This window comes from Vibrio sp. 10N.239.312.D08, from assembly GCF_041466145.1.
GTDB lineage: Bacteria > Pseudomonadota > Gammaproteobacteria > Enterobacterales > Vibrionaceae > Vibrio > Vibrio crassostreae_C.
Genome location: NZ_JBFSSD010000024.1, coordinates 1 through 57,671 on the forward strand (window position 1 = coordinate 1; position 57,671 = coordinate 57,671).

General features: G+C 45.4%; 48 protein-coding genes and 3 pseudogenes (1 of these 51 running past the window's edge). 30 read left to right on the forward strand and 21 right to left on the reverse strand.

The window, feature by feature from the left end; genetic code table 11:
* Positions 1–411: 411 nt before the first annotated feature.
* A pseudogene (locus AB6D58_RS13830) lies at positions 412–1,308 on the reverse strand (LysR family transcriptional regulator).
* Between the two features lie 99 nt (positions 1,309–1,407).
* On the opposite strand from AB6D58_RS13830, the gene AB6D58_RS13835 reads away from it, so the two are divergent.
* Positions 1,408–2,292: an SMP-30/gluconolactonase/LRE family protein gene (locus AB6D58_RS13835; RefSeq protein WP_372103818.1), complete on the forward strand. Its 885-nt coding sequence runs from the start codon at positions 1,408–1,410 to the stop codon at positions 2,290–2,292.
* Between the two features lie 113 nt (positions 2,293–2,405).
* Here the strand turns inward: AB6D58_RS13835 and AB6D58_RS13840 are convergent, their stop codons facing one another.
* The 4 genes from AB6D58_RS13840 to AB6D58_RS13855 form a co-directional block, all read right to left on the reverse strand.
* Complete coding sequence (locus tag AB6D58_RS13840) at positions 2,406–3,299, reverse strand: DMT family transporter (RefSeq protein WP_017080421.1); 894 nt, start codon at positions 3,297–3,299, stop codon at positions 2,406–2,408.
* A 244-nt stretch (positions 3,300–3,543) separates the two neighbouring features.
* Positions 3,544–3,990, reverse strand: coding sequence for a pentapeptide repeat-containing protein (locus AB6D58_RS13845; protein ID WP_372157553.1), 447 nt, complete (start codon positions 3,988–3,990; stop codon positions 3,544–3,546).
* A 72-nt stretch (positions 3,991–4,062) separates the two neighbouring features.
* Positions 4,063–4,455, reverse strand: a complete 393-nt coding sequence (locus tag AB6D58_RS13850) for a metalloregulator ArsR/SmtB family transcription factor (RefSeq protein ID WP_017086141.1) — start codon at positions 4,453–4,455, stop codon at positions 4,063–4,065.
* Between the two features lie 76 nt (positions 4,456–4,531).
* Positions 4,532–5,461, reverse strand: coding sequence for a permease (locus AB6D58_RS13855; RefSeq protein ID WP_372157555.1), 930 nt, complete (start codon positions 5,459–5,461; stop codon positions 4,532–4,534).
* Between the two features lie 377 nt (positions 5,462–5,838).
* Here AB6D58_RS13855 and AB6D58_RS13860 point away from each other — a divergent pair.
* Positions 5,839–7,191: pseudogene (locus AB6D58_RS13860) on the forward strand (CAP domain-containing protein).
* Positions 7,192–7,496: 305 nt separating this feature from the next.
* On the forward strand, positions 7,497–7,985 hold the full coding sequence (locus AB6D58_RS13865; RefSeq protein ID WP_050644589.1) for a hypothetical protein: 489 nt from the start codon (positions 7,497–7,499) through the stop codon (positions 7,983–7,985).
* Positions 7,986–8,104: 119 nt separating this feature from the next.
* On the opposite strand, the gene AB6D58_RS13870 is transcribed toward AB6D58_RS13865, so the two are convergent.
* Positions 8,105–9,853 carry an amidohydrolase gene (locus tag AB6D58_RS13870; protein ID WP_372157557.1) on the reverse strand — a complete coding sequence of 583 codons (1,749 nt, stop codon included), beginning with the start codon at positions 9,851–9,853 and terminating at the stop codon, positions 8,105–8,107.
* A gap of 320 nt (positions 9,854–10,173) precedes the next feature.
* On the opposite strand from AB6D58_RS13870, the gene AB6D58_RS13875 reads away from it, so the two are divergent.
* A complete protein-coding gene (locus AB6D58_RS13875) occupies positions 10,174–10,692 on the forward strand; it encodes a lipocalin family protein (protein ID WP_017060193.1) in 519 nt (172 codons plus the stop codon).
* Positions 10,693–10,786: 94 nt separating this feature from the next.
* Here AB6D58_RS13875 and AB6D58_RS13880 read toward each other — a convergent pair whose 3' ends face one another.
* On the reverse strand, positions 10,787–11,401 hold the full coding sequence (locus AB6D58_RS13880) for a TetR/AcrR family transcriptional regulator (RefSeq protein ID WP_017078915.1): 615 nt from the start codon (positions 11,399–11,401) through the stop codon (positions 10,787–10,789).
* 235 nt (positions 11,402–11,636) lie between these two features.
* Between AB6D58_RS13880 and AB6D58_RS13885 the strand changes: the two genes are divergently transcribed.
* The 7 genes from AB6D58_RS13885 (at position 11,637) to cyoE (ending at position 21,345) form a co-directional block, all read left to right on the forward strand.
* Entirely contained in the window at positions 11,637–12,761 is a 1,125-nt protein-coding gene (locus tag AB6D58_RS13885; protein ID WP_372157559.1) for an efflux RND transporter periplasmic adaptor subunit, read from the forward strand.
* Between the two features lie 8 nt (positions 12,762–12,769).
* Positions 12,770–15,868, forward strand: a complete 3,099-nt coding sequence (locus AB6D58_RS13890; RefSeq protein WP_372157561.1) for an efflux RND transporter permease subunit — start codon at positions 12,770–12,772, stop codon at positions 15,866–15,868.
* 691 nt (positions 15,869–16,559) lie between these two features.
* Positions 16,560–17,456 carry a ubiquinol oxidase subunit II gene (gene cyoA / locus AB6D58_RS13895; RefSeq protein ID WP_372157563.1) on the forward strand — a complete coding sequence of 299 codons (897 nt, stop codon included), beginning with the start codon at positions 16,560–16,562 and terminating at the stop codon, positions 17,454–17,456.
* 5 nt (positions 17,457–17,461) lie between these two features.
* Positions 17,462–19,540: a cytochrome o ubiquinol oxidase subunit I gene (cyoB, locus tag AB6D58_RS13900; RefSeq protein WP_372157565.1), complete on the forward strand. Its 2,079-nt coding sequence runs from the start codon at positions 17,462–17,464 to the stop codon at positions 19,538–19,540.
* Positions 19,530–20,147, forward strand: a complete 618-nt coding sequence (gene cyoC, locus AB6D58_RS13905; protein ID WP_010439790.1) for a cytochrome o ubiquinol oxidase subunit III — start codon at positions 19,530–19,532, stop codon at positions 20,145–20,147. Before cyoB ends, cyoC begins: the two co-directional genes overlap by 11 nt.
* Entirely contained in the window at positions 20,147–20,458 is a 312-nt protein-coding gene (gene cyoD / locus AB6D58_RS13910) for a cytochrome o ubiquinol oxidase subunit IV (RefSeq protein ID WP_372157567.1), read from the forward strand. The genes cyoC and cyoD overlap by 1 nt, the downstream gene beginning before the upstream one ends.
* Positions 20,419–21,345 (forward strand): heme o synthase, encoded by a 927-nt coding sequence (cyoE, locus tag AB6D58_RS13915; protein WP_372157569.1) that lies wholly within the window; start codon positions 20,419–20,421, stop codon positions 21,343–21,345. Before cyoD ends, cyoE begins: the two co-directional genes overlap by 40 nt.
* A 77-nt stretch (positions 21,346–21,422) precedes the next feature.
* On the opposite strand, the gene AB6D58_RS13920 is transcribed toward cyoE, so the two are convergent.
* From AB6D58_RS13920 to AB6D58_RS13935, 4 genes are all read right to left on the reverse strand, one after another.
* The gene (locus tag AB6D58_RS13920) at positions 21,423–21,911 is read right to left on the reverse strand and encodes a hypothetical protein (RefSeq protein WP_017060200.1); all 489 of its coding nucleotides are present in this window, start codon (positions 21,909–21,911) and stop codon (positions 21,423–21,425) included.
* A 155-nt stretch (positions 21,912–22,066) separates the two neighbouring features.
* Complete coding sequence (locus AB6D58_RS13925) at positions 22,067–24,043, reverse strand: alkyl sulfatase dimerization domain-containing protein (RefSeq protein ID WP_372157571.1); 1,977 nt, start codon at positions 24,041–24,043, stop codon at positions 22,067–22,069.
* Between the two features lie 329 nt (positions 24,044–24,372).
* Positions 24,373–25,362, reverse strand: coding sequence for an efflux RND transporter periplasmic adaptor subunit (locus AB6D58_RS13930; protein ID WP_372157573.1), 990 nt, complete (start codon positions 25,360–25,362; stop codon positions 24,373–24,375).
* The gene (locus AB6D58_RS13935) at positions 25,362–25,988 is read right to left on the reverse strand and encodes a magnesium transporter (protein WP_372130616.1); all 627 of its coding nucleotides are present in this window, start codon (positions 25,986–25,988) and stop codon (positions 25,362–25,364) included. The genes AB6D58_RS13930 and AB6D58_RS13935 overlap by 1 nt, the downstream gene beginning before the upstream one ends.
* Before the next feature lie 773 nt (positions 25,989–26,761).
* On the opposite strand from AB6D58_RS13935, the gene AB6D58_RS13940 reads away from it, so the two are divergent.
* The 5 genes and pseudogenes from AB6D58_RS13940 to AB6D58_RS13960 all read left to right on the forward strand — a co-directional run.
* Entirely contained in the window at positions 26,762–27,697 is a 936-nt protein-coding gene (locus AB6D58_RS13940; protein WP_229648068.1) for a LysR family transcriptional regulator, read from the forward strand.
* 203 nt (positions 27,698–27,900) lie between these two features.
* Positions 27,901–28,278, forward strand: a complete 378-nt coding sequence (gene gloA / locus AB6D58_RS13945) for a lactoylglutathione lyase (protein ID WP_017066787.1) — start codon at positions 27,901–27,903, stop codon at positions 28,276–28,278.
* A gap of 14 nt (positions 28,279–28,292) precedes the next feature.
* Positions 28,293–29,390, forward strand: coding sequence for an alkene reductase (locus AB6D58_RS13950; RefSeq protein ID WP_017065285.1), 1,098 nt, complete (start codon positions 28,293–28,295; stop codon positions 29,388–29,390).
* Positions 29,391–29,500: 110 nt separating this feature from the next.
* The gene (locus AB6D58_RS13955; protein WP_372098168.1) at positions 29,501–30,367 is read left to right on the forward strand and encodes a DMT family transporter; all 867 of its coding nucleotides are present in this window, start codon (positions 29,501–29,503) and stop codon (positions 30,365–30,367) included.
* A 42-nt stretch (positions 30,368–30,409) separates the two neighbouring features.
* A pseudogene (locus tag AB6D58_RS13960) lies at positions 30,410–30,526 on the forward strand (cytochrome c); the annotation flags it as partial.
* A gap of 130 nt (positions 30,527–30,656) precedes the next feature.
* On the opposite strand, the gene AB6D58_RS13965 reads toward AB6D58_RS13960, so the two are convergent.
* On the reverse strand, positions 30,657–31,151 hold the full coding sequence (locus tag AB6D58_RS13965) for a peptidylprolyl isomerase (RefSeq protein ID WP_017060208.1): 495 nt from the start codon (positions 31,149–31,151) through the stop codon (positions 30,657–30,659).
* A gap of 123 nt (positions 31,152–31,274) precedes the next feature.
* On the reverse strand, positions 31,275–31,883 hold the full coding sequence (locus AB6D58_RS13970; protein ID WP_017060209.1) for a TetR/AcrR family transcriptional regulator: 609 nt from the start codon (positions 31,881–31,883) through the stop codon (positions 31,275–31,277).
* 167 nt (positions 31,884–32,050) lie between these two features.
* On the opposite strand from AB6D58_RS13970, the gene AB6D58_RS13975 reads away from it, so the two are divergent.
* Complete coding sequence (locus AB6D58_RS13975; RefSeq protein WP_081324522.1) at positions 32,051–33,037, forward strand: glycosyl transferase family protein; 987 nt, start codon at positions 32,051–32,053, stop codon at positions 33,035–33,037.
* Between the two features lie 97 nt (positions 33,038–33,134).
* On the opposite strand, the gene AB6D58_RS13980 is transcribed toward AB6D58_RS13975, so the two are convergent.
* Positions 33,135–33,431, reverse strand: a complete 297-nt coding sequence (locus AB6D58_RS13980) for a hypothetical protein (RefSeq protein WP_029235295.1) — start codon at positions 33,429–33,431, stop codon at positions 33,135–33,137.
* Between the two features lie 167 nt (positions 33,432–33,598).
* Entirely contained in the window at positions 33,599–33,832 is a 234-nt protein-coding gene (locus tag AB6D58_RS13985) for a hypothetical protein (RefSeq protein WP_017060212.1), read from the reverse strand.
* Positions 33,833–34,133: 301 nt separating this feature from the next.
* On the opposite strand from AB6D58_RS13985, the gene AB6D58_RS13990 reads away from it, so the two are divergent.
* The 4 genes from AB6D58_RS13990 to udp all read left to right on the forward strand — a co-directional run bounded on the left by AB6D58_RS13990 (position 34,134) and on the right by udp (position 39,761).
* Positions 34,134–34,550, forward strand: coding sequence for a CBS domain-containing protein (locus AB6D58_RS13990; protein WP_017060213.1), 417 nt, complete (start codon positions 34,134–34,136; stop codon positions 34,548–34,550).
* 195 nt (positions 34,551–34,745) lie between these two features.
* Positions 34,746–36,209 (forward strand): MATE family efflux transporter, encoded by a 1,464-nt coding sequence (locus AB6D58_RS13995; RefSeq protein ID WP_017065289.1) that lies wholly within the window; start codon positions 34,746–34,748, stop codon positions 36,207–36,209.
* 153 nt (positions 36,210–36,362) lie between these two features.
* Positions 36,363–38,720 (forward strand): zinc/cadmium/mercury/lead-transporting ATPase, encoded by a 2,358-nt coding sequence (locus AB6D58_RS14000; protein WP_102429146.1) that lies wholly within the window; start codon positions 36,363–36,365, stop codon positions 38,718–38,720.
* Positions 38,721–39,002: 282 nt separating this feature from the next.
* Entirely contained in the window at positions 39,003–39,761 is a 759-nt protein-coding gene (gene udp / locus AB6D58_RS14005; protein ID WP_017065292.1) for a uridine phosphorylase, read from the forward strand.
* A 213-nt stretch (positions 39,762–39,974) separates the two neighbouring features.
* Here udp and AB6D58_RS14010 read toward each other — a convergent pair whose 3' ends face one another.
* Complete coding sequence (locus tag AB6D58_RS14010) at positions 39,975–41,141, reverse strand: DUF1887 family protein (protein ID WP_017060218.1); 1,167 nt, start codon at positions 41,139–41,141, stop codon at positions 39,975–39,977.
* 197 nt (positions 41,142–41,338) lie between these two features.
* The gene (locus tag AB6D58_RS14015) at positions 41,339–43,330 is read right to left on the reverse strand and encodes a methyl-accepting chemotaxis protein (protein WP_017068093.1); all 1,992 of its coding nucleotides are present in this window, start codon (positions 43,328–43,330) and stop codon (positions 41,339–41,341) included.
* 277 nt (positions 43,331–43,607) lie between these two features.
* Between AB6D58_RS14015 and hinT the strand changes: the two genes are divergently transcribed.
* The 7 genes from hinT (at position 43,608) to AB6D58_RS14050 (ending at position 50,217) form a co-directional block, all read left to right on the forward strand.
* Positions 43,608–43,958: a purine nucleoside phosphoramidase gene (hinT, locus tag AB6D58_RS14020; RefSeq protein WP_017060220.1), complete on the forward strand. Its 351-nt coding sequence runs from the start codon at positions 43,608–43,610 to the stop codon at positions 43,956–43,958.
* 296 nt (positions 43,959–44,254) lie between these two features.
* The gene (locus AB6D58_RS14025; protein ID WP_017065296.1) at positions 44,255–45,646 is read left to right on the forward strand and encodes a COG3014 family protein; all 1,392 of its coding nucleotides are present in this window, start codon (positions 44,255–44,257) and stop codon (positions 45,644–45,646) included.
* Entirely contained in the window at positions 45,646–46,029 is a 384-nt protein-coding gene (locus tag AB6D58_RS14030; protein WP_017060222.1) for a YcfL family protein, read from the forward strand. The genes AB6D58_RS14025 and AB6D58_RS14030 overlap by 1 nt, the downstream gene beginning before the upstream one ends.
* Before the next feature lie 86 nt (positions 46,030–46,115).
* The gene (gene lpoB / locus AB6D58_RS14035) at positions 46,116–46,706 is read left to right on the forward strand and encodes a penicillin-binding protein activator LpoB (RefSeq protein ID WP_017060223.1); all 591 of its coding nucleotides are present in this window, start codon (positions 46,116–46,118) and stop codon (positions 46,704–46,706) included.
* Between the two features lie 205 nt (positions 46,707–46,911).
* The gene (locus tag AB6D58_RS14040; protein ID WP_372083358.1) at positions 46,912–47,766 is read left to right on the forward strand and encodes a phosphotransferase; all 855 of its coding nucleotides are present in this window, start codon (positions 46,912–46,914) and stop codon (positions 47,764–47,766) included.
* A gap of 108 nt (positions 47,767–47,874) precedes the next feature.
* Complete coding sequence (gene ycfP / locus AB6D58_RS14045; protein WP_372157575.1) at positions 47,875–48,414, forward strand: alpha/beta hydrolase YcfP; 540 nt, start codon at positions 47,875–47,877, stop codon at positions 48,412–48,414.
* Positions 48,415–48,927: 513 nt separating this feature from the next.
* Complete coding sequence (locus AB6D58_RS14050; RefSeq protein ID WP_009847154.1) at positions 48,928–50,217, forward strand: NAD(P)/FAD-dependent oxidoreductase; 1,290 nt, start codon at positions 48,928–48,930, stop codon at positions 50,215–50,217.
* 111 nt (positions 50,218–50,328) lie between these two features.
* Here AB6D58_RS14050 and AB6D58_RS14055 read toward each other — a convergent pair whose 3' ends face one another.
* The 4 genes from AB6D58_RS14055 to AB6D58_RS14070 form a co-directional block, all read right to left on the reverse strand.
* Positions 50,329–50,874, reverse strand: coding sequence for a GNAT family N-acetyltransferase (locus tag AB6D58_RS14055; protein WP_017060225.1), 546 nt, complete (start codon positions 50,872–50,874; stop codon positions 50,329–50,331).
* A 137-nt stretch (positions 50,875–51,011) separates the two neighbouring features.
* Positions 51,012–51,779 carry a peptidoglycan binding protein CsiV gene (locus AB6D58_RS14060; protein ID WP_372157577.1) on the reverse strand — a complete coding sequence of 256 codons (768 nt, stop codon included), beginning with the start codon at positions 51,777–51,779 and terminating at the stop codon, positions 51,012–51,014.
* A gap of 63 nt (positions 51,780–51,842) precedes the next feature.
* On the reverse strand, positions 51,843–55,304 hold the full coding sequence (mfd, locus tag AB6D58_RS14065; RefSeq protein ID WP_372117457.1) for a transcription-repair coupling factor: 3,462 nt from the start codon (positions 55,302–55,304) through the stop codon (positions 51,843–51,845).
* A 6-nt stretch (positions 55,305–55,310) separates the two neighbouring features.
* Positions 55,311–55,880 (reverse strand): hypothetical protein, encoded by a 570-nt coding sequence (locus tag AB6D58_RS14070; RefSeq protein ID WP_017065300.1) that lies wholly within the window; start codon positions 55,878–55,880, stop codon positions 55,311–55,313.
* A gap of 227 nt (positions 55,881–56,107) precedes the next feature.
* Between AB6D58_RS14070 and lolC the strand changes: the two genes are divergently transcribed.
* A complete protein-coding gene (lolC, locus tag AB6D58_RS14075; protein ID WP_372157579.1) occupies positions 56,108–57,316 on the forward strand; it encodes a lipoprotein-releasing ABC transporter permease subunit LolC in 1,209 nt (402 codons plus the stop codon).
* A protein-coding gene (lolD, locus tag AB6D58_RS14080) for a lipoprotein-releasing ABC transporter ATP-binding protein LolD (RefSeq protein ID WP_017060230.1) crosses the window boundary here: on the forward strand, positions 57,309–57,671 show its 5' portion. Its footprint extends 330 nt past the window's final position; only the first 363 of its 693 coding nucleotides appear in the window; it begins with the start codon at positions 57,309–57,311; the stop codon falls past the right edge of the window. Before lolC ends, lolD begins: the two co-directional genes overlap by 8 nt.

The following is a 57,671-nucleotide window of genomic DNA, read 5'->3' on the forward strand; positions in this document are numbered from 1 at the left end:
CGCATCTTAACTTTTATTGCCAAAATCACTTTGTAAATACGTGGATTCCATATACACAATGGGGCAAATCCGTGTTAGCCCAACCTCCCTCGGTAATCACACCAACCTCAAATTCCCTCCTAATCTCCCCTTAATCCGTATTTTCGACCCATTATGATTTCGTGGAAAGGGGAGGAACTGAATGCCGATGGCGACATGCGCATTTTCACATTCAGCGCCAAAGAAGATTCTCCCCCTCGGTCGTCAATCTAGAGAGGGGGATGAACTCAACTTGAGGGGGAGTTAGAGGGGGAGGGTGTTTCAAAATCGACGAATACACGGCAGCCTATCAGCTATTGAAAGCACTGCGATTGAGCCTGATATGAATGGAACGCACATACGTTCCAATTGAAAGGTTTAGCGTTCTAAAACTCACAACGTATAAGCGTTATTCGATTCCAGCCACTCTTTTACCGCTCGGTTAAAAGTGACTAACTTCTGCGGTGTTACTCTTCTTTGAGCATAGATAAGGCTTAGCTTTTGGGCTTTAATCGACCATTCTGGGAACACGTGAATAAGCTCACTTTTTTTGAGCTGCTCTTCAACTTGATAGAACGGCAAGCTGGCGACACCTATCCCTTGCATCGCTAACTCTAAAATTGAACTGTAGGTATTAGAGCTAACACTTCCGGTTACTTCAACATGGTAGGTTTGTTCGCCATTGCTCAACTCCAGCTGATTCCAGCGTTCATTTTGACTGTTAAGAATGAAGCTGCATTTATGGATGTCTTTAGTGGTGGCAAGTGGGTTAGTCGATGCGTAACCCGCACTGCAAACCAGAACATTGCGGATATGTCCGAGATGGTTGGCAATCACATCATTAGGCAGTTCATCGTAGGCTCTAAAAGCAATGTCAAAGTCGCCAGACTCTATCTTCTTTTTCATCGGCCCAAAGTCGAGAATCAAATCCACTTTTGGGTACTCTTGCTTGAAAGTAGGGATGATATGGCGACAAAGCGCACGCCCAAACTCTATCGGGGCGGTAATTTTTAAATCGCCTGCCACTTCCTGCGTCATGTCTAAGACACGCATTTCCGCTTCGGTTGCTAATAGTTGAATTTGCTTCGCTTTCGAATACAACTCTTCACCCACTTCTGTGAGGCTGATAGAACGAGTCGTTCTGTGAAACAGCTTAGAATTCAATGTTTCTTCGAGTCATTGTACATGCCGAGACACCAAACCTTTCGACACATCCAATACTTCAGCGGCCTTGGTGAAGCTTAGCTCTTCGGCGACAGTCAAGAAGGTCTGCATATAAATCAAATTCATCATTAACACCATTTAGTAAACAGTTAAGTCATTTTGTACTGTTTTTCTCACTCATTCAAGAAACTAAGATTCAAAACGTAAACAGAAAGGAGAAGAACAATGAACAAATTACTACTTATTACCGCTGCAATGGCTGCTTCTATGAATGTTTCAGCTGCCTCTGTTGTAGAAAGCAACCCAACATTGGTTGGAGACTCATTTGGCTTTGTTGAAGGCCCTACATGGGATGTGGAACATCAACGTTTCTTGTTTAGCGATATTCCAAATAACACAACCTATTCTTACGATCTTAACGGTAAGTTGAGCGTTTTTGATGATAACTCTGGCTATGCCAATGGTCTCGATATTGATGCGAAAGGCAACCTTTGGGCAGCCCGCCATGATAGAAAGCTGTCGTACCGTGAGGGCAACGGAGAGAAAGTGATTGTCGCTGCAACGTATAACGGCAAACTGCTTAATAGTCCGAACGATTTAACCGTTAACAGTGATGGCAGCGTGTGGTTTACCGATCCTCCGTTTGGTATCCAAGGTTACGGCCCAGCAAAGGCAGAACCAGAGCAAGCGGTTAATGGCGTTTATCGTTACCTAAATGGTGATCTAAAGTTGATCACTGGAGAGTTCAAGTTACCAAACGGCATCGCTTTTTCTTCTGATGAATCTTCGTTATACGTTGCCGACACATCTGATGGCTGGGTATACCGATTTGATGTTGATGGACAGTCACTCAGCAATAAGACGCAATTTGCTCAAGTGAAAGCGGAGTCTGGCTCTGAACCTATGGTTGATGGCGTTGCTGTTGATGCCGATGACAACCTCTTTGTTGCAGCGCATGGTGGCGTGGGTGTGTTCGATAAAGACGGTAAGCAAATAGACTTCATTGCTATCGATGCGGGCCATATCAGCAATCTAGAAATTGGCGGGAAACAGCAAGACTTACTGATGGTAACGGCATACAACAAAGTGTTGGTGTTCAAGCTTAAGTAACACCTTATACAAACGAAAATAAAAAAGGGACGGGTAGAAATACCGGTCCCTTTTCTCATTTGAATAGGTCGAAAGTGGGTTAGCTCGATGCGCTGCAAGGATGCTGCTGGCAATTAAGACTTAGTCTGATTGGCTTCTATATCAAGCGCCGTTTGATTTGGCTTACTGAAGTACTTCTTCCACTTTATTGGCATCATCGGAATGACGATCAGGCTGATGCCGACAAGGGTCAACATGTCTGGAATCTCATCAAACCACATCACGCCAAATAAGGTCACGAACACCAACCCCGAGTATTCCGCGAGAGCAATTTGGTTTGCTGGTGCTTTTTTATAAGCCACCACCACAAGGGCATGGTATCCAAGAACGAACAGGTTGATTGCCATAATCCACCCAACATGACGCCATTCAATCGCCGCCCATGCAGGTAGAGCAAGAGCCAACGCCAGCGGTAGAGTCATCACACTGGTCCAAAATAGTGTCGAGATAATGTGTTGTTCTGCGTGAAGACGTTTAATCAAAATATTGCCTACACCCATCGCGAGCGCACTGCCTAACCCTGCAATAGCGGCCCAGTGAAATTGCTCTGGACGCAACACGATTAACACACCCACGAAACCAATCAATGTCGCCACCACTTTTGATGATGTCGGCTTCTCTTTCAGTAAAACAATAGAAAGCGGGAGCATAAGAATGGGCCCAACATAGAACATCGCATTTGCGGTCGCCAACGTTAGGTGTGTGATGGCAATCATTGCGCAGCCGCTTCCCATTAGGATGAATTGAGCCCGCAAAAAATTGATGCGACAACCACCTTGCATGCGCGTCTCTTTGGGTAGCTTTAGCCAAAAAGGGAGCAGCAACATCACGCTCAATAGCTGGCGGATAAACACATATTGGAACGTGGGCACTTCACCGTTCAGCACTTTGAGTGAGACGTCTGAAAAGGATGCGAGCAGGTTGGCGAATACTAAGAGCAAAATCGCGTGGTTGGTGGCTTTGGTCATACAGAAACAGTGCTACATATTTGTCATACAATTATGGGCGCACATAATACATGAGAATCGAAAATATGTAAGAACAAAAAACCAAGTAAGAACAATGTCGTTCGATGCTTAGTGATACGGGATGCGAGATCTGCTGTTACGACCTGAGTTCAGTAGGTGAGTGCCCAGTCCAATTCGGTATTTATCGAATAATCGAATGAATATGCAACAATATCAGCGCATTGGAGATCATCGCTGTTTGAGCCTACTTGGCAGAGAGACACTGTCGGGTAGGATCTCGCAGCTCAATAATGGTATTGCCTGTGTCTTTTCGTTTGAAAGCAGAGTCATTAACTTGAGCATTGCTGAAGTCAGTGCGAAACAAGTCGGCACGCAGTAAATCGACGTTGAGCATTTGGGCGTAACTCATGTTGGCGTTACGTAGGTCAGCATCGCGGAAGCTGGTATTGTTGAGGTTCGCGTGGCTGAAATTGGCATAGGTGATGTCAGCCTCATTCATGTTCGCACCCGATAAATCGGCGCCACTAAAATCAGTACGTATCAGGTTGGCGCAACGAAGATCAACATCTTGAAGCGCTAGATTACTTAGATCGGTATTACCTAATTGTGCTCGTTCGCCGCCTTGGTTTTCCAACCACAATTTATGCTGATCTAAAATAGAATCGAGTTGTTGTTGAGTGTATTTATTCATACTTCACACCACCAATTGAGTCAGAGATACTGGTATTGGGCATCTCTTTCTCGCGTCTCTTGTTATCGCGATTTAGCTAATCTTGCTTTGCCATATTTCGCTGTCTGGGCCGATAACACAGTCACCATCAACTCTCATTGATAAGCGAATCTGACAACGTTTAACCACTTCTTGGAAATCATCTTCTGGCAAGTAACGAACAGAGTCGACCAAAGCTTTGCAGTGAGGCGCGGTTTGTTCTTTCAAGGTGTAAAACACCCATTTGCCTTTCTTATCGTGGTTAAGTAGCCCAGCTTTGTAGAGCATTTTTAAGTTTCGAGATACGTTGTATTGGGTTTCACCTATGATGTCGATTGCTTCAGCGACAGCCATGCATTCGTCAACATGCAGGAACAACCAGAACAATCTCAGTCGATTAGGTTCTGATAAGGCTTTTAGCGAATCAATGTATTTTTCATCCATCATGGTTTTACCCTTCCAACTTAGTCGCGCCACTCTCTATGAGCGGCGCGAAGCTTTATATTTTTCATTGTGTCCGATTTTACACAACGTATTGGAAGATAGCGCCACCAATGATGGCGGTCGTTAAGACTATTCCCACAAACGCGATTACGGCTTTTCTTTTAAGAACTGCAGATACTAGCGCGATTTCAGGCAAACTGGCACCTGTACCGCCAATAATTAATGCCAATGCAGCACCTAAGCCCATTCCCTTAGCAATTAATACGTTAAGTAGTGGAATTGCCATCTCGATACGTAAGTAAAGCGGGATACCAATCAATGAAGCGACCACGATAGATTGGAAGCTGTCGCCACCCACGTATTTCTCTACTAAGTCTGCAGGTAGGTAAGCCGCCGAGAAGCCACTGATCGCCGCACCTAAAAGTACATACGGGATGATTCGTTTGAACAAAGACCAAGCTCCACCCATTGCATTACGTATTCTTGATGCGGAAGAAGGGGTGGCGCTGCACGAGTTACTCGCATTGATTGAGCTATCTGAACAGCTTTTTCTTTTGGTGTCTTCAAGTTCAGCGCCGCGTTTGATCTCGTTTCTCCAAGGTGATTTGGAAATCAAGTAACCACCAAGAACCGCTGCGGTAAAGGTGACCAAGAAGTACACCACGGTGATCTTCAATCCGAGCGAGGCGTACACCATCGCCAATACGATGAAGTTACACAGCGGTGCCGAGATGATGAAGCTCATCACAGTGCCTAATGATGCGCCCATCGACGCCATTGCCATGGTCACCGGAACCACGGCTGCGCTACAAAATGGGGTCAACATCCCGAACAATGCGCCTAGTAAGGTTCCCCATTTGTCGTGTTTGGTCAGCGTCGCTTGGAGTTTATCTTGAGGGATATACTCTCGCATGATGCCTGTAAGCACCGACACAATCGCGATGATAACAACCAGCCCTTTGGCCACATAAAAGAACTCATTTAACGCAATAACTAATTTAGCATCCACAATTGGAATCTCTAGCAAGTAAAAAGAGATCTGAATAATATACACATGCACGATTGTGCAAGTGTGTATATTTAATTGTCATGTAATGCAAGTTAAGAAGGGTGTTAAGTGACGAGGGAAATTAAAGATATTGCTAGTGACTGCGTTGTCATTAAGTCTCTATTTTTCAATTGATTGAGTTGTTTTCGTCGATGACCAATAGATCGGCATACGCGCTTTCAACCACTTGACCAAGTTTGCCTTCTTGGTATGGCTAGATCTTATAAAATGTTAAATCGGTGTCAGTATTTGGGGCTCTGACATTGGTCTGAAATTTAAGTTCGTTCTATGAGGCAACATCCTTACATTAAGAAAAATATATGGTTAAGGATTAACTCATGAAAAAACAAAATATCTCGGCAGTCGCCCTTCTAGCCCTCATTATTACTGGTTGTGGCGGAGAAAGTTCATCAGGGGATGACAACACAACTTCTAATAACGCTAATGTTCCAAGTAATCCAAGTAATCCAAGTAATCCAAGTAATCCCGGCTCATCATCTACCTCTCAGCAACCTGACATTAAAGCTCTTAGCAACAATATGATTTTTGCGATCGAAGGTTTTATCGAAGAAATGGATCCAATCAGAAATTTCTCATCTATTACCGTCAAAAATGAGCTGCCTGCGTTCAAGAGTGGAGATACTCAGGAGGTTGATGTGACTATCGCTGTACCAACAATCGTTATCGATAATGGCAGCAACTTTGTTAACGATTAGCACTGTTACGAAACCACAGGATTAAGCGCGCAAAGGAAGGATCATCAGTTACTTGTGGACGGTACAATTTCTGAATATCGATACGATATGCAAAGTAACTCTTGTTCTAGTGAGCTCTTGGGATCGTATGTGTTTAACGATGCGGTGTTCGACAGTTCGTTGGAATTTAAAACCTTTGGCAGCGTAGTTTCCAAAGATGGGAGCGGGATAGAGTCTAATTTACCTACTTACGATTTTATCGCTCAAGCTTATGGAGAGCAGTCAAAAGAGCGGTTTGGTGATTCTTGGGAATTATTACAGCGCGACAAAATTAACGCAGCAGCTAAGGAGGTTGGGGCCTCGATCTTTGAGTTGAACACTTCATCTGGAAAGATCGATTTGGATCTAGGTCAGCTTAATAGCGACACTCTCATCGATTTCGCTTCACTAGATACAAATCAATTATTGAACGGTGCGATTTGGGGGATGCCCGGTCAAGGCGTTGCCGATGATAAATGGTGCCGAATTGTGAATATTCCAGAAGATCTAAGTCAGAACAGTATCAAGTACCAATCTGTTATCTCGACAAATTGTGCGAGGTCGACACAACGTTATTGTGATGCCTTTGGTTCATCGTTTTCGAGTGGTAACTACCCACCAGCAGCTCCTATCGCTTGGGACAATAACACGGCGAGTAATGCTCAGTTGAACTCAGATGAGCAGTACCGAAGAGATGCTCAAGGTCACTTTGTTGTGAACAGTTCTGGTCAGAATGCGTTTGTCCTCTCATCCAATTCTGTTGTGATTCCTATTTTTGGTTACACCAGCCCGCGAAGTGATGGGCAAGTTAACAATGCTGGTCTTAATAGTTGGGCTGGTCACGAAGGTCACTGCCAAAACGTGATGAATAGCCGACACACAAAGATGGGGATTGGATACAAAGCCAGTAAGTCAGATGCATCGAAGATGTCTTATTGGACGCAAGATTTCAATTAACACACTCATTGCCTAAATAAGGGTCATCCATTTAGCGTTTCTATTCTTTCCTTAGTTGGTAGTGGCAGGTTACTTGGTAGTAGCAGATCACTCGATAGTGGCACTTTACTCGATAGTGCCATTGTACTTTACAGTGATACGTGGGCGATCAGGATTATTAAAGGTGGAGGCGCGAGGACACCATGGCGATTCATTAATATCGTGAATGATTTTGAGTGGTGTCATGAAATGGTAAGTTTTGCTCCGATTCGAACGCTAAGATGTATTTCAAATCAAGGCGACTTATCAAATTAGAGAGAGACAGAATGACTAAATCAGACAAAGTTTACGGGTTCAACACACCACAACGTCTATTCGTAGGTTACACGTTAGCCGTGCTGGTGGACTTGGTCGTACTTAACTTCTTCGATGAGTACTGGGACTTCGTCAACATTGAATCTTTCACTATTTCTTTGATAGCGGCGTTGTTGCTGCAGTTATTGTTGAAGCTCTCTATTGGCTTAGAACACAAGGTAGCGGATTACTTCAAACAGAAATCTGGAACGGCACCTAAGGTGTATCGAGCGCTGTCGACATACATTATTCTTGTTGGCTCAAAATTCGTCATGCTAGAAGCGATAAACCTTATGTTCGGTGACAAGGTGAGCTTCACAGGCCCTTGGGGCGGTGTAGTAGCGTTCTTCGCTGTGGTATTTACGATTCTGGTTGCTGAAGTGATTGTATCGAAGATCTACTTTGCTCTGGATGAAAAGCAAGATTCAAATGTGAACGCGCTTAAAGACACCAACGCGTAACACAACATAAAATACAGATGTGAATAACAGACGAGCCAGCTGATTAAGCTGGCTCGTTTTCGTTTTTCGTTTTCGTTTTCGTTTGAGTTGCGATAACCAATTCGATGCGCTTGTTGGTTCTATTTTTCGTAAACCACATCCCCGCGCAACACCGTTATCAACACCTGAGTCTTGGCTATTTGTCTTGCCGATATGGTCGTGATGTCTCGGTCGAGAATGGCGAAGTCCGCTGATTTTCCTACCTCAATAGATCCAGTGATGTCGTCGATGCCCAAGCTAGAAGCGGCATTAATCGTGTAAGCGTCGATAGCCGTGTAGATATCAGTTAGGCCTGTTTTACCCATGATTAAGCTGTTCGCGATGCCAACCAATGGGTTGATGTCGTGTACGTTCCAGTCACTGCTTAAGGTGATATTGGCATCAGTCTTAAGTATCGCGTCTAAGTTCATCATGGCTTTGGCACGGCGAGCACCAAGGAAAGCTTCGGCCCATTGGTGTTGATGCCTTGCAACGTAATCAGAGCCGACTTGGAAATCTGCGGTTACGTCTAATTGGCGAAAGCGTGGCACATCTTCATCATTGATTAATTCGACATGGGTTAGGGTGTAGGGTTTGGTTGAGCCTTGTTTGCGAATACTTTCTATTGCATCAAGAGATTCACGAACCGCTCCATCACCAATGGCATGAATGTGGGCGCTAAAACCTATTTTTTCGAGCGCAGTTAGCCACTCTTTCATTTGTTCCGGCGGAATATAGTTCAAGCCATTAGGAGACTGGGGAAGATAAGTATCTAAGTAGGGTGCGAGCGTTTTGGCGGTGCCGTTGATAAAGATGCCGTCGCTGTACATTTTCACCTGTTCGACAAGTAACAGACGGCTTTTATCGTCGGAATACATCTTCTCAAAGACTTCTAATTGAGAAGGCATTGCCATCGATGGGTACACCCAAGGGCGTAGCGAAACACGCGCCGTTAAGTCTTGATTTTGCTCGGCCTCTAGCCAAACGTCATACCAACCTCGTTTCCAATACATGCGACCGTCGCCAATGGTAGTGATGCCGTGGGCTGCCGCTTCCTCAAGCCCGAACATTAACCCTTGGTAGCTTTGCTCAAACAGTTCGCTTTGGCTGTTCCAAGCCATCTCCATCACTTGATCGCCAGCATTGTCTAATAAGATGCCATTGAGTTTGCCGCTGTCTTGGTCTTTTAAATAAGCGCCACCTTGTGGATCTGGCGATTGCTGGCTGATTCGGGCGATTTTCAGAGCCTTTGAGTTGACCCACATTGAGTGTGAAGTCTGCTCCATGATCACCACAGGGCGATCTGGAAAAATACTGTCGATGATCTCTAGTGGGGTGTAGTCAGAGTCACTATCGAGCGTCGCTTCCAAAGAAAAACCATAACCCATTAGCCAACCTCTGCCATCGGTATCAGCATTGATCTTACACGCTTCTAGGTAGGGGGTTTGCTCTTCTAATGTTGCTTCAGAGTCGAGTTCACAATTTCCACCCAGCTCTGAGGCGGCTTCAAACACATGGTTATGGTTGTCAATGAACCCCGGAAGGACAAAGGCATTTTCTAAGTCGATAACATCAGTACTTTGCCCTTGAAAAGTTTGCGCCTGTGATTGGTTACCGATGAAGATGATCTTGCCTTTGTGGGTAACGATCGAGTCCGACTCACGATGCCCGTATATATCTGCATTGGTAAATATCTGGTCTGCACTTTGGCTTTGAACTGCTGTTTGTGTTTGAACTGCTGTTTGCGCTTGGACAACGGTGTTGGCTTGTGCAAGAACCGGCGCTGCGGCAGTTAAGCTTGCGAGTAATGCTATCCATGCAGTGCGTGGCAGAGTGAGCTTTTTGTTCATTATTATGTCTTCCATGTTCCACTGTTTAATAAGTATAGAAAGCGAGTGGCGAGAATCATATCGTGAATTTTTAATAATAAAGTGTCCTTGGTTGCTCTCTTGTTTGAATGTAATTCCAGTGCCTTTTGAGGTGGTTGTGGGAATACAGCTCGTCAATAAAGGATTGCGAATCCATTCGCAGACTAAACAATTCACATAAGGTTCTGAATAAATTACAGTTAAGTGAGCTATAAAAATGGATTTAACGTATTACCAAGGATGTAAGTTTATGTTTTCAAGAGACTTACTCGCATTACTAATAAAAACAAGTCGAGGTTAGGATGAAAAAAATATTATTGCTGCTTAGCGTGATCTTATTGGGTGGTTGTGTTGGCATGCCCGAAACGGTAAAGCCTGTTCAACAGTTTGAGTTGGAACGATACCTAGGGAAATGGTACGAAGTGGCTCGTTTGGATCACTCGTTTGAGCGTGGCTTAGACAACATCAGCGCTGAATACAGCCTTCGTGATGATGGCGGCGTGAAGGTGATTAACCGTGGTTATTCGGCGGAAGAAGGTGAGTGGAACGAAGCGGAAGGAAAAGCGTACTTCGTTGAGGGCTCTGAACAAGGCTATTTGAAAGTGTCTTTCTTTGGCCCTTTCTACGGCGCTTATGTCGTGTTTGAATTAGACAAAGAGGGCTACCAATACGCGTTTGTTTCTGGGCCCGACACTGATTACTTATGGCTACTCGCAAGAACGCCTGAAGTCGCACCAGAAGTGATGGAGAAGTTTAAAGCCATGTCGAAAGAGCGTGGCTTCAATACCGATGAGCTGATCGTTGTGGAACATACCCAATAAACCGATCGCTGTTATTGCTGAGAGTGACTGATGATTGATAAGGCACAGAGGATGAATTTCTCTGTGCCTTTTTTATTCAAAGATAGAGCTACAATTAACGAGGCTGGTTGCCGTTCAAGAATAGCGCGACACATTCGCGAGTGTAGTGAAGTCTTTCTTCTTCAGATTCTCCGCTGTCGTGTCCGAAGAATCCCCAATACGCCGATTTGCCGTGAAACATCAGCAACAGTTGGCGTGCTGCAATGACTGGCGAGCTTGATGTCGACAGTGTGAGATCACCAGAGTCTATTTTCGACTGCAAATAATCAGCAAGTAACTTGGTGGTTTTCTGAGGCCCAGTTTCTAAATAGATAGAGGCGATCTCTGGATGCGTATTCGCTTGGCTAATGGCATTTTGAAAGGTTTGTCTAGATTGTTCATCAAGTAATAAATCCTGAAACTTCACACCAAATTTCACCAACTCATCACCCACCGCAGCATCCATATCAAAGGCTGCAGGGCTGAGTTCGCGTTCCGCACACTTGGTTTGCATGCAGGTTTCGAAAAGTTCGTCTTTGTTTTTAAAGTGAGAGTAGACCGTTTGCTTTGAAACGTTCGCTGCTTTTGCTATCTGATCCATATTGATCTTGAAGCCATACTCAGAGAAAAGTTGGCTGGCTGCGGTTAAGATCTGCGATCTCTTCTGTTCACTCTTGATGATTTTTGTCACGTGCTTGCTTCTCGTTACTTAGTGTTGTCTCGTTACCTAGTTTGTCTCTTTGCTTGGTGCCTGTTGGTGCTCAGTTCTATGTGTCTCGTTTTACGCTAAGCATTATGCTTTTTGTGATGGTTTTATCGATCATTAACGATGAAACTTATTTTTAACATAATCAAACTAGACAGTCTAGTTTGGTTTGGTTAGTCTAAAAAAAGAACATGATGAGTACCGCATAGGAACAGGAAGTATGTATAAATTGATGAAGGGAAGCGCAGTAGCAGTGGCGTTGTCGACTCTTCTTGTCGGGTGTGGTGAAAATACACAAGCCGAGACAGCATCCGATGCAGATAATGCTGCAGTGGAATCGAATAGTGCAGCGTCGACAGTCTTAACAGTAGAAACTGTCGCTTTGGAACGCTCTCCATCGTATGCGGTACAGCGCGAATATGTCGGTGTGGTAAAGGCCGGGCAGCAGGCGAATTTGGGTTTTGAATTGGCGGGTAAGGTCAATGAGATTCTGGTGGATGTCGGTGACACAGTCACAACGGGTCAGCCGTTGATCAGACTGGATACCCAACTTTTGGAAACCGAGTCTAGCCAACTGAAAGCGCAGGCTGAAGAAGTCAAAGCTCAATTGAGTTTGGTGGCAGCGAACCTTAAACGTCAACGTTCATTGAAAGCGAAAGGCTTCAGTGCCGAAGCGGAGATTGATTCTCTCACCAGTGAGCAACGCGTATTGCAGGCGAACTTGTTGCGCATCGATGCATCGGTAAAAGGCAATGAACTGAAATTGGTGAAGTCGACAGTGCTTGCGCCTTATTCTGGAACCATCGCGACGCGCTTTGTTTCGCTCGGAGATGTGGTGAATGTGGGTAATCCAACTCTTACACTGCTCGCTTCTGAGGGCAAAGAGGCCTTCATCGGTATTCCTGCTCACCAAATGCAAAAAGTCACCTCACTTTCTTCGCCTAACATCCGAGTTGGGAGAACAGATTATGCCGTGGAGCTATTGAATCCCGGCGCAATGGTCGACACCCAATCTCGCAGTGTTGGTTTGCGTTACCTATTCCCTGAACAATCATCGGTATTGGAAGGGCAACTTGCCTACCTTAAATTTGATGAACAGATTGATGACCAAGGCTACTGGGTGCCATTAACGGGTTTGATTGACGGCCTACGCGGTGTGTGGAACATCTTTGTGATTGGTGAAGACAACAAAGTTGAGCGCCGAAGTGTTCAAGTGTTGTTTGCCAACAATCAACAAGCGTACGTGAGTGGGGCGATTGAAGACGGTGAACAAGTGATTGCCAGTGGCTTACATCGTTTAGTGCCAGGACAAACCGTAAAGCCAGCTAGCGTTACTGCTGAATAGGAAATAGCATGAAAATCATAGAGACTATTTCCAACACTCGACTGCTTATCTTAATGACCGCACTGCTGATGGTGAGTGGTATTTCTGCGTTCATGACGTTGCCACGTGCAGAAGATCCAGTAATCATCAACCGTTACGCGAACATTACTACCAGTTTCCCCGGCGCCAGTGCCGAGCGTGTTGAAACCTTAGTTACTGAGGTTATCGAGAACAAGCTGCGTGAGCTGAGTGAAGTTAAACTCGTGAGCTCAACCTCAAGGCCGGGCGTGTCTATTGTCACCTTAGAATTGAATGACACCATCACCGAGCCTGAGCCGGTTTGGTCTCAAGCTCGCGACAAGTTATCTGATATCGAATCCATTTTGCCTGCGGGTGCTCAATCGCCTGATCTCGATAGCGACCATACCTATGCTTTCACGACCATCGCATCGCTAACTTGGTCTGGTGCAGGCGAGCCTGATAGGTTAACGCTGGGCCGTTATGCCAAAGAGCTCGCCAAGCGACTAAGAACTTTGTCGGGTACTGAATTCGTTGATGAATACGGGATGCCGCAAGAAGAGATTCAAATCAGTTTACGTACGGCCGATGCCGCTGCTCTAGGGCGTTCAAGCGCCAATATCGCTGAATCGCTCGAAGGGGCAGACGCCAAGAACTCGGCCGGCGAGTTAGTGAGTACTTATTCTCGCTTTGGCTTAGAGATTAAGTCTGAGCTTGATTCCATTGAACGCATTAAGCAAGTGCCAATAGCCACTGATAGCAAAGGTCACATCATCCGTATGGAAGACATTGCTTCTGTGAAACGTGGTGAGAAAACCCCACAAGACCAGATTGCTATTATTGATGGTGAGCCGGGTGTGATTGTCGCGGCAAGAATGCACCCTGATCTGCGAGTTGATAACTGGACGTCGCGAGCTAATGCTCTGATTGGTAAATTTGAGCAAGAGTTACCAAGTAACGTTAAGGTGACCGTGCTCTTTAATCAGCAAGGTTATACCGAGACTCGCTTAGACGATTTAGGCAAAAGCTTGATGATCGGTTTCGGTCTGATTTTGATTGTGCTGTTTGTCACTTTAGGCGTGCGTGCCGCGATCTTAGTCGCCATTTCTCTGCCGTTAACCTCATTATTGACCCTGTCGATCATGAAAATGACCGGTGTGCCGATTAACCAAATGTCGGTGACGGGCCTAATTGTGGCGCTCGGGATCATGGTCGATAACGCGGTAGTGATGGTTGATACCATTCAAGCTTATCGTTTGAAAGGGCAACAACGAGCTGAAGCGACCATGAATGCATTGAAGCATTTATGGGTGCCGTTATTAGGTTCAACCTTAACCACCGTGTTGGCGTTTGCCCCAATTATCTTGATGCCGGGTGCATCGGGTGAATTTGTCGGTGGTATTGCGATTACCGTTTCTTTCTCATTGATCGGCTCTTACATAATCTCGCACACCTTAATTGCGGGCTTAGCGACTAAACTACTACCCAAACAACTCAGTGATGTCGACAAGAAAGGCCAGCACCATTGGTACATGACTGGATTAAGAATTCCGGCTTTGACGCGCTGGTTCTCATCTTCTGTCCGCTTTGGCGTAACGCATCCAATCATCACGATTGCTTTGGTGTTGTTGGTTCCGTTTACTGGTTACTGGAGCATGTCTCAGCTGACTGAGCAATTCTTCCCGCCATCAGACCGAGACATGTTTGAGATTCAGGTTTACATGCCGCCTCAAGCGAGCATTTACGCAACCAAAAACACCTCTGAGAAAATCGATGACATCATTCATCGTTACCCCGAAGTGGAACGCATTGATTGGCTAGTGGGCGCTAACTTCCCATCTTTCTATTACAACCTGCAAGCAAGGCAAAACAACGCGCCGTACTTCTCACAAGCGATGGTGAAAACAGAGAACTTTGACCAAGCCAATTCGCTAATTCCAAAGTTGCAAAAGGTGTTGGATAACGAGGTGCCGGAAGCACAAATCTTGGTACGTAAGCTCAACCAAGGGCCTCCATTTACCGCGCCCGTTGAACTGCGAGTTTACGGTGAAAACCTCGATACCCTAAAAGCGATTGGTGAAGATGTTCGTCTAATTTTGGCAGGTGTTCCTCATGTCACGCACACAAGGGAAACGCTGCAACCGGGTACGCCTAAGGTGTGGTTGAAAGTCGATGAAGACACCGCAAAGCTGAATGGTATTTCATTGAACCAGTTTGCTGGCATGTTGCAAACCACGCTGACAGGTCGTGAAAGTGGCTCTGTGATTGAGGGGAGTGAGTCGGTGCCAATCCGTGTTCGTGTTGCGGATGATGCGCGTGAAAACTTGGCTCACCTGAGTAATATTCGTTTGCCGATAAGCTCTGATGTCTATTCTACGGGTATCAATGTGTCTACCTTAGCTGAGCTTGAACTGACCACAAGTCGTGGTGCGATTACGCGTAGAAATGGGCAACGTGTGAATACCATTGAGGGTTATATTGAAGCGGGAGTCTTGCCTCAAACCGTGCTCAATGAATTCCAAAAACGCCTAGAAAGCTATCAGATGCCATCGGGCTATACGATTGGTTTTGGTGGTGAATCTGCTGAACGAGATAATTCAGTCAACAGCCTGATCTCGAACGTCGCAGTCGTGGTGGTATTGATGGTGTTGGTGGTGGTGATGTCGTTTAACTCGTTCCGAATGAGCAGCATCATCTTCATGGTAGCAGGATTGGCGGGTGGGCTAGGGTTGTTGTCGGTGTGGATTTTCGGTTATCCGTTTGGCTTTACGGTGATTATCGCGATGCTCGGGATTGCAGGCTTAGCGATTAACGCGGCCATTGTGATTCTGACCGAATTGAAACTCGATAAAGAGGCTTCCTCCGGGAATGTCGATGCAGTCGTTGAGGCCGTTATGTCATGTACTCGACATATCAGTTCAACCACGATCACAACCGTGGGCGGTTTTATGCCATTGATCATTGCTGGCGGTGGTTTCTGGCCTCCGTTTGCGGTCGCGATTGTGGGCGGTACCGTGTTAACCACGCTTATCTCGTTCTACTTTGTGCCGGTGGTTTATCACTTGATGACTCGAAATCAGCGAAAAACCATCGCGACTCAAGCTGCGTAACTGTCTTTCAATTTAACTGCTCTTCAATTGCCCATAATCGAGCCGTATCTGGCTCGATTATGGTGTTGTTATTCTCGATAAATTCATCCCAATTCCTACCATTCTGTTGTTCTTTTCACCGCTATTACGCCCTCAATTCGTCACATTAGTGCATCGATGAATGATTGGTTATCTTGTTGGTGAATGAGTGGGCATTTTGAATAATCTAACCAGTGAATACCTTGTAAATGGTATGTGAATTCACAATCTTGACGGGCGTCACACTTCTATTTATTCGCTCTTTCTAATGTACCTTGAACTTGCCCTGAGCTGTGGTGACGCGCGAGTGTTTATCTGCTTTTTCTAAATCCCTTGTCAGCACTGGCTCCACCCATGTAGCACGCTACTGCTGTGTGTCTTAATCCTCTTCTACTTCTTAGTTTTCGCATCCATAAATGGAAGGTTAGTTTCCAAGTTTGTTTGGTGAGCTTTCAATTTCAACTCTTCATAATGCGCCAAATGTAACAATGTATTTCAAAGTGTAACAATTAAGTCATGTTTTCTGTGTGGTTTTAACCCAGCAGTAACGGGCTCTATTGCATTGCTTTTTGAGATGCGGCGTTTCACATGCTCAACACATAAATATTCTAATGATCATGACAACCAGTACTTAGGCATTCGTTCTGAGGCTGGATAACCATCGAGAAAGTTAATGGAAGCTTCAAGATATAAACGCATTTTATCGAGGACAAGTTTGTCGAAGATTGGTTTGCTGGGAACCATTCTGATGCTCGAAGGGTGTAACTCCGCATTGCTCGACCCAAAAGGTAGCGTTGGCGTTCAGGAAAAAGAGCTGATTATTACGGCTCTGTTGCTGATGTTGATTGTCGTCATCCCAGTGATTCTGATGACCATCTACTTTGCTTACCGATACCGCGAGAGCAATACCACGGAAGAGTATGCACCTGACTGGGCACACTCAACCAAGATTGAAGTGGTGGTATGGACGATTCCAATCATCATCATCGCGATTCTAGCCACCATCACTTGGCGAACAACACACGAATTAGAGCCATCAAAGCCTCTGGTGAGTGACGTTAAGCCTATGGTGATCGAAGTGGTCTCTCTGGACTGGAAATGGCTGTTCATCTATCCGGAGCAAAACATTGCGACGGTTAACTATGTTGCGTTCCCGAAAGATGTACCGGTGACGTTTAAGCTGACTTCAGACAACATCATGAACGCGTTCTTTATCCCGCGTCTTGGTTCGCAGATCTACGCGATGCCGGGAATGGTGACCAAGCTGAACTTGATTGCTAACCATGAGGGTGACTTCAAAGGTTTTGCATCGAACTACAGTGGCAAAGGTTTCTCACAGATGAAATTCACTGCATCAGCGATGCCTGATCAAGTGGCATTTCTAAACTGGGTGGAAAAAGTGAAAGCAAGCCCTGATCGCATTGAAGATTGGGAGCAGTTCCGTTCATTGGCAGCGCCAAGTGTGGCTGAACCTGTGACTCTGTTCTCCAGTATCCCACCATTTTTATTCACTGATGTTGTGACCCAGCACCCTGGTTCAATGAACTGTTTGCCGGAAACCCAAGGATAATCGTCATGTTTGGAAGATTAACTCTAGACTCAATTCCCTACCACGAACCCATTATTTTGGTCACGTTAACCATGATCGCTCTAGTGGGCAGTTTAGTGGTGTACGCGGTAACCAAAGCCGGTAAGTGGCAATACCTTTGGAATGAATGGTTTACGTCGGTAGACCACAAAAAATTGGGCTTCATGTACATTGCTGTTGCGATGGTGATGTTAGTTCGTGGCTTTGCTGATGCGGTCATGATGCGTAGCCAGCAATTGCTTTCTGCAGCCGGTGAAACGGGCTATTTACCGCCACATCACTACGACCAAATCTTCACGGCTCACGGCGTGATCATGATTTTCTTCGTAGCGATGCCATTGGTTATCGGTTTGATGAACATCATCGTGCCGCTGCAAATTGGTGCTCGTGATGTTGCATTCCCTTACCTGAATAACTTGAGCTTCTGGCTGTTTGTGGTGGGTATTATCCTAACCAACATGTCGCTTGGCTTAGGTGAGTTTGGCCGAACGGGTTGGTTGGCGTATCCGCCGCTGTCTGGTATTGAGGCGAGCCCGGGAGTCGGGGTCGATTATTGGATATGGGCACTGCAAATATCCGGTGTGGGTACCACGTTAACGGGTGTGAACTTCTTCGCAACTATTCTGCGCATGCGTACTCCGTCTATGCCAATGATGAAGATGCCTGTATTCACTTGGGCATCGCTGTGTGCCAACATCCTGATCATCATCTCTTTCCCAATCCTAACGGTCACCATCGCGTTACTGACGTTGGATAGATACATCGGCACGCACTTCTTCACCAATGACCTTGGTGGCAACGTGATGATGTATGTGAACTTGATTTGGGCATGGGGACACCCTGAGGTGTACATCCTAATCTTGCCTATCTTCGGTGTGTTCTCTGAAGTGACTGCAACCTTCTCTCGCAAAAAACTGTTTGGTTATACCTCACTGGTATGGGCGACGGTGGCTATCACTATTTTAGCGTTTGTGGTTTGGCTACATCACTTCTTCACCATGGGTTCTGGCGCCAATGTGAATGCCTTCTTCGGCATCGCGACCATGATTATCTCCATCCCGACTGGGGTTAAGATCTTCAACTGGCTATTCACCATGTACAAAGGTCGTATCCGCTTTACCACGCCAATGATGTGGACGGTCGGTTTCCTAATCACCTTTACCGTTGGTGGTATGACGGGCGTATTGATGGCGGTACCGGGGGCAGATTTCATTCTGCATAACTCGGTATTCCTGATTGCTCACTTCCACAACGTAATCATTGGTGGCGTAGTGTTCGGTTGTTTCGCTGCGATTGGTTACTGGTTCCCGAAAGCGACCGGCTTCACTCTGAACGAGCTTTGGGGCAAACGCGCATTCTACTGCTGGATCATTGGTTTCTTGATGGCGTTCTTGCCGCTTTATGCTCTGGGCTTTATGGGCATGACGCGTCGTTTGAGCCAAGACATCAACCCTGAATTCTTCCCTCTACTGGCGGTTGCGGCTGCAGGTACGGGTGTGATTGCGATGGGTGTTGTTTGTCAGTTCGTGCAGATTTACGTGAGTGTTCGTGACCGCGACCAAAACCGAGATCTAACGGGTGACCCGTGGGGCGGACGCACATTCGAATGGGCAACGTCTTCACCACCGCCGTTCTACAACTTCGCAAAACTGCCTAAGGGCGATGAGATCGATTCGTTCTGGTATCAAAAGCAAAGTGGTGAGTTTGATCCAACTCAGGAAGAAGAATACGAACGTATTCACATGCCGAAGAATACACCGACAGGCATTTATGTGTCTGCATGGGCGTTGGCATTTGGCTTCGCAATGATTTGGTACATCTGGTGGCTAGCGGCGGCAAGCCTAGTGGGCATCGTGGTGACGTGTATTCAACACAGCTACAACGACGATGTGGACTATTACGTGGAAGTTGAAGAGATCAAAGCGATTGAAGCGGCTCGACGTGCACAGCTTGAAGAAGCTAAGAGACAGTCAGTGAAGGGCGACAACTCTGGTCGTGGTAACAGCGCTGACGGTGAGAGTGATAACAACAATAAAGATGATTTGGAGACGACGTATGCAAGCTAATACTCCGTCACACACTTATGATCTTGCACACTCGCATGATCATCACCACGAAGCTGCGGGGAATAAGTTGTTTGGCTTCTGGGTTTACTTGATGAGTGACTGTGTCCTGTTTGCCACGCTTTTCGCGACGTATGCCGTGCTTGAGAGTGGATCAATTGCAGGGCCGACAGGTAAAGACATCTTTGAACTGCCGTTCGTGTTTGTCGAAACCATGATGCTGCTGTTCAGTAGCATCACCTTTGGTTTTGGCATGATTGCAATGAAGCGCAAAGACGTGACCGGACTGAAGCGATGGATCAAAGTGACTTTCGTATTGGGCTTAGCCTTTATCTGTATGGAAGTGTATGAGTTCCACCACTTGATTGCAGAAGGTTATGGTCCTCAAGAGAGTGCGTTCCTTTCAGCGTTCTTTACCTTGGTTGGTACACACGGTTTGCACGTAACGTTCGGTCTTATCTGGATGGCGGTGGCGTATCACCAACTTTCAACCAAAGGCTTGAACGACAACATGTCGATGCGTTTCCAGTGCTTAAGTTTGTTCTGGCATTTCCTTGATATCGTTTGGATTTGTGTATTTACCATCGTGTACTTAATGGGGGTGATGTAATGGAACAGCATCTAGACAGCGGTGTAACGGATTACGTGAAAGGCTTTATTGCTTCACTAATTCTCACCATTATTCCGTTCTACATTGTGTGGGCACATGCGCTACCAAACACGGAAACTTACGTGATCTTGTTCGGTTGTGCGCTGGTGCAAATCTTTGTGCACTTTAAGTACTTCTTACATATGGAAGCGAAATCTTCCGATGGGCGTTGGAACTTGGTGTCACTGATGTTTACCTCCATTGTTGTATTGATTCTTATCGCTGGCTCGGTATGGATCATCTACAACATGAACGTCAACATGAAGTTGTAGGCCAAGGTATGCTGAAAAAATATTTGTCTATTACCAAACCGGGCATCATTTTCGGCAACCTGATTTCTGTTGCGGCGGGGTTCTTCCTCGCCGCAAAAACAGAACCAGCCAGTGCGATGTTGTTACTGACGACTTTAGCGGGTGTAGGGCTTGTGATTGCATCAGGTTGTGTTGTGAACAACATCTTTGATCGAGACATCGACCAAAAGATGAAGCGCACACAAAATCGAGAATTGGTTCAAGGAAATATCAATACAGATGTAGCGTTCGTCTATGCCTTGGTTTTACTGCTAGCAGGCACAGCGCTGCTGTTTCAGTTCGCTAATCCGATCTCTGCGGTCATGGTGTTGCTTGGCTATGTGTTTTACGTCTTTTTCTACACCATGTGGTACAAGCGTACATCGGTTTACGGCACTTTAGTCGGCAGTATTTCGGGAGCCGTTCCGCCGTTAGTGGGTTACTTGGCGGTGACGAATTACATCAGCCTTGAAGCGGTTTTGTTGTTCGCGATGTTCTGTTTATGGCAAATGCCGCACTCGCACTCGCACGCGATCGCGATGTTCCGCCTTCAAGATTATCGAGATGCAGGCATTCCTGTGTTACCGGTGAAAGAGGGCGTCGACAAAGCGCATCAGCACATGAAAGCCTATGTGGTAGCGTTTGGCGCAGTCTCGTTGGCGCTGTTCCTACTCGGAGATGCGGGCTATGAATACCTAGCGGTGTCGGCGGCAGTCTGTTTTATGTGGACTAAAGTGACGTTTCGTAAGGTTGATTGCCTCAACTACATCCAGTGGTCAAAGACTGTCTTTAAAGTGTCTCTGCTGGTGGTGATGAGTATCAGTGGTGTGCTGGGACTGGAGTTGATTCCGTTGCCTACGCTTTTTTGATTTAAGTTTGTCGTTGAACCCTCAATGTTCTGAAGTCCGAGGGTTTGACGACTTTTTATCTGTCCCGCTTTAAGCTATTACCCTTCAAAAATATCACTAAGCCAATCTTCAAGCTGCTCTCGTTTGTCTTGAGGGCCATTGATTACCACTAATCCATTCAGTGTCGCTTGATCCCAAGAGATCGTTCCGTTCGCTAATGCATCGAACACGTCGAGCTCTGTAATAAGCAATAAATCGTTCTCTGTCGGCAAAGTGTCTCTTCCTGAAATGTTCACGCCTTTTTCAATGCTGATTTGGCTGTAGTGACCTTTAATCGCTTCAAATAAGTTGAATTCAATCTTACTCGGATGCGCCTTTGCGAGTGCTGACTTTATCGAAAACAGTTTGAAATGATCCGGTTTATCTAGGTTTCCGAACTCGTCATCTTGCCTTGCTGTGATGACATTGCCAAATACCTCCAGTGAACCGGGCTCTGTCACTAAACTAAATCCGGTTTCTTGGTGTAATCCGCAAGCTAATACCAGAGAAGAACTGAGTGAAAGCAAAAGAACAAAACGTTTTAGCATGTGTGAACCTTAAAAGAAGCGGGGCAGTTTCCTTACTCCAACAATAGACCTAGATCGTTGAGTTAAGGTTGCGAACTGTACCAATAAATAAACGATAAAGGGACCACAATGGGTCCCTAAGTTATCGACTCGCCATCCTTAGCAGCCTTTGATTATTAGCGAACGATGAGCATGATCTCTTCTGGAGTCATTGCCTTATCGAAGTAGCTCATGAATTGACCGAAGCCTTTGATGTCGCCATTCGAGAACGTGAATGCACCAGACTGTAGGTTGGTACCAATCACTTGTTGAGCGTTTGGACCTGCAATCAAGATTTGGTTCAATACTGCACGAGTGGTGTCGATTTGAACGTCTGCGCCTTTCACTGCTTCTTCGTGTAACTGAGCAATACCGTTGCGAATTTCGATAGTGAATGCTTCGTTCGTATCAGAGAAGTTGTACGTTAGCATCATGTTCACGTCTAACGAGTTTTCTGCGATAAGCGTTGAAGTCATCATGTCGAAGATCTGCTTGCTTGGTAGTGCAGTAAGAACGTCAACAGAAGCGAAGCTGATCATGTTAGAGAAGTCACGTTTGTTCTCTAGTTCAGCCGCCGCGTTGAGCGCCCAGTTACGCCAGTTGATGTTCACTTGGTCTGCAGCCCATGCTTTGTAAGCTTGTGCTTTCATCTCACGAGCTTCCATATCTTGCTTGTTTACCGTGATTGGGTAAGAAAGAATTTCTGCTGCAAATGTGTAGTTCTCAGCCTTAATTGCTGCTTGTGCAGTAGTAAGGATGTTGTCACGACCGCCCATGATCTCTACGAATGCTTTAGCGCGTTGCTCGTAAGCCATTGGCTCTAGCTGCCATGGATCCGCTTCGAAGAAACCGTTGTAACCTACGTAAATCTGACGCACGGCGTGTGCAACAGTACCGTAGTGTTCACCTAACCAAGGGTGTTCTGCAAGGTGCTTAGGAAGTTTAACTACTTCAACTAGCTCGTCTGGCGTCATACCTTTGTTCAAGTAACGGATAGTTTGATCATGAGTGTATTGAATCGCATCACGGTAAGCCGTTAGTACGTCAGCTACTGCTTCTTTACCTTCAACAGGACGACCGTGAGAGTTAATCATGATCTCAGTGTCGAACTTACGCATTACGTCGATGCCCTTGAACCACATTGATGGGTCACGGAATTTAGTACCACGGATGGTGTGAAGGTTAGGGAAGTTCTCACCTTGAAGTACTTCAGCCGCGTGTAGGATTTTCTGGTCTGGGAAATAAACCACTAGCTCATCTTTAGTTTCAGATGGCACGTTTTCGATGTGCATTTTCACGCCAGAAATTTCGATTTCGATGTGGCTTTGGCTTGGTACAAACAGGTTTGGTTCAATAAACGAGATAGCACCTTGCATGAAGCGTGGACCAAGGCCGTCGTTTACTGTGCCGTGCTCGCCTTCTTCTACGTGCTTAGCACCTGTGTAAGAAGTACGGTGACCAAATAGAGTACCTAGGTTTGAAGACCAGTTAGCCACTGCAGCTGTTAGGCCTGCTTCTGCGATGATTTTCACTTCACCTGATGCCACTTCTTCGTCAGTCACCCATGCACGCACACCAGAGATGTGGTCGATGTGGTTGTGAGAATAGATGATGGCTTTAACCGGCTTGTCGGTGATTTGACGGAACTGTTCTTTAACCGATTGAGCCATTTCTACCGACTCGCCTGGATCAACAATGATGATGCCGTCCGTACCTTCAATCATGACGGGTGTATCTAGACCGAAACCGTAACCAAGGTATACGTTGTCATCTACTTTGATGATTGCTTGGTCCATTTTACGACCATGCTTGGTGAGGATTGGGTGAACATGGTCAGACTCAGCAGTGTAAGCTAGAGAATCGCCTGTTTTAGAAACAACTTGAATACGTTCGCCTTTGCCCCAGAACATGTTTGATTTGTGTTCGAATAGAACCTCACTCTTGTAGCGAGCATCAAGGTCAATGTTTTGGTATTGCGCAGCATTTGCCGTCTGAAGTTCTTGGCCAACTTTCGATGTCGCTTCTACAGTTGGCGTTGCAGATGCAAAACCAGAAGCAAGTAGAGCGCTCGCGATAGCAACAGGAAGCGCCATTTTTTTGAATGTATTAGTCATGGTCGTGACCTTATATTTGGATACAGGAATTGGATTTCTTGAGCCAAATGATAGAGGTGGGGGAGGTTGTTATCTACGCGCTAATAAGATTTCAACTCATCGTTTTTTCGATGATTTGTTCACCCAATAATTGTATTGACGATTTATATTGATCTGAATCAATTAGTAAATGAGCTTGCAACAGATATAAAAATGCCCCGAAATTCGGGGCATTTGTTTGGAAATTAGTAGCAGGCTAATGAGTGGCTGTTATACGAGTGAATAACAGTCACATCATTGAATGCTTAATCGTTTGCCAAGAGCTAATCGTATACCAAGAGCTTAAGCGCTTACCAAGCACCTAAGTATGACTTGTAAGATTGTAGGCGGACCGTTGCTGCGCCGATTACATCGATGAAGCCCCAGAACGGATGTGGCTTTTCAGCCGAGATCCAAGCCGCGCCAGTTGAACCAATAGGGATGTTGTAACCTTCTGGTTCGATGATCTCAAGTACGATAGTACGACCTAAACCATTACCGTTTCTTACCACGTGTTGACCGACGCTTTGTGGCCCCTGAAGTGGAGAAATACTCGACTCACCGGTACCGGCATTAAAGCTGTGTACTTTTGCTCGGAACACGTGTCCTGGGTATGCATCAACGTAGAATTCCGCAAAGTCACCAACTTGAACGTAGCCGTAAGTTTGGTCTGAGATACGCATCTCAAGGAACTTTTTGCTGGTGTTGTAGAGGTGCATGTTACCCATGACAGAACCTTCAGCGATATTCACTATCGATACCTGACCGTCAAACTCAGCTTTAACGGTTTTCTTTTCTTGTGCCCAGTTTACTTTTTGTAGATCGGCTTTCAGCGACACAAGTTCAGCGTGCAGTACTCGAAGATCGGAGTCGTACTTTTCTACATCACGAGCATTGAATATCTCTGGTGATGTTTCAGTACGTTCTAAGTCGCGAGTCATTTGCTTGATCTGTTCTTCTTTTTTAACTATTGAAGATTCGATCTTTGCTTTGTCTGCGGCAGACTCAATGTCGACGAGGGTGTAAATTACATCGCCTTCTTTAACCATTTGGTTGTGCTCAACAAGCACTTGGTCGATCTGCTGGCCAAAGATAGGTGACATCACCGCGTGTGGCGCTTTGACTGTGGTTGAATTGGTTAAATCAACGGGTGCCCACAAGCGAGAGATAACCGCTAAGACTGTAAGAATCGTAACACCGCCAATGGCTGCCCAAGTGTAGTTTTTGAAGTTCTTCTTCAGTGCACCTGTCGCAAACAGTGACCATACAATTAGGGTGTATGGAATCATCATCTCTTTCATTATGCGACCTCTTTTTCTGTAGGGGATGGTTTTGTTGGAGCCTTATCTTCTGAAGACTGTTCTTTTGAAGATTGTTCTACTGGAGACTGTAGTGTTTGAGACGGCTCTGTTACCGATTGTTCAGGTGATACGTGGACAGCGGCTGTCGCTCCATTAGTCGCATCTTGTTTAGGCTGAACACCACGGCGAATAACATCACTCAGTGATTGACCAATATGTTTCCAGTTCGCCAATGCGATAACCAATGCGATAACCCAGAATGTTTTGCTGATGAACAGTCCACAAAGTGACAGTGCAAACACGATCTGTACGTGAGCGCTTTTGTGCTCTTTTGCTTTATGCACTCCCAGCTCATGTAATTGCCACATGCCGTAAATACCGGCTAATACCACAGCAATGGTCACTGAGAACAAGTAACCAGAGAAGTACTCCATCTGGAAGAAGTTCATCATCATTTCATTGGGATGATTGTTGAATTGAGACATGTCGATGTCTTTAGAATGGATTGTGCCTAATGGTGCAAGAGCCCATGCTCCAGCAAACATCACTGCCATAAACAGGCAGAATTTAATCAAGACCATCACAACGGCCCAGATTTTCTGGAAAACGATTTTAATAAAGTTCATATCTCAACCTAAATAAGGAGAGAGAAAGTGCAGCCTTGGTACAAGACTTTTAGAAGACATCTGAAAGAGGTGTTGAACTCACGTAACCGTATAGACCTACTGAGTCAAAAGTACTAGATGACAATTAAAAATCGCTTTGACCACGTAGACAACGCATTCTCGCGAATAGAGTGTTAAAAACACCTGGCGAAATCATTCTTAAGTAACGTCTACCATTGATAGGTTCGTTTGCTGCATTGGGTTTTAAGGCCGTCTTCCGTGATGTGTGCAACACCATCATCTACACATTTTTAGGTTTTCTGTTTAGGTTAAGAATTGATTTGTTGGCGAAATAATAGGAAGTGTAACTGGTGCTATCTACGCATTATTGCGATATTGAATTATCGTAATTACGATGAATTGAGTGGTTGCTTAAACGTGAGGTGGGTTTATTTGAACAGGCTCAAACTCGGCTTATAAAATATGTCTATTTAATTAGCCTGGATCATAGAAGTGGCTATAAAAGTATCAATAAGGCAGGACGGAAATATTGAATACTCCGACCAGTCTAGGGTGAGTTTGGGTGGATTAAGCGTTACTGGCACAGCGAAGAGATTTAGATTCCAATCTGGCGAATGTGGCAGCTATTCGAAAGAGTGAGTTGTTCTGACATTTTTGCTCTTTACCATATGATGCTTCCTTCTCAGTTTTGTTTTCTCAATGAGCATCCGTTGTTTCATTCTATCGCTTTTACGATAAGATAATTAAATCTATCGCCAAATGAGCACTGAATCATGAGTAATGACATTCCGAATTTTAACTTATTGGCTGTGTTTTCAGCGGTGATGGAGCAGGGCAGTTTGAGTAAGGCTGCCGATCATTTGAATACCAATCAATCGACGATCAGCACTGCGCTCGGCCGACTGAAAAATGAAATTGGCCAAGAGTTGTTTGTGCGCAGTGGGCGAGGGGTTGTGCCTACTGCTTACTCGCAAAGCTTGTATGAGCAAATCAAAGCGCCAATACACGAGCTCAACGGCGTGTTTCAAGGTATGGCTGGGTTTGATGAAGCGAGTACAGAGCGCAGGTTTGTGGCTTCGGTTCCCGAACATTTAAAGTGGATGTTGCTCGATCGATTTTCTCAGTTATCTAACCAAGGCTTATCTCTTGAGGTGTATGACCAACCAGATAGTGATGATCAAGTCCATGAGGATCTATTAACTCAGAAGTTTGATTTGATGATCGACATTGTGTTGCCTGAGCATTCAAGCATGATGAGCGAAAAGCTCTACGACAGTGAGTTTGTGATTGTTTGCCGAAATGGGCACCCTAGGATCAAAGGTGAGATCACCGAGGCGCAATATCTCAGTGAGCAACATGCGGTTTTAGCCAGAACACGTCGCCAAGTAAGAAGTTTGACTCACTACACTTCGTTAGACTTATCCTCGCGTAAAATTGTAATTCACGGCAGCTCTATGGCCAGTAACCTAATGCTGTGTAGCCAGACTGATTACATCACTGTTGTGCCGCTTTCTATGGCGATCCAGTATCAGGAACGTCTTGGGTTACAGTTGTTCAAACCGCCTTTCGATTATCAGCCTATCTCTCATTACCTCATTTGGTTGAAAAAACAGAACACCGATCCGGCACATAAGTGGTTCAGAGAGCAGATCATCAATACGACTAATGACATGTCTAAATCACTAAACAGTTGGCGCTCCGCTTTCTGATCGTCGCCCTATCTTTTGTTTGCCAAATATCTTCTTAACAAATCACTTGTATTAAGTGAGTTATAATAGAAAATTATCACAATGAGAATTTATGATAATTTCATTTATTTGCTGTCAGCTCGTATATTAACCCTAACAAAGGAGTGGGTAACCTCCACTCACGATTATATCGGCTCAGGTTGCTGGGCTAAAAAGGGCGAAATATGAAATTCCTACACACAATGATCCGAGTTACTGATTTAGACAAGTCTATCGAGTTCTACACCAAGGTATTGGGAATGAAGGAACTTGAACGCCACGAAAACAAAGAGTACCGCTACACATTGGTTTTTGTTGGCTATGAGCAAGGCGGCACGACTATCGAGCTAACGTACAACTGGGATACGAATGAGTACGAGATGGGCAGCGCGTTTGGTCATCTGGCATTGGGTGTAGAAGATATTTACGCAGCATGTGACAAAATCAAATCGCTAGGTGGCAACGTCACTCGCGAAGCGGGTCCAGTGAAAGGCGGCTCAACTCATATCGCTTTTATTACTGACCCAGACGGCTACCAAATCGAACTGATTCAACTAGGTTAATCGAGGATATAACAATGACAAACGCACTATTTCAACCAATTCAACTTGGTAATATCGAGCTTAAAAACCGTATTGTTATGCCACCGATGACGCGTTCTCGCGCAACGCAACCTGGTAATTCAGCAAACGATATGATGGCGGCTTACTACGCTCAGCGTGCTTCTGCAGGTTTGATTATTGCTGAAGGCACACAAATTTCACCTATGGGTCAAGGCTATGCTTGGACTCCGGGTATCTATTCTGATGAGCAGATCGCTGGTTGGAAAAAAGTGACTGATGCCGTACATGAAAAAGAGGGCGTTATCTTCGCTCAACTTTGGCATGTAGGCCGTGTAACACACCCAGACAACATTGGTGGTGAACAGCCAATCTCGTCTTCTGCACTTAAAGCACAAAACGTAAAGGTATTCATCGATAACGGTACTGATGAACCGGGCTTTGTTGATGTGGTTGAACCTCGTGAAATGACGAAACAAGACATCAAAGAGGTGGTTGAACAGTATCGCCAAGCGGCTTTGAATGCGGTTGAAGCAGGCTTTGATGGTATCGAACTTCACGCAGCGAATGGTTACTTAATCAACCAATTCATCGATTCTGAAGCAAACAACCGCACTGACGAATACGGTGGTTCAATTGAAAACCGTTTACGTTTCCTAGGCGAAGTGGTTGAAGCTATGGTTGAAGCGATTGGTGCTGACCGTGTTGGTGTCCGCCTTGCTCCGTTCACATCGTTGAATGGTACGGTTGACGCTACACCAGTAGAGACTTACACAGCGGCGGCAGCACTACTTAACCTATACAAAATTGTTTACCTACACATTGCAGAAGTTGATTGGGACGATGCACCTGAAACGCCAAAAGCATTTAAAGCAGCAGTTCGTGAAGCCTACGAGGGTGTCCTTATTTATGCGGGTAAATACGATAGCGAGCGTGGCGAAAAAGCCGTTGCTGAAGGCGTAACTGACATGGTTGGTTTTGGTCGTCCATTCGTTGCGAACCCAGATTTACCAGCTCGTATTCAAAATGGTTACCCACTTGCAGCGCACGATCCAAACACATTGTTCGGTGGTGCTGAAAAAGGTTTAACGGATTACCCAGAATACGCAGGCTAAAAACAGCTGCCTGAAGCAGAGTATTGAGATAGTATCTCGATCCTGTTGAATGTTTATAAAAAGCAACCTTGCAGAGTCGGGTTGCTTTTTTTGTTATTGGACTAAGTAAAATGATGAACGTGAAAGCGATGCGCGGAGAGCTTTACCTTCTATTTGCCACCCTGCTAGCTGGGGTGGGATGGATTGCATCTAAGCTGGTGGTATTAGAAATGCCTGGGCCAGTGTTCATTGGTGTGCGATTCCTCGTCGCGAGTCTTATTCTTCTGCCATTTTGTATTCACCATATTCGTAAGCTTTCGTTTAAGCAGATTCTGTCTCTTTGCGGCGTGGGTTTGTTGTTGTCTGCCTCATTGCAGGTATGGGTGTTTGCAGTTTCGGTGACTGAAAGCTTGTCGGAAGGGGCATTCATCATGAGCTTAGCCATGATCATTGCACCGTTTGTGTCTTGGATTTTGTTTCGAGTTAAGCCTAATCGCGCGTTTTGGGTGTCTTTCCCGATCGCGATTATTGGCATGCTGTTGCTGACTTTGGGTAACGGCTGGCATGTTGAGCAGAGTCAGATTTATTTCTTACTAGCATCGATGTTGTTGTCTGTTCACTTTGTGATGAACAAGCGTGTGATTACCAATATCAAGCCTATCGCATCAATCTGTGTGCAACTGTTTGTGGTGGGTGTGAGTGGTTTAGCCTTTGCTTCTATGACAGCTCAGCCGGAGTTCGAAATCACCAAAACCTTAGTCTTCTGGTTTATTGTCTCTGCGGTGATCGCAACGTCTATTCGTTACTTGCTACAAACGGTCGGTCAGCACTCCGTGAACATGGAAGTGGCGGCATTGATCATGATTCTTGAGCCTGTGTGGACGCTGCTGTTAAGTGTGAGTGTGCTTGGCGAAAGTGTAGAGATGCAGAAGCTGCTCGGTGGGGCGGTGATCATTGCTTCACTATTTTGCTATATCAAATGGTCGAGACGAAAATAAAACACTCGGCGCAAGGCCGAGTGTGGGTTGTTCTTCAAGTGCTTTTCTGAGCCTTATCAGGCGAGTGTTGAACAAGACTTGTCGAGTGCAGAGCAAGGGTTAAATTCTGCGAATAAGACGTGCAAAGGGTGTCACCGTACTTATCGTTCTCGCTGGTAACTATTCTAACAACGAGCTTTAAATACAGGTGGTAAAGTCGAACCCTTACCACCATAGTCCTATCGCACAGCCTTCTTTTCTTTATGCCATCAATTCGAATGCACTAGGGGCGGGAAAGGACGTGAATGAATTAGTCGCGAATAGTGACTTTTGTAATCACAATATCTTCGCAAGGCACATCTTCGTGTCCCCAGCGAATGGTTGTTGGTGCTTTCGCAATTTTGTTTACCACATCCATACCTGCTGAAACCTTACCGAATACCGCGTAACCCCAGCCAGCATTGGTTGTTGAGGTGTGATCTAGGAAATCGTTGTCATCAAGGTTGATGAAGAACTGCGCCGTTGCAGAATGTGGTGCATCAGTCCGAGCCATTGCCACAGAACCAATCACATTCTTCAAGCCACGGTTTGCTTCGTTGACGATTGGGGCACGAGTTGGTTTTTCTGTCATGTCGATAGTGTGACCACCACCTTGAATCATGAAACCTTCAATAACACGGTGAAATGTCGTGCCTTCGTAGAAACCGTCTTGGCAGTATTTAAGGAAGTTTTTCGACGTTACTGGCGCTTTTTCAAGGTTCAGTTCAATCTCGATATCGCCAAAGTTGGTGGTGAAAGTAATCATAGGGTTACCTAAAGTTGAAGTTTTACTGAGTCGTAATGACGAAAGTGGGTTGCAGTATAGGGAAAATAACAGCAGATACTAGTGATGGTTTTATTGTGGTTGAATTCTCATCAACCACCAAAATCACGCCTGATATTGTTTAAGGAACATCTCGACACTTGAAGTAATGATCACTTGTTTGTGCGCAGCATCCGGTGACGGCACATGACCAATGATTTGCGGCCAAAACGCAAAAGACTTAAGCAGACCAATGAACTGCGTGGAGGCGAATTGTGGGTCTAGTTCTACTAAACGACCGTCTGCCAACGCGGCTTTAACCCAGGTTGTAAGTCCACTTTCTGCTTGGGAATATTTTTCCATCGCTTGATGCGCCAGTTCGGCGTTATGGAAATACTCTGAGAACAACACGCGTGACAGGTCGATGAAGCCTTCAGACTCAAGTAACTCAAGTTCTTGATTGGCTATCGACGAAAGCTGTTCTTCAAGTGGCAGTTCTGCTTGATAAGGGAAATGCGTCGCGGCCAGAGTTTTGCTCCAAATGCTGTCCAGAATCTCATCTAAAAGCAGCTCTTTGCTGGCAAAGTGATTGTATACGGTTCGCTTTGATACTTCTGCGCGGCTCGATATTTTATCCATGCTGGTGGCCTTGTAGCCATGCTCAGTAAACTCTGCGATAGCAGCGGCAACGATCGATTCACGTTTTCTTTGGCTCAGCGTTTTTTTTACAGTCATCGGGATACTACTCAATATGTCGCGGTTAGCATTACATACGCTAATTTTACACCAGTAAGTTTACTTTTAGAACACCAATCCGCGTATTGGTAATTCGGTCGAGAGCAACTGAATCGCTTTGCAATGCACGGTGGGTATCATAGAATCGAAAGTGTATTCGAATTTTATTGATATCAACGGAAGAGAATAAACAATCAATGAGTAGTATTTTAGAGTGTATTCGTACAGTTGGACGAGGAGAAAGAGGGCGTAAGCCTTTATCGTTCGAACAAGCCTACCGCATCATGGATGAGTATTTAAGCGGAGAAGTCGGTGACGACCAAATGGCTATGCTACTGATGCTGATTCGTGTGCAGAATGAAACCAATGAAGAGATCGCTGGCTTTGTAAAAGCGTTTCAATCTCGAGTGCCAGATTTAGGCGCTGATATTGATTGGCCGTGTTATGCAGGTAAGCGTAACGATAACGCCAGTGGCAAGCCTTGGAACTTGTTGGCGGCAAAAATCTTAGCTGACAATGGCTATAAAGTGTTAATGCATGGCTATATGGATAAGCCGAGCGGTAGGACGCACGTTGAAAGCCATTTGCAAGATGTCGGTGTGCAAAGTGCTGAGAGCCCTGAACATGCTAAGTCGATTCTTGAACAAGACGGCATTGCTTATTTACCGCTAGCTAACTTTGCGCCCGAAGCACAAACCATGATTGGTTGGAAACACCGCTACGGTTTGAGAACACCAATTAACACGGTAGTTCGAGCATTGAATCCTGGTGGTGGCCGTTTAGGTCTGCGTGGCAGTTTCCATCCTGGCTTTCCACAACTTCATGCGGAAGTTGAGCATGTTATCGGAAATAAATCCCACTCGGTGATTTCATTCAAAGGGATGAACGGTGAGTCGGAATATAATCCTAAAGTTAGCCAAACGGTATGGATGAGCTCTCCTGACAAAGTCGAATCGTTCTACTGGGAAGAGATGATGAACCTAGAGCTGCCACTTCCTAGTCAATGTGTACTTGGCACATCGGCTGAAGATATGGCGCTAATGGCGAATACCGTTGTCGACAGCATGACAGCCATTCTCTTTGCAGAAACGCACGATAAAACTGAGGCATACCAGAAAGCGGTGCGCCTGTGGCATGAGTATTGTGCGCGTTAGATGGTGGTTTGTAATCTATGAGAGAAGGTCAGCGAGCGCTGGCCTTTTTATACTTGATTTCTAGCAAGGGCTTTTCGTGAACGCCCAAACAATAAAGCTACTTCACTCGCATCAAGCGATGCATTTTGTCTTCGAACTGAATCTCAATCACCTGTGAGATTTTCATCTTATCAACACGATCAAGCATTCTCGCTTGGTAATCACGTTTTTTCATCCACTCTAGCGGTTCTTTAAAGCCATCTTCATTAATCACAAACGACTGATCGGTAATAGAGTCTTCAAAGATATGAACCACCCAAATGCGTGATTGGAAATCCAATAACTCACTAAAGTAGCTTTTTAACTTAGATAAGGAATTCGTTAGATACGTTTTAGGTGGGGTTTGGGAAGACATAGTAAACCGTATTTGGACAATGAAAATCGGCAAGGGCGCCGTCTGATCATTATAGCCTTTACCCGTTAGGCTTGTCAGGTCGAATTCGGCAGCCATTCACGGCTATTGCGCTTGCTAATGCTACTATGGCTGCCAGTTAGAGATTAACCAAATCAGTGTCGGATTCACTATTTAACGAATAGGCCGAAGTCGATCTCTTGTTCTCTTTGATATTTCACCAGCTTCACTTTTAGGTCGTGTTTTGCTGCTAAATCAATGGCTAAGCATGACATGCGTTTTATCTCATCAACGCAGCTTGATATCAGCGGTTTTTCTTGATTATCGATAGTGGCGATGAGTGTGTTTTCTGTACCGTCGTTACCTGCGTAAATATACGCGTACATGTTGTTGTCGTGTTGCATAAACTTCCTAAAACGGGATTTCTAATTATTAGTGAGGTGAAGATTACAGGGTTTATTTACGCAGGCTAGCTCGGCTAAGTAAGGTTAAGCAAGGGAAAGTAAGGCTTTGTAAGGGCTCTTTTTTTTCTTTTTCTGGCGTTCGAAAACGTGCTCAACCCTTTGTTTGTCTCACTTTTTTGTCTTGTTAGGTTTTGCCTATCAATAAAATTGTTGAAATCCATTTAGTAAAATCAAGATTTTAGACAACAATTAACTTAACAAGATAGAAAATATATGACGCAAAGTATTTAGGGAGAACGCAATGCATTCTATTAAAGTGAAAGATTACATGACGCAGCAGGTTGTGACATTTACTCCTGATATGCCGTTAAGTCTAGCGTTAGACAAAGTGATGCGTAGCCACCATATGGGTGGGCCCGTAATCGATGATAACGAACAAGTGATTGGCTTCCTTTCAGAGCAGGATTTACTCGAGAAACTTGTGAAGGTCAGTTACTTCTGCCAAGACACACACCTTGTGGGTGACTGTATGTACCAAGAAGTGCTGTCGGTGTCACCTGACTTATCCATTATTGAATTGGCGGACATGATGCAGGTTGGAAAACCTAAAGCATACCCTGTGATCGATAATCGAAAACTGGTGGGTATTATCACCAGAACTGATGTTTTGAGAGCAATTGGCAAGAACTTGGAAGAATGCTTCAAACATCAGGTATAGTAGCGTGTTAAGAACGATTATTTTTCTCAATACCCTCAATTGAAAAAAGGCGCACTAGCGCCTTTTTTCCGTATAGCGCTTTTCTTGGTCGATCCTCTCTTTTTGGATCCCTAGCCAGTTGAACAGTTGAACAGTTGAACAGTTGAACAGCTGATTAGGCTTTAGCTCTTGGGTATTCCAACTTTTGGAGGTTTCATGTCAAATCAAACGGCAAAGTTTGTTGAAGGTTCAACGATGCGCCACATATTGGTGATGTCGGGGGCTGGCTCTGTCGGTTTGATGGCGTTATTTGTGGTCGATCTGCTCGACATGCTGTTTATCAGTATGCTCGGACAGGTTGAATTGGCTGCTGCGGTAGGATTTGCAGGTACGCTGACTTTCTTTTCTACCTCCGTTTCTATCGGTACTTCCATTGCCATGGGCGCATTAGTGTCCAAAGCCATCGGCTCCAAGAATCAAGAGCACGCTCGAAACCTAAGCACCAGTATCATGCTGACTGCGTTTGTTATCAGTTCAACCATAACTGCAATCATGTTCGCTTATATTCCAGAGCTGCTAGCCGCGATAGGCGCCAAAGGCATTGCAGCCGAACGCGCTCAAGCTTACCTACAGATTTTGCTACCTAGTGGTCCATTTTTGGCGTTAGCGATGGCAGCGGGTGCGGGCTTAAGAGCGGCAGGTGATGCTAAGCGTTCGATGTGGGCAACTTTGTCTGGCGGCATTGTTAACGCGATTCTCGATCCTCTGTTTATTTTTGGTTTTGGTTGGAACATCGAAGGGGCGGCTATCGCTTCGGTTGTCGCTCGTTTCTCGGTGCTATTCTTTTCGCTTTATCCTCTTATTCGCAGCCATCAGCTGGTAGCTCCGCCTTCTTTTGTGCAATGGCGCATTAATATTCGACCAATATTGGCGATTGCGCTGCCTGCGATTATCACCAATACCGCAACGCCTATCGGTAATGCGATTGTAACAACGGGTATCGCACAATATGGTGAGGATTTTGTCGCGGGCTTTGCCGTGATAGGTCGTCTGACGCCAGTTTGTTTTGCGGTTATCTTTGCCTTGTCTGGCGCTGTGGGGCCAATCATTGGTCAGAACTTTGGTGCTGAACGCATGGACCGAGTAAAAGAAACACTCAATAACTCATTGCTGGTTACTACGGCATACACCATCGCTGTTTGTATTCTGTTGTACTTCGTTCAAGGTTATGTCATTCAAGGCTTTAGCTTACAAGGTGATGCAGCAATCATTGTGGCGGCTTTCTGTACCTATGTGGCGTTAACCTTCACCTTTAACGGTGCACTATTTGTTGCCAACACGTCTTTCAACAACCTAGGTAAACCGCTTTACTCGACAGCATTGAATTTGGGTAAAGCGACGTTAGGTACTCTGCCGTTCGTATATCTAGGTTCGCAATGGTATGGCGCTTTGGGTGTTCTCTATGGTCAAGCTTTGGGTAATGTTTTGTTCGGAATTTTAGGTATCTTGGTGCTTCGACATCATATCGCTGAACTGATGCAAGGATCTCAAGTTGATCCAGTGGAAGATGATGTGTCGATTGTCAGCTTGAACACTCAGCCATTCTGTTCACACGATGCGGTTCTTATTGATGATGTATCCGCTAACCGTGAAGAGTGTGCGGAGCTTAAATCTCAGTAAGCCATCGGCGCTGGCATAATATTTTTGTTTTCTTGAAAACTTCTTCTTGACCTTGGAGTAGCCTCCAAGGTTTATACTTTTGATGAACTTAAGGTTCTGTTGCTCGTAAGTTAGCAACAACCTCAAGGCTTTTGAGTATTAAGGAGATACATTATGTGCGCAAAACATGCAGCGTGCCGCTCAGCAAAAGTGGACGTTCAACCTCAAGCGGCAGGAGCAAGTTGCTCTAGCCCTAAAATTTCAAGCATCACAGCAGCAGGCACTTCATCTGGTTGTTGTAGCTCTTCTGCTGCTCCGTCATCGTCTGGAGATGATTGTTGTAGCTCGTCGGACAGTGGAGAAGAAGACAGTCAGTCCTCAACTTTATCTCTCGATGCCAAATTTTCGAAAAGTTGGCTGGTTGCCGGAATGGACTGCCCAGCTTGTGCAAGAAAAATAGAAAACGCGATCAGCAATATTGACGGTGTTATTCAAGCGAAGGTTCTCTTTGCTACCGAAAAGCTGGTTGTGAAATTCGATAATGAAAGCATTGCTGACACCATTGAACAGGTCTCTATCAAAACGGGTTTCCCTCTTACGGAAGTCGGTTCAAAGAAAGAAAAACAACAACCTGAGACTTTTTGGCAAGCTCATATCCAACCTAATTTACAGATTATCGCGATTGCAGCGGCAATGCTGTTTGCAGTGCTTGTGAAAAGCACCTCACCTCAATTAAGTGAAGGCTTGTTTACGGTAACTTGTCTGCTTGGTTTATATCCGGTGGCGAAAAAAGCGGTTCAGTTGGCACGCTCAGGAACACCATTTGCTATTGAAACCTTAATGAGTGTTGCCGCGCTGGGTGCTTTGTACCTTGGCGAAACTGTGGAAGCTGCGATGGTTCTATTGTTGTTCTTGATTGGTGAGCGCTTAGAAGCGTTTGCTTCATCTCGAGCAAGAAGTGGCGTTCAAGCGCTAATGGCATTGGTACCAGAAAACGCGACTAAGATCATCAACGGCGAACGTGTAGAAGTTGCCGTCAGTGAACTGGTTCCAGGTGATGTGATTGAAGTGGCTGCGGGCTCTCGTTTACCTGCTGACGGACAATTGATTACAGACGCGGCAAGCTTTGATGAAAGTGCGTTAACCGGTGAATCTGTTCCTGTTGAACATATCGAAGGTAACAGCATCATGGCTGGCGCTGTGGTGGTCGATAAAGTGGTTCGTATCACCATCACTTCAAAACAGGGTGAGAACGCGATCGATCGTATTCTTCATCTGATTGAAGAAGCAGAATCACGTAAAGCACCACTAGAGCGATTCCTCGATAAGTTCAGCCGTTGGTACACACCGTTAATGATGGTAGTGGCTCTGTTGGTCATCATCACGCCACCATTGTTGTTTGCGCAGCCATGGGAAACATGGGTATACCGTGGCCTAGCGCTGTTATTGATTGCTTGTCCGTGTGCCTTGGTGATCTCGACTCCTGCAGCGATTACCTCTGGCTTAGCAGCAGCTGCGAAACGTGGCGCGCTCATTAAAGGCGGCGCAGCGCTAGAGCAGCTTGGCAAAATCCAAACCATCGCCTTCGATAAGACAGGCACACTGACCGAAGGTAAGCCTCAGGTTACGGATATTCAACCTCTATCGGGTTGGCAACAAGACGCGATGCTGCGTGTGGTTGGGGCGATTGAAGTTGGCTCTACTCACCCGTTGGCGCAGTCACTTGTCGCTAAAGTAAAAGACCTGAATATTGAGATTCCTGAATCACACAACAAGAAAGCGTTGATTGGTAGTGGTGTTGAAGGGGATGTTGATGGTGTTAAGTATCAGGTTCTGTCACCGTCTAAAGTCACGTTCGAACTTGGTGCCGATGTGGTTTCTCAGGTAGAAGCATTAGAAGGTGAGGGCAAGACGGTTGTGGTTGCTCTTGAGGTTAAAGATCAAGAAGAATCAACAGAGCAAGCTACGACGGTGATTGGTCTGATTGCTTGGCAAGATACGTTACGCAGTGACGCTAAGCTTGCGATTGAACGACTTAATGAATTAGGTATTCAATCTATCATGTTGACCGGCGATAATCCGCGCAGTGCAGCAGCGATCAGTAGCAAGATTGGTATGCAGTACAAGGCAAGCCTATTGCCAAGCGACAAGGTATCTTACGTTGAGGAGTTATCTCAACAGTCGCACGTGGCGATGGTCGGTGATGGCATTAATGATGCACCAGCAATGAAAACGGCGAATGTCGGCATCGCAATGGGTGGTGGTACGGATGTCGCTTTGGAAACGGCGGATTCAGCACTGACTCATAACCGTTTAACTGAGCTGCCAGCGATGATTGAACTGTCGCAAGCGACCATGAACAACATCCGTCAAAACGTAGCCCTTGCGCTTGGTTTGAAGGTCGTATTCTTGGTGACAAGCTTGTTAGGTATTACCGGTTTGTGGGTGGCAGTTTTAGCGGATAGTGGTGCAACTGCATTGGTGACATTGAACGCATTGCGTCTGCTTCGATTTAAATCTAAAGCGGACTAAATCGAGCTCACCGACATAGAGCATTCTTAATATAAAAGCGCCTTTAGCGGTAATACGTTAAAGGCGCTTTTTGTCTCATTAGTATGCAACATAGGCGTGCGGATTGCTTATTTTTGTGATGCCAATCGGTTTTTTGTGAAACTTGAATTATTGTTGCGATCATCCATGTGACATGCGTCACTTCATTTTGTAATGAGCTTGGTTAGAGTGTGTTCGTACCCCACGAATTTACTATGAGCTTAAATAAGGGTAAAAAGCCCAATAAGCCAAAAGGAGCGAACTATGTCTCAAGCTGTTTTCCACTTAGGTGTTACTGAAGCAGATCTTAACGGTGCTACTCTTGCGATCATCCCTGGTGATCCTGCTCGTGTGCAAAAAATTGCAGAAGAGATGGAGAACCCAGTATTCCTTGCTAGTCACCGTGAATACACGCTTTACCGCGCAGAGCTAGACGGCAAACCAGTTGTTGTATGTTCAACAGGTATTGGTGGTCCATCGACTTCTATCGCAGTTGAAGAGCTTGCTCAACTTGGTGTTCGCACTTTCCTACGTGTTGGTACGACTGGTGCTATCCAACCTCACGTAAACGTGGGTGACATGATTGTTTCTACAGGTTCTGTTCGTCTAGACGGCGCTAGCCTACACTTTGCTCCTATGGAGTTCCCAGCAGTGGCTGACTTTGAAGTTGCAACAGCAATGAAAGCGGCAGTTGATGAATCAGGTGCAACAGTTCACATGGGCGTAACGGCATCAAGCGATACGTTCTACCCAGGTCAAGAGCGTTACGACACGTTCTCTGGTCGCGTTGTTAAGCGCTTCCAAGGCTCTATGCAAGAATGGCAAGACATGGGCGTTCTAAACTTCGAGATGGAATCTGCAACACTGCTAACTATGTGTGCAAGTTCTGGTCTGAAAGCAGGTTGTGTTGCTGGTGTAATCATCAACCGTACTCAAAAAGAGACGCCTGATCACGACACTCTAAAAGTAACAGAAGCACGTTCAATCAAAGTGGTTGTAGAAGCCGCTCGTAAAATGCTTTAAGTCTTAAAGTGCTCTGAGTTTTAGAGAGCATTAAGTCTTCAAGTGACATTAAATTTTGAAAATGGCCGCATCGTATGATGCGGCCATTTTTTTGTGCCGTCTGAAAGTAATCAATAGAGAAAACAGACAACAAAAAAGGCGAGTGATTTAATCGTCATTCGCCTTTTTAACAATCTGCTTAAGAGCATTGAGCTCTCATGAGCTTATTGGTTTTTAGCACTCTAGATCTTCACTGCCACCCGCAGCTGTAAACCATGCCGTTAGGTGTGTTTTAAGATCTTTCAATTCGTCAGGGCCAATCAATGCAAGGCCAAGATCTTCAGCTCGTGTGATGTCGTTATGGCGAAGAGGGCGGAAGCTCACTAACATTGCACGTGCTTGTAGGCCACCTAGCAGGTCTCTAAGCGATTCCAGTTTGTACAAGGTGTCATCACCATCATCACGCATGCCTTTGGTCTTACATTCGATGATGTGCAGCTTATTGTTCACCACAGAGGCAACATCAAGCTCGTTACGAACCTCACGTTCACCCAGTTGACGGTATACCTGAACATTCAAAGAACGGTCTTGAATGGTCGGCATGTCATCTTGGATCTGCTTAACTGTGCTGTGAACCAATGTTTCAAGCCATTCACCGTTTGAGAAGCGGCGCGCGTCTTCGTTGGCAAAGGTCAAAATACCATTGTCGTAAGTCGCAATTTTAGCTTCAACCAAATCGCTCAACAGCATGTTGAGCTCGCGATAGCCTTGTTGCTTCTCAGATAGACCTACATCAAGTTTTTGTTCTTTACGGCAGGTCGTTGCTAGGTAGTTCAATGTCGCAAGGCCAGGGCCTAGTTCGAGTGCGTTACTTGCCCAACGTTCACCCAGTTCATAAAGTTTCTGATCCAGTTGCGGAGACAGCTGAACATCGCTGAATTCACCGCGAGCACCGAACACAGTCAGGTAGTCGTCGATGGTGATGCGGTCTTGAACTTGTGCATCTTCTTTACCATTTGGGTACAACCAACACAGCTTGTCACTGTTTGGTTCAACCACGAAGATTGGCCAGTGGTAAGTACGGAATACTTCGTACACAGAAAGTAGGCGGTGACGAAGGCCACAACTTGCGTTGAGCTTCACTTCTTGACCGCGTGCTTTGAGGTCTTCGGCAAGGGTTTGGATAGATTCTTTAATGACGGACGTATTTACGATGGTCGGAATTTCGAAAAACTCACTCGTAATGTCGCGCTTATGCAAAACGCTGTCTAAACGTTTGTACATACTGACTTGATTCTTGTCGCCGATAAACACGATGTGGGTGCTGACCGTTCGGTTATCAAGTAATGGGGTGAGCAAGCGAATGGGGTCTTGATCGATAATGCCAACATGAACAGCCATATAAATTCCTTAATAGCGGCTCGCTCATAAAGGTGAAAGAAAAAACGGGAAGCAGCAAGCCTTAATAATCATATAATGACAAAGCTCATAAAAAACAAGGGCAACCCTTGATAAAAGTTGCCCTAGCTCAATTAGTTACCACTATTGGGTAAGAAGTCTCAACAATCTCACTAAATATCTATCGATTCTTCATTTATCTATAGTTTGAATTGATGTACTAAATCACCTTGCTGATTCGCCAAAATTGTTAGGTTTTGGCTGGCTTCTGCAATTGAAGACATCGCTTGGTAACTCTTATCTGCGATATGGTTGATGTCTTCGATGTTGCGTGCAATATCACCAGACGTTTCACTCTGCTCAGCGGCTGCTTGAGAGATGTGTGTACTCATGTGGCTGATCTCTAGAATCAAGGCTTGGATCTCTTCCATCGCACTGTTTGCACTTGAAGCTTGTTGAACCGACATGTCCATATCGCTCATACAGCTTTCAATAACGTTGCTTGCCGTTTTCGAGCTTGATTGCAGATTGCTGATCATAGTCTCGATTTCAGAGGTTGATTGAGTGGTCTTCTGTGCTAGCACTCGTACTTCATCGGCAACGACTGCAAAACCACGACCTTGTTCACCTGCACGCGCTGCTTCGATTGCCGCATTAAGTGCAAGTAGGTTGGTCTGTTCAGCAATACCACGAATAACGTCAAGGATTGAACCAATCTGGCTACTCATCTGTTGTAGCTCGCCTACAGCGCCCACTGATTCAGTAAGGCGAACTTCAAGCTGATTAATGGTGCTGATGTTGGTGTTCATGATCTGACGACCAGACTCAGAAGCCGATTCTACTTGTTGAACCATGGTGAGTGAGCTTTGCGCGCTGTTCGCCACTTCTTGTACAGAATGAGACATCTCTGTCATTGCGGTCGCAACAGTCGCGGTTTGCTCACGTTGGCTGTTCAATTGAGCCTGCGTTTCAGATGACGTCTTCTGGTTGACGCTTGCAGTCTTAGTTAAGTCATCTGAAGCATCATTCAACTTCACAAGGATATTGTGCAGGTTGTCAGCCAAGGTGTTGATGTGACGGCTCACGCGGCTGAATTCGTTGTCGTAGCGAATATCGATACGCTGAGTCATATCACCTTCAGTTAGACCTTCTAATGTACCGAGGATGCGAGTTAATGGCTCTCGTACGCTGTGTGCAATGTGGTAACCAATCGCAGCAGCGAACACAGTCACAACAATGCCAATGGCAATCGCGTTGAATAGGCCTTTGTCGTAGATGCTGCTTGCGTCAGCGAGTGATGAGTTAAGTTGCTCTTCAGCGGTCACGTTGAATGAGTCCAAAACAGCCATCGCTTGGTCAACTTCTAGAGCTAGGTTAGCGATGTTCACGTACAACGCTTGTTTGGCTTGTAGGTAGTTATTGTGTTTGTCTAGTACGCCACCTTTCTGACCAACGTCTTTGGTGAACTTCTGAACCGACTCATCGAAGACATTTTTAAGTGCTGGTAGTTGTGTTGATAGACCTCGATAAGCGTAGTTAAGATGAGTAACGGCCTTTTTGTTTTGGTTAAGGGCTTTTTGAACGAAGGCAACATCAGAGCTAGCAAGTGCATCAGAGGTAATAACTTCTGCGTCTTGCAGTTTGATGAAGTAGCTCTTTGCCATCACTTTTACAGAGATGCTTTTTTGGTCGGCAACGTACTCTTTCATACCAACGGTTAATTCTGAATGTAAGCGTTGGAAGTCACGAGACGCTTTTTGTACTTGTTCTTGTGCTTCGAACATCGCGACGTAGTTGTTCATCGCTTCGTCAGCTTCGGCGAAGTAGCGTTCTTCCATTGCTCTTAATTGCGCGATACGTTCAACAAGTGAAGCATTGTTTTGGCTTGCCGCTTCTAAACTACCGAGAACTTCTGAAAACGAGTTTTGTGATGCAGCAAATTCTGTACGCATTGCAGACATGCGTTCAGCGTTTTGTGTGGTTAAGAAATCTTTGAATGACTTATCAGCAGAAAGCAATTGAACACTCGTTTGATTTGAAAGCGCGACAAGTGGTAATGAGGTTTCTGAGACACTCTCAAAATTGCTGTGTATCTGATTCATGCTGTTCATCATGATGGTTATCGTGACTGCGAACATGATGATGATCAGTGCGAAACCAGCGTACATACGCTTGATCACAGATCCCTTCATGGCTTTCTCCCTAAATAAAAATGCAGACCTAATGTCAGGTCAAAGTAAAACTAACAAAATTATCAGCATTCTATTGAGCTCGGCTTACGCATTTTATGACGCACACGTCAAAAATAGCGCTCAGTTATAACCAACATGCCATTCTTGAGAGCTAAGGCTCGTTTTCTTTGATTTGAACGGTGTTTTTTATTATGCTTTAAAGCAGATTTATTGTGGTTTGATGCGGCATAGCGCATACTCAAAGCATTAAAAAATAAATGTTTTATCGGAGAGAAACATGGCTGAAGAAACCATTTTTACTAAGATCATCAACAAAGAAATCCCAGCAGATCTACTATACCAAGACGATTTAGTAACCGCATTTCGCGATATTAACCCTCGCGCGCCAAGCCATATCCTAATCATCCCAAACAAGCTGATTCCGACAACTAACGATGTTGAAGTCCAAGATGAAGCGATGATGGGGCGCATGTTTACTGTTGCTCGCAAGTTAGCAAAAGAAGAGGGCATTGCAGAAGATGGCTATCGTCTTATCGTGAACTGTAACTCTCACGGTGGCCAAGAGGTTTATCATATTCACATGCACTTGGTTGGCGGCCGTCCACTTGGCCCCCTATTAATGAGCTAATAAAAAGTTAATGAGCTAATGAAAAGCTAACGAGTTAATGAAAGCTAATGAGCTAGTTTAAACGCGCTCATTAGTGGGTTAACACAAGTAGTTAGTTGGAAAATTTGTAGTTTGTATGCCAACTTTAAGTTCTATCTGTTGTCTGAACATCGGCATCGCCTAGGCAGAGGCTAAATCAGTAGGGTTTCAACTGGCTTGAGATCCTTTTTACAACGCGTTTCGTTTTGATAATGAGACCATTAAAGGTCATCAGACCCTAATAAAGTAGGCATTTTAAACATGCACGGAGACGATAAGTGAAGCAACAGTTTAGATTCGCTTCCATTGCCCTGTTATCGGCGTTGACCGTAGGTTGTGCGAGTATGTCTGCAGGAAGCCTGTTCAGTCATTACAGCGCACAAAACAAAGCGATCTACCAAGCCGTTAAATCTGGAGATTATTCAGAGGCTCAGCAAGAGCTACCAGATTACGCGGCAGGCGACATCCTTGATAACTTTGAAAGAGGCAGAATTAATCTGCTGGATCAAAAATACCCTGAGAGTAAGGCTTCGTTTGAAGTGGCTGATCAGGCGGTTACTGAGCAGCAACGCAAAGCCGTGATCTCAATCTCAGACAGTGCAACCAGTGTGGGTGCGTTGGCTGTGAATGACAATATTACCGAGTATGTGCCAGCCGATTACGAGTTGGGCTTTCTTCATCTGTATCTCGGTTTAAATTACCTCAAGAAAAACGATTTAGAAGGTGCGGTGATCGAAATGCGTCGCGCCAACCAAGTTCAAGAACAAGCGAAGAAGCAACGCGAGGCTGAGTTAGACAAAGCAGCCAGCGATGCGAAGAAGCAAGGCTTGTCTGCCAATGTGGGTAGCATCCTTGCCAATTACCCTGATGCGGGTAAGAAACTGCAGTCAGTACAGAATGCGTATCTGATGTTCTTGTCTGGTCTGCTTTATGAAGCGTCAAATGATTTAAACAGCGCCTACGTTGACTATCGTCGTGCTTTGGCTGTGATGCCAGATAACCAAGAAATCATCGATAGAACCATGGCAACAGCCGCTCGTTTAGGGATGCGACAAGATTTAGCAACATTAGAAAAACGCTATAAGCAATCTTCTAAACTTAGTGCAGGTGAAGGGCGAGTGATTGTTCTTCAAGAGCAGAGCGCTGTGCAAGCTATGGACAGTTGGCGACTGGATTTGCCTGTTTATGACAGTCGCGATCAGGGGGCAATATACTCTCTTGCGCTGCCATATTACCCAAGTCAAAACGTAGAGCGTTTTTCTGCCTTGCGAATCAGCGGACAGCCGCTACAAGAACATTTGATCACTGATGTAAACGCGATGGCGCAGAACGATCTATCGGAACGTATGACAAGCATTGTTATTCGCCAAGCGCTACGTGTAGTCGCGAAAGATCGCATTCGAAAAGAAGCAACCAAAGGCGATGATGTCGGTAATATTCTGTTCAACGTGTGGAACACACTGACAGAGCAACCAGACACTCGCAGTTGGCAATCTCTACCGGCTGAGATTAAGAGCAGCACGTTCGTAGCAAACAGCGGTCAATATACGCTAGAAGCGGGCGCTAAAACGTACGACTTTGATATCCGAGAAGGGCAGACCACTTTGGTGTGGATTTCTCGACAAGGTAACAATGCAACAATGTGGCATAAACAGCTAGGGAGGCTGTAATGAAAAAGTGGTTAGTGAGTTTAGCAGCGGTTATGGCTCTGGCTGGTTGTGCTGATAATACAGCTGGCGTAAGGGTCGATAGTCTGACTCAGAACGTTTTCTTTGGTGACAAGGTATTGGGTAGCCGTTTACAGGTTGAAGATATCCGCACCGATCTAGTCGACGGTCATACGCGAGGAATCGTTCGTTTAAACAGTAACTATAAAGGCGACCAACATATCCTTTATCGTTTTTACTGGTACGACGATGCCGGGCTTGAGGTCAACCTAAAACAAGGCCCTTGGAAACAAGCAATTGTTCGTGGTTTTGAAAGTATTTCGTTGTCGGAAGTGTCGGTAAACCCGAAAGCGACTCAGTTCAGAGTCCAGTTCCGAGAGCAGTAAGTTAGATTAAACGGGTCTCATGATTCGTAAATACAAGAATTTAAGAGTGTGGGTAACCCCGCTCAGTGATAAGTTGAGGAAACAAAATGAAAAAGAGTGTCATTGCGCTACTAGGTTTAGCGGTTATTTTAGGCGGTTGTTCAAACAAGGTAAGCTACGGTGATGCACAAGCAGTAGAAACCACGACAATCGATTTCGGTTCAACTGACCTTCAAACGATTGCGGGTGAAATGGTCGATAGCATGATGGCGTCTGGTTCTGTGTCTTACATTACTCGTGAACAGCGTCCAATCGTGTTTGTAGAGCGAATCAAGAACAAAACAAGTGAGCACATCGATACTGAGTCAATCACTGACACTATCAGTACTAAGATGCTGAACTCTGGTAAGTTCCGTTTCGTTGATATGGACCGTGTAGAGTCTGTTCGTGACCAATTGAACTTCCAAAACAACGATGAGCTTGTAAACCAAAGTTCAGCGATTCAATTCGGTAAAATGGTTGGTGCTCAGTACATGCTGTACGGCAACCTATCAAGCATCGTTAAGAAAGCGGGTAGCGATGAAGACGTATACTACAAAATGACGATGCGTCTAATGGATCTTGAGTCTGGCTTGATTGAATGGGCTGACGAGACTGAAATCCGTAAGCAACAATCTAAGAGCCTACTAGGCCTTTAATTTCGCTTACTTGCCAACTATGCGCAGCCGGATTTGACAATGTCTAGTATTGGCGGCGCTTAATCTTGACAGCGTATAGCTTGGTCACACGCCAATGCAGTGCATGATGTGCTGTTTATGAAGAGACACTGGCTTTTGGTCAGTGTCTTTTTTGTAGGGAATGAAGACGTTTATAGGGCAGTTAAGACGTTTATAGGGAGTAAATATGGCAATTTTTTCTTGGTCTGAGGCTAAGCTTCTTGATACCAGTTTGAGTTCGCTTGACGGTTACTTTTCTGAGCCTCCAGTTAGAGCACAGACATTAACAGGCGGTTTGACCAATCGATGTTGGAAGTTGGTCGATGCCGATGGTACTGCGTATGTTTGGCGGCCAACCACACCTATCACCAAAGCGTTCTTCATTTCTCGCCATGAAGAGTACCAAGTGCTGTCTGCCATTGAGCGACTCGGTATCGGGCCAAGCCCAATGGTAGTGAATGAGCAGGGGTTACTGGTTGAGTGGATTGCGGGTGAGACACTTTACGAAGATCTAGAACTCGATGACCTGTTGAAAACGCTGACCTCTGTTCATCTGGTTAATACTGCGCGATTACCACTGCAACCATTCAGTTTCACGGCGCGAGTCGACCATTACTGGCTGCAGCTTGATGCGATTCATAAGACCGAAGCCTGCACTAAGATTTATCAAGAGTGGCGCGTGGCTCCGAGTATTACCAATGTTGACCTGTCTTTGTGCCATTTTGACTTAGGTGGTTATAACCTAGTGAGAAACAGTGACTGCATTAAGATTATTGATTGGGAATACGCTGCGCTCGCAGACCCTAGGCTCGATTTAACATTAACCATTGCGGTTGCTGGCGCGCCAGTCACAGAAGCGGTTGAGAAGTACTGTCAGCTGCGAGGAATCCATGATGTTCAGCCTTGGCTTGATGGTGTAGAAGCATGGTTACCAAGAAGCCAGATGATGGCGATGCTATGGTATTTACTTGCTCATCAGCTTTGGGGCGATGAAAGTTATCTGCGTGAAGCGGAGGCTCTGAGTCACACTTTATGTAGCTAGGATCACGTTTAGGAAGTGAAAAATATAATTTCTCAGCTGTTACCTTTAAAACCTTGTTTTTCGTGTTAGATTGATCAAAACGTACCAATATTCAACGGGGGAGGTACAATGATTATCTATCTACATGGCTTCGACTCAACAAGCCCGGGCAATCACGAAAAAATACTGCAGTTGCAATTCATTGATGATGACGTTCGTTTCATCAACTACAGTACTTTGCATCCAAAACACGATATGCAGCATTTGCTAAAAGAAGTGCATAAAGTGATAGAGCAATCAGATGATCCGCATCCAATTATTTGTGGTGTAGGTTTAGGTGGTTTCTGGTCTGAGCGCATTGGTTTCTTGTGTGGGATTAAGCAGGTGATTTTCAATCCAAACTTGCAACCTGAAAACAACATGGTAGGTCGAATTGACCGTCCAGAAGAGTACGAAGACATCGCAACTAAATGTGTTGCTCAGTACCGTATGAAAAACAAAGGACGCTGTTTAGTGGTGCTTTCTCGTGAAGATGAAATTCACGACAATACCAAAACAGCTGCCGCGCTAGAAGATTACTACGATGTAATCTGGGATGAGAAAGAGAGTCATAAATTCAAAAAGATCTCTCAACATCTTCAAGCAATGAAAGCGTTCAAAAACGCTTAATCAATCCAGATGTTTTATAAAAGCAGTGCTCAATGAGTGCTGCTTTTTCACATCTGAATCTTAGAGACTGGTATTGATAAAGTAGTTGTATATGTTTTATCGGTCGGTTTGTGCATTTATAGATCAGTTTGCGCAAACGTTAACTAATTAGTCGCGAATCCTCATTGAGGGTAAGGATTTTTTTGTTGCGGTCATCTTTTTGCTATATATAATGTTCCCAAGCAAAATATTTTGACAAATATCAAAAAAAATTGAGAGCGAGTGAAAAAACTTGCCCATAATTTGTGTTCTGCCTCTCAGGTAGTCACCTTTTATATCCACGTGAGCAAAGCAACAAACCATTATTTGTTGTTTGTAACCCCTCTAACTACTCGGTGAGCTGTCGTTATTCTTTTTCGCGGTAACCCAATTTGTAACAGCCTTCGCATTCAAGGCCGAGTAGATACATAGAATTTATCGGTTGGAGTAATCGAGCCGAACCCCATTTATTCATTTTGTAAGAGGATTGTCATTGTGACAAAAATTATCGTAGTAGGCGGCGGTGCTGGTGGTTTAGAACTAGCAACTAAGCTAGGCCGCACTTTAGGTCGTAAGAAACGTGCCCAGATTACTCTGGTAGACCGTAAAGCAAGCCACCTATGGAAACCATTACTTCATGAAGTAGCAACGGGTTCATTGGACGAGGGTGTTGATGCGTTAAGCTACCGTGCGCACGCAAAAAACCATTACTTCGATTTCCAAATGGGCAGCCTGAACGACATCGATCGTGAGCGTAAAGTGATTGCACTAAGCGAGCTTACAGACGAGCACGGTGAACTGCTGATGCCAAGCCGTGAACTTGAATACGATATTCTAGTGATGGCGCTAGGCTCAACGTCAAACGACTTCAACACTCCAGGCGTTCGTGACAACTGTATTTTCCTTGATAGCCCAGAGCAAGCACACCGTTTCCGTACAGAAATGAACAATCAGTTCTTAAAGCTTCACGCTAAGAACGGTCAAGGCACGGTAGACATCGCGATTGTTGGTGCTGGTGCAACTGGTGTAGAGCTTTCTGCAGAGCTACACAACGCCGTTAAAGAACTTCGTACTTACGGCTTCGGCGACCTAGATTCAAGCAAGCTGAACGTAAACCTAGTTGAAGCGGGTGAGCGTATTCTTCCAGCTCTACCTCCTCGTATTTCAAGTGCAGCACACTCTGAGCTAACCAAGCTTGGTGTGAACGTTCGTACGAATACGATGGTGACTCAGGCGGATTCTGACGGCCTAACAACCAAAGATGGTGACAAGATCCCAGCTCAAATCATGGTATGGGCAGCAGGTATCAAAGCACCAGATTTCATGAAAGATATCGGTGGTCTTGAAACCAACCGTATCAACCAGTTGGTTGTGAAGAACACGCTGCAAACAACACTGGATGACAACATCTTTGCAATCGGTGACTTGGCGCAATGTACACAAGCAGACGGTTCATTCGTTCCGCCACGTGCCCAAGCGGCTCACCAAATGGCAAGCTGTGCATTCAGCAACATCATTGCTAAGTTGAACGGTCGTGACCTGAAAGACTACATCTACAAAGACAAAGGCTCGCTAGTTTCACTTAGCCGTTTCTCTACGGTAGGTAGCTTGATGGGTAACCTGACGAAAGGCTCGATGATGGTCGAAGGTCGTATTGCTCGTGTGGTTTACATCTCTTTGTACCGCATGCACCAGATGGCGCTTCACGGCTTAATCAAAACATCACTGATGATGCTGGTTGGTCGTATTAACCGTGTACTTCGTCCAAACCTAAAGCTTCACTAATCAGGTAAGCCTTCTCAGAGCATTACGCTGATAATAAAAAAGAGCTCTTCGGAGCTCTTTTTTGATCGTGTCGATTATGGATTATCGCAGGTGTTGAACTCATTTCTGCTGTTAAGACGTTGGAGGTAGCACAGAATAAACCACGCCATCTTTCGGCTTACCGTTAAACAGAAATCGATTCTGGGCAATGGTTTCTCGCTCAGCGCCACACTTCTCGATCAACTTTTGGCTGGGTAGGTTCTCGGTATCGCAGACAATCTCCAAACGCGTTAACTTGAGTTGCGCGAAACAAAATTCAAATAGGGCGAACATCGCTTCTTTGGCGATCCCTCTCCTTTGAAAGTCATCACCGACCCAATAACCTAAACTCGCCATATTAAAGGTGTGGTAAAGCTCATTAATGGCAACCATACCGACTAACTTATCGCTTTTTCGTTCAAAGATGCCAAAGCCAAACGCATCGGCTTTCACCCAGTTCAGGCGAGTTGCCAGAATAAATTTCTCGGCCTCGACGATAGAAAACTCTTTATGACACCAGTCGACCCATGGCAGCAAGCTAGGGGAGGACTTAACCAGCTGAGAAAATTCTTGAGCATCTGAGGCCTCAATGATTTTAAGGCTAAGATTTTGTGTGTTGATCTGAAATTCAGGGCTCATAGAGCGTACCAAGTAACGTGTAAGTACTGAGCAAAGAGAGTCAGTACAGAATAAAGATAGATAGCACTTAATAAAACGCCCTCACTAGGAGGGCGGATTGAATTATTTATATAATTATAGCCGAATCGGCAAGTAATTTACTGCGCTACACGTCTAACTTGAATCACCATTCCAAGAAGTGGGTGGTCAAGGTAATGAGTTTCTGTACTGCGCATACGACGTTTTTGGTCCATGCGGTAGCTCTTAAGGAACTCTTGGACTTCAACCGTCGGAGAAATTTCAGTTAGATTGCCCACCTGGACGTTGCTTTCTGCGCCACTTACTGGTGAATCTAGCTCAATTTGTTGCTCTTGTAGAGTCACTTCACGAACGCTTGGCGCTTTTAAATCTAATGTCGTTTCAGCGTATAGGTAGTGCTGAACGTAGATTTGCAGCTTGCCGTCTAATTCGTAGAGTGGCTTATCAATGGTCTCTTCTTGGAACCCATCAGCGCTGCCTGCAGTGATTGCGCCTTTTTCAGAGCCATCAGCATTAAACTGTTTAGAGAAATCTTTACCTGCTTGAATATGGAAAACGGGTGCCGAGCTCTTACCTTGGTCGCCTTGACGCCAAGCGGTATGCATCAGAACTTCAAAGCCAGCGTGTTTACGTAGCTTGTCTTTCTGAGGCGTTAACTTGTATTCCGAGTAAGGTAGCATTTGAACGCTTTTCTTTGCTCGGTATTGGGTATCTTGAAATGAACCAACGCGTTCAAGTGAAATCTTAGGCTGTGTATTTGGCCAAGATTCGTTCACCTTCTCTGCATCAACAGCGCGCTTAAAAATGATCACTTCTATATCAAATTGTCTCTGCGCCAAACTTGGCAGTGAGACGAACAATAGTAGCAGTGGGATCAGTCTTTTCATTTTTACTCCGTCTTCCAGCCGAACTACCGGCTGGATAATTTATATGTGCAAGTGGATTGGGTCTTATGCTGAAGGCAGCAAGTTTTGTCTGAATTCGCCCAATAAATCACTAACAAATTGAATTCGCTTCCGTCTGTCGACCAATGGTATCGTAAACTTGAACTTTGTTGGTCCTTCCATTGAAAACTTTTGCGGTTGAGATTGCAACAGTTTAACAAGGTAGGTCGGGTTTATGTCAGCATCCGGGTAGAATTCTAAGAATCCACCCTTATCGTGGGCTTCAATTTTCTTCGCTTTGATAGACGCTGCGGCTAATTTTAGCTCAGAAACTGATAACAAGTTCTTGGTTGCATCAGGCAGAAGGCCGAAGCGATCAATCAGCTCGACTTTCAACTCTGCCAATTCGTCGGTGTCACTCACACTCGCAATACGTTTGTATGTTGATAAACGCGTGTTGATGTCTGGAATATAGTCGTCTGGCAATAGTGCAGGCAGACGCATCTCAATTTCAGTTTGTTCACGCAATAGATCATCAAGCGAAGGCTCTCGACCTTCTTTCAACGCTTCAACCGCTTGTTCAAGCATCTCCATGTACAAGGTGAAACCAACCGACTGGATTTGACCACTCTGTTCATCACCCAACAGCTCACCCGCACCACGAATCTCTAAATCGTGAGTTGCTAGGGTAAAGCCTGCGCCCAAGTCTTCGAGCGAAGCTATCGCATCCAATCGCTTGATCGCATCTTTGGTCATTGCTTTAGGGTGTGGCGTTAACAAGTAAGCATAAGCTTGGTGGTGCGAACGACCTACACGACCACGTAATTGGTGCAGCTGTGCTAAACCAAGGTTATCGGCTCTGTCCATCAAGATGGTATTTGCCGTTGGTACGTCGATACCGGTTTCAATGATGGTTGTACACACCAGTAAGTTGAAGCGCTGGTGGTAGAAGTCATTCATGATGCGTTCCAGTTCGCGCTCTCGCATCTGGCCATGAGCTACAGTCACGCGCGCCTCTGGAATCAGCTTTTGCAATGACTCTGCTGTTTTCTCAATCGTGTCGACTTGGTTGTGTAGGAAGTAAACCTGGCCACCACGCATGATTTCACGCAGCACCGCTTCTCTGACGATGGCATCATCACTCTCGCGAACGAAGGTTTTAATTGCCAAGCGTCGTGCGGGTGGTGTAGCGATGATCGAAAGGTCACGCATGCCACTCATTGCCATGTTCAGCGTTCGCGGGATCGGTGTCGCAGTAAGCGTTAGAATATCGACATCCGCACGCATCGCTTTCACTTTCTCTTTCTGACGTACACCAAATCTGTGTTCTTCATCGACAACCAGCAGGCCTAGGTCTTTAAACTTAATATCGCTCGAAAGCAGCTTGTGAGTCCCGACTAGGATATCCACTTTACCGTCGGCGACATCTTGCATGATTAGTTTTTGCTCTTTAGCTGATTTGAATCGGGATAGAACCTCAACACGAATCGGCAAGTTGGCGAAACGGTCACGGAAGTTTTCGAAGTGTTGCTGAGCAAGTAGAGTAGTAGGAACTAAAACCGCTACTTGTTTGCTGTTGTCGGTACAAACGAATGCTGCACGCATCGCGACTTCGGTTTTACCAAAGCCAACATCACCACACACCAAACGGTCCATGGCTTTGGCTTGGCACATATCAGACATAACAGCATTGATGGCCATCGCTTGGTCATCGGTTTCTTCAAACGGGAAGCCAGATTTGAAGGTCGCGTATTGGCCACGGTCGAGCACAAACTTGTAGCCAGGTTTTAGCTCACGCTTAGCGTAAACATCAAGCAGTTCGGCTGCAACGTCACGGACTTTTTCTGCGGCGCGTTTACGCGCTTTTTGCCACGCTTCGCCACCGAGTTTATGTAGCGGTGCAGAATCTTCGGCGCCACCAGAGTAACGTCCAATAAGGTTCAAAGACGCAACGGGCACGTACAGCTTGGCATCGTTTTGGTACTCAAGTGTCACGTATTCGGTTTTCATGCCACCGGCTTCGAGTGTCTGCAAGCCGATGTAGCGACCAATACCGTGGTCAATGTGCACTACAGGTTGACCTGGTTTAAGTTCGGCTAAGTGACGAATGACAGTGTCGCTGTTAACGCTTTTTTTGTCTTTCTTACGGCGCTGAACAACGCGATCACCCAACAGGTCGCTTTCACAGATAAGGGCGATGTTTTGCTCTTCATGGATAAAACCGTGTTCAGCAGAGCCAAGGATGAGGCTGAACTTGTCTTTGCCTTTAATTGAGGCATCGAGGTTTTCAACTTCGCTTGGTCGTACTTTAATACCACGAAGCAGTTCACTCAGCGCTTCACGACGACCTTCTGATTCAACCGAAAAGACCACTTTTCCTTCGAAGGCTTCAGTGAACTTTCTTAGGTTTGCGAGTGGTTCTTTATTCTGATGCTGAACACTGAGATCAGGAAGAGACACAACCGGAAGGTTGGTACGTCCAGCTTTCTCTTCAATTGAATCTAAGCTCAGATTGACTTGTGGCTTCTGTTTGAAGTGAGCAAACAGCTCGTCTTTCTTCAGCCACAGTTGTTCAGGCGTGAGAAGTGGCCGTAATGGGTCAACACCGCGCTGTTCGTATCGATGAGCAACGTCCGTTAGGAATGAGTCTACTGCAGTCTCGACATCACCTAGAATCAGCAGTTGCGCTTCATCGGCAACGTAATCAAACAAGGTTTCTGTGTGATCGAAGAACAGCGGTTGCCAGTACTCGATACCAGCAGGCCAAGTACCCTTAGAAACCTGCATATAAACCGATTCTGGTTCGCGGCGCGCATCAAACTGTTGGCGCCAACGAATACGGAAATCTTCAATCGCCGTTTCCGAGGTTGGGAATTCGTGAGCAGGCAGCAGGCGGATCTCAGAGATGTCTTCGATAGAACGCTGGTTTTCAGGATCGAAGGTACGAATGGTATCGATCTCATCATCGAAGAAATCGATACGATACGGGTCTTTGCTGCCCATCGGGAACAGGTCGAGAATCGAACCACGACTTGCGTATTCACCTGGGCCAAACACTTGATCAACGTAGCGATAGCCGGATTTTTCAAGCTGTAGACGCAGTTTCTCTAAAGAGTAGAGATCGCCCGTTTTCACCATTAACGTGTGTTGTAGCAAAAAGTCACGCGGTGACTGGCGTTGCAATAACGTGCTGATCGGAACGATCGTGATGCCATCTTTTAGTGTTGGCAGTGCGTAAAGGCGTGCGATACGATCTGAGATGATCTCTTGGTGCGGCGAGAAGCTATCGTATGGCAGCGTTTCCCAGTCAGGGAATAATGCGACTTCATGTGCCGTAAACTGTTCAATTTCAGATTGAAGCTTAAGCGCCACTTGTGGGTCGGGTACAGCCAAGACGGTATGGCTGTTGTGTTGCTCTGCGAGTTTGGCAATGGCAAGAGCGAGAGACGAACCGACTAGGTTACCGATGTGCTTTTTGTCACCGGCACCTTTAAGTTTAGGTAGTGTAAATATGGATTTTTTGGTCATGTTAATTTACTTGTTATCTCGGTCTAGAGAGCGTTGACGCAAGAGTTTCTGTTGTTGATAAAGTGCCGCTTTAATTAGCAGGTCTTGGTCGGTATCGCGAAGATGAGCGTATTTAAATTTGATTTCGAAACCTGAGTCTTTCGCCTCGCTAGCAAATACTTCTGCGTAGCAATAAATGGCTGCAGCTGGGTGCTCTAGAAAAAGTTTGGCTTTTACTAAGCGACCCGGTTCGATGTCTGCTTTTGAAAAGCAGGAAAACTGACTCGCACCAAATGAATAGGTGTGAGTGCGAAATTTCTCATCATCTTGCTGCGATAACATAAAGCTCAACAAGAGGTTTAATTTTGAGTTTTGTGCATCCAATAAACTGGTGACATTCTTCAAGTCGCTGTTTTTCAGTTCCGCTCGAGCGCTGTCAGCTAACAGATCCAATTGGCTAAATTCACTTGCCACCACAAATGGTGCTGGGATCTCAGATTCGAATTGAATTTGAGAAGGTAAAGTGAAGCCGCTGTCCATTGGTTCAATATTAGCGGTAAGGCTATGGTGAACGGTGAAAAACTCTTGTTCTGTCATGCGTTAGTTCCTTGAAGTGATCTATTGATTATCGCTATGTGGCCGCAGTAATCAAGGTCAGTTAATTGAAAGTCTCAAATAGTTGTTTGAAATTTGGCTATTTGACAAGGTTCTGTTTTTCAAGCCTAACTAATTGAGTTAATTCACTCTATATTTTCAATTAACCCCTACACAGTAACAGCAATACCCGTTACATTAACCCGCATCCCTTTTTGATGGTTCAAAGTATGTTTCATCCTATTTCAGTGTTTGTTGGCCTGCGTTATTTGAAAGGCCGTTCAGGTGATCGCTTTAGCCGTTTTGTTTCTTATATGTCGACAGCAGGTATCACCATTGGTGTGCTGTCTCTGATTACTGTTTTATCGGTAATGAATGGATTCGAAGCGCAGTTAAAAGACCGAATTCTTGGTGTTCTTCCTCAAGCGGTGGTTTATGAGCAAGGTGGCACCACCTCTCTTTCTGCCCAAGCGCCTAATTTTGCAGAGCAAATCTCGCTTAATGGTCACGTTGAACCGATTGTCCGCAGTGAGGCGGTGATTCAGAGTCCGGCTCAGTTATCTGCGGGGCTATTAATCGGTATTGAACCTAATTCAGATGACCCTCTTCAAAACCACTTGATTGCGGGCAGATTGTCTTCACTTCAAGCTGGGCAATATCAGCTATTTCTTGGTCACACCTTGGCGAGAAATTTGAAGGTATCTATGGGTGACAAAGTTCGCCTGATGGTGACCAGCGCGAGCCAGTACACCCCGTTAGGTCGTATTCCAAGCCAACGAAATTTCACCGTTGCCGGTATTTTCAATACAGGTTCTGATATCGACGCTCAACTGATGGTGACGGATATCCAAGATGCTGGGCGTTTGATGCGTTATAAGTCAGACACCATTTCAGGTTGGCGACTGTTTTTTGAAGACCCATTTGAAGTCGCGGAACTATCGAACCAACCCTTACCTGATGGATGGTTGTGGAGCGATTGGCGTGACCAACGTGGCGAGCTGTTCCAAGCGGTTCGTATGGAGAAAAACATGATGGGCCTAATGCTTGGTCTGATCATCGGGGTTGCTGCATTTAATATTATCTCTGCGCTGATTATGGTGGTGATGGAGAAACAATCTGAGGTCGCGATACTTAAAACTCAGGGCATGACTGACGGCCAAGTGATGGGCATCTTTATGGTTCAGGGCGCGAGTAGTGGCGTGATTGGCGCACTATCCGGCGGCGCACTAGGTGTTGTTCTGGCAATGAACCTTAACCCGATTTTAGAAGCGATGGGTGTTGCTCTATTCTCGTTTGGTGGTCAGTTACCTATTTTGATTAACCCAATTCAAATCGCTGTTGTTGTGGTTCTGGCTATTGCACTTAGCCTGATTGCCACTGTATTCCCTTCTTATCGTGCATCGTCTGTGAAACCTGCTGAGGCCCTTCGTTATGAGTAATTTTCTTCAATGTAATGATATCCGTAAAACGTACCGTGAAGGCTCGTTAGATACTGAGGTGCTCAAGGGAGTCAGCTTTGACATCGAAAAGGGTGAGCTAGTAGCAATCATCGGTACCTCTGGCTCGGGCAAAAGTACCTTACTGCATATCTTAGGCGCATTAGACGATGCTTCTGCGGGCAGTGTGAGTTTTCTTGGTCAAGATTTAGCATCTTTGAGTTCGAATAAGCAGGCGAAGCTTCGCAACCAGCATCTTGGCTTTGTGTATCAGTTCCATCATCTTCTATCTGACTTTTCAGCTTTAGAAAACGTGGCGATGCCGTTATTGATTGGCGGCGAAAAGCCCGCTAAAGCA

What these genes read in the sequence shown, in the direction of transcription:
- AB6D58_RS13980 (WP_029235295.1), bottom strand. Translation starts at nt 33,431, where the DNA reads ATGTCTTCCCAAACCCCACCTAAAACGTATCTAACGAATTCCTTATCT.
- mfd (WP_372117457.1), bottom strand. Translation starts at nt 55,304, where the DNA reads ATGACCAAAAAATCCATATTTACACTACCTAAACTTAAAGGTGCCGGT.
- AB6D58_RS13875 (WP_017060193.1), top strand. Translation starts at nt 10,174, where the DNA reads ATGAAAAAAATATTATTGCTGCTTAGCGTGATCTTATTGGGTGGTTGT.
- gloA (WP_017066787.1), top strand. Translation starts at nt 27,901, where the DNA reads ATGAAATTCCTACACACAATGATCCGAGTTACTGATTTAGACAAGTCT.
- cyoB (WP_372157565.1), top strand. Translation starts at nt 17,462, where the DNA reads ATGTTTGGAAGATTAACTCTAGACTCAATTCCCTACCACGAACCCATT.
- AB6D58_RS14060 (WP_372157577.1), bottom strand. Translation starts at nt 51,779, where the DNA reads ATGAAAAGACTGATCCCACTGCTACTATTGTTCGTCTCACTGCCAAGT.
- AB6D58_RS13885 (WP_372157559.1), top strand. Translation starts at nt 11,637, where the DNA reads ATGTATAAATTGATGAAGGGAAGCGCAGTAGCAGTGGCGTTGTCGACT.
- AB6D58_RS14015 (WP_017068093.1), bottom strand. Translation starts at nt 43,330, where the DNA reads ATGAAGGGATCTGTGATCAAGCGTATGTACGCTGGTTTCGCACTGATC.
- ycfP (WP_372157575.1), top strand. Translation starts at nt 47,875, where the DNA reads ATGATTATCTATCTACATGGCTTCGACTCAACAAGCCCGGGCAATCAC.
- AB6D58_RS13965 (WP_017060208.1), bottom strand. Translation starts at nt 31,151, where the DNA reads ATGATTACTTTCACCACCAACTTTGGCGATATCGAGATTGAACTGAAC.
- udp (WP_017065292.1), top strand. Translation starts at nt 39,003, where the DNA reads ATGTCTCAAGCTGTTTTCCACTTAGGTGTTACTGAAGCAGATCTTAAC.
- AB6D58_RS13990 (WP_017060213.1), top strand. Translation starts at nt 34,134, where the DNA reads ATGCATTCTATTAAAGTGAAAGATTACATGACGCAGCAGGTTGTGACA.
- cyoD (WP_372157567.1), top strand. Translation starts at nt 20,147, where the DNA reads ATGGAACAGCATCTAGACAGCGGTGTAACGGATTACGTGAAAGGCTTT.
- AB6D58_RS14010 (WP_017060218.1), bottom strand. Translation starts at nt 41,141, where the DNA reads ATGGCTGTTCATGTTGGCATTATCGATCAAGACCCCATTCGCTTGCTC.
- AB6D58_RS13950 (WP_017065285.1), top strand. Translation starts at nt 28,293, where the DNA reads ATGACAAACGCACTATTTCAACCAATTCAACTTGGTAATATCGAGCTT.
- AB6D58_RS13970 (WP_017060209.1), bottom strand. Translation starts at nt 31,883, where the DNA reads ATGACTGTAAAAAAAACGCTGAGCCAAAGAAAACGTGAATCGATCGTT.
- AB6D58_RS14070 (WP_017065300.1), bottom strand. Translation starts at nt 55,880, where the DNA reads ATGACAGAACAAGAGTTTTTCACCGTTCACCATAGCCTTACCGCTAAT.
- hinT (WP_017060220.1), top strand. Translation starts at nt 43,608, where the DNA reads ATGGCTGAAGAAACCATTTTTACTAAGATCATCAACAAAGAAATCCCA.
- lpoB (WP_017060223.1), top strand. Translation starts at nt 46,116, where the DNA reads ATGAAAAAGAGTGTCATTGCGCTACTAGGTTTAGCGGTTATTTTAGGC.
- cyoC (WP_010439790.1), top strand. Translation starts at nt 19,530, where the DNA reads ATGCAAGCTAATACTCCGTCACACACTTATGATCTTGCACACTCGCAT.
- AB6D58_RS13955 (WP_372098168.1), top strand. Translation starts at nt 29,501, where the DNA reads ATGATGAACGTGAAAGCGATGCGCGGAGAGCTTTACCTTCTATTTGCC.
- AB6D58_RS13985 (WP_017060212.1), bottom strand. Translation starts at nt 33,832, where the DNA reads ATGCAACACGACAACAACATGTACGCGTATATTTACGCAGGTAACGAC.
- AB6D58_RS13865 (WP_050644589.1), top strand. Translation starts at nt 7,497, where the DNA reads ATGACTAAATCAGACAAAGTTTACGGGTTCAACACACCACAACGTCTA.
- cyoE (WP_372157569.1), top strand. Translation starts at nt 20,419, where the DNA reads ATGGATCATCTACAACATGAACGTCAACATGAAGTTGTAGGCCAAGGT.
- cyoA (WP_372157563.1), top strand. Translation starts at nt 16,560, where the DNA reads ATGGAAGCTTCAAGATATAAACGCATTTTATCGAGGACAAGTTTGTCG.
- AB6D58_RS13835 (WP_372103818.1), top strand. Translation starts at nt 1,408, where the DNA reads ATGAACAAATTACTACTTATTACCGCTGCAATGGCTGCTTCTATGAAT.
- AB6D58_RS13920 (WP_017060200.1), bottom strand. Translation starts at nt 21,911, where the DNA reads ATGCTAAAACGTTTTGTTCTTTTGCTTTCACTCAGTTCTTCTCTGGTA.
- AB6D58_RS14040 (WP_372083358.1), top strand. Translation starts at nt 46,912, where the DNA reads ATGGCAATTTTTTCTTGGTCTGAGGCTAAGCTTCTTGATACCAGTTTG.
- AB6D58_RS13870 (WP_372157557.1), bottom strand. Translation starts at nt 9,853, where the DNA reads ATGAACAAAAAGCTCACTCTGCCACGCACTGCATGGATAGCATTACTC.
- lolC (WP_372157579.1), top strand. Translation starts at nt 56,108, where the DNA reads ATGTTTCATCCTATTTCAGTGTTTGTTGGCCTGCGTTATTTGAAAGGC.
- AB6D58_RS14030 (WP_017060222.1), top strand. Translation starts at nt 45,646, where the DNA reads ATGAAAAAGTGGTTAGTGAGTTTAGCAGCGGTTATGGCTCTGGCTGGT.
- AB6D58_RS13935 (WP_372130616.1), bottom strand. Translation starts at nt 25,988, where the DNA reads ATGAACTTTATTAAAATCGTTTTCCAGAAAATCTGGGCCGTTGTGATG.
- AB6D58_RS13840 (WP_017080421.1), bottom strand. Translation starts at nt 3,299, where the DNA reads ATGACCAAAGCCACCAACCACGCGATTTTGCTCTTAGTATTCGCCAAC.
- AB6D58_RS13925 (WP_372157571.1), bottom strand. Translation starts at nt 24,043, where the DNA reads ATGACTAATACATTCAAAAAAATGGCGCTTCCTGTTGCTATCGCGAGC.
- AB6D58_RS13890 (WP_372157561.1), top strand. Translation starts at nt 12,770, where the DNA reads ATGAAAATCATAGAGACTATTTCCAACACTCGACTGCTTATCTTAATG.
- AB6D58_RS13850 (WP_017086141.1), bottom strand. Translation starts at nt 4,455, where the DNA reads ATGATGGATGAAAAATACATTGATTCGCTAAAAGCCTTATCAGAACCT.
- AB6D58_RS13995 (WP_017065289.1), top strand. Translation starts at nt 34,746, where the DNA reads ATGTCAAATCAAACGGCAAAGTTTGTTGAAGGTTCAACGATGCGCCAC.
- AB6D58_RS14000 (WP_102429146.1), top strand. Translation starts at nt 36,363, where the DNA reads ATGTGCGCAAAACATGCAGCGTGCCGCTCAGCAAAAGTGGACGTTCAA.
- AB6D58_RS13845 (WP_372157553.1), bottom strand. Translation starts at nt 3,990, where the DNA reads ATGAATAAATACACTCAACAACAACTCGATTCTATTTTAGATCAGCAT.
- AB6D58_RS13930 (WP_372157573.1), bottom strand. Translation starts at nt 25,362, where the DNA reads ATGAAAGAGATGATGATTCCATACACCCTAATTGTATGGTCACTGTTT.
- AB6D58_RS13940 (WP_229648068.1), top strand. Translation starts at nt 26,762, where the DNA reads ATGAGTAATGACATTCCGAATTTTAACTTATTGGCTGTGTTTTCAGCG.
- AB6D58_RS14055 (WP_017060225.1), bottom strand. Translation starts at nt 50,874, where the DNA reads ATGAGCCCTGAATTTCAGATCAACACACAAAATCTTAGCCTTAAAATC.